This window comes from Acidovorax sp. 62 (genome assembly GCF_002754495.1).
Classification (GTDB): domain Bacteria; phylum Pseudomonadota; class Gammaproteobacteria; order Burkholderiales; family Burkholderiaceae_C; genus Acidovorax.
The window spans coordinates 1,756,399-1,812,966 of the sequence record NZ_PEFJ01000001.1; the positions used below are offsets into that span (position 1 = coordinate 1,756,399).

Consider the following 56,568-nt stretch of genomic DNA (forward strand, 5'->3'; position numbering starts at 1 on the left):
AGGGGTCCCAGATCACCCAGGCGTCTACCGCGCCTTTTTCAAAGGCAGCACGGGCATCGGGCGGCGCCAGGAAGACGGATTGCACGTCGGCGTACTTCAGCCCGTGCTTTTCCAGCAGCTTGACCAAAAAGTAATGCACATTGGAGCCCTTGTTGTAGGCCACGCGCTTGCCCTTGAGGTCGGCCACGGTGCGGATGGCCGAGTCCTTGGGCACCACCACGGCCTCTACCGCCGGGCGGGGCACCGAGGAGCCCGCGTACACCAGTGGCGCGCCAGCGGCCTGGGCAAAGATGGGGGGTGCTTCGCCCACGTCACCAAAGTCGATGGAGCCGACGTTGAGCGCTTCGAGCTGTACAGGGCCGGCGTTGAACTCGGTCCAGGTCACCTTGGCGCCCAGCGGGGCCAGGCGCTTTTCGAGCGTGCCACGGGCCTTGATGAGCGAGAGCCAGCCTTTTTGGTGGCCCACCCGCAGCACGGGGGCTGCGGACGACTGGGCCAAGGCCGGGGTGGCCAGACCTGCAGCGGCCAAGCCGGTAGCAATGCTGGTCGCCAGCACTTGGCGGCGTGAAGATGAAAAACGGTGTGTCATGGGATGCTCTTTTGGGGTGGTTCAGTCGCCCAGGCGGCGGTGCTATCGGAAATCAGCGATCCGCTATCGCCGTGCAGCGGGCAACACTGCCCCCTGCCCTGCAACCTGGGCATGTCAACAAATCAAGGGGAGAGGAACCAGGCCCAGGGTGGAGGCTTCTGCGCCCCCACCGCTGGCCTGGTGGCTGCGTTACACGCTACATCGCACCTGCGAGAAGTGGACGGGCTCGAAGCGTCCGGCCTGGGCGGGTGTGGGCTTGAGGGTTTCGGTGATCAGCAGATTCACCGCATCGTCCAGCCGCGCAGCGATGTCGCTGTGCACGTCGTATCCGCCCTCGGGCGTCACGGTCACTTGCGAATCGGTGGCGTAGATGCCGGGCAGGATGTGCTTGGCACCCAGCGACTGCAGCACGGGCCGCAGGGCGTAATCCAGCGCCAGCATGTGGTGCGGGCTGCCACCTGTGGCCAGGGGCAGCACGGTTTTGCCCTTGAGCGCGGTCTGCGGCAGCAGGTCCAAAAACACCTTGAGCACTCCGCTGTAGGCGGCCTTGTAGACCGGGGTGGCCACCACCAGCACGCGGGCCTGGGCCACCTGGTCGGCCGCAGCCACCACGGTGGGGTGACCAAAGTCGGCCAGCAGCAGGGCCTGGGGCGAGAGGTCGCGGATGTGGATGCGGTCCACCAGGGCACCCCGGGCGTGCAGGCGCTGCGACACGGCATCCAGCAAGGCGGCAGAGCGGGAGCGCTCTGAAGGGCTGCCGGCAATCAACAAGGCGGACATATCTTTCCTTCACTACTATTTTGATAGCTGCCAGCGCTTAATAGATAAGCGCTAGAGCCTGATTTTCTTCAAAGGATGCGTTCAGGCTGTGCTCCGCCCTGCCCGCGCTGCACGGCTTGGCAGGCGGGTTCCATCCAAAGCCCTGGCATGGCCGGGGCCCGTGGTGCACGGAGGGCGGGCCGGTTACTTCTTGGTGTAGATCTGGTCGAAGCTGGCGCCGTCGGCAAAGTGGTCCTTGGCCGCCTTGGTCCAGCCGCCAAAGGCGTCGTCGATGGTGAACAGGTTCAGCTTGGGGAACTGCTTGGCGTACTTGGCCTTGGCCTTGTCGGAAATGGCGGGGCGGTAGAAGTTCTTGCCCGCAATGTCCTGGCCTTCTTCGGTGTAGAGGAACTTGAGATATTCCTCGGCCACGGCACGCGTGCCCTTCTTGTCCACGTTCTTGTCTACCACCGTCACGGCGGGCTCGGCCAGGATGGAGATGGAGGGCGCGATCACGTCGAACTTGGTGCCGAATTCTTTTTCGAGCAGGTAGGCCTCGTTCTCCCAGGCCACCAGCACATCGCCCTGGTTGCGCTGGGCAAACGTGATGGTGGAGCCGCGTGCGCCGGTGTCGAGCACGGGCACATTGCCATACAGCTTGGCCACGAAGTCTTTGGCCTTGGCGTCGCCGCCGTACTTGCGCTTGGCAAACTCCCACGCGGCCAGGTAGTTCCAGCGGGCGCCGCCCGAGGTCTTGGGGTTGGGCGTGATCACGCTGATGCCGGGCTTGACGAGGTCGTCCCAGTCCTTGATGCCCTTGGGGTTGCCCTGGCGCACCACCAGCACGATGGTGGAGGTGTAGGGCGAGCTGTTGTGCGGCAGGCGCTTTTGCCAGTCTTTGGTGATCCAGCCGCCGTTGGTGTGCAGCGCATCGGTGTCGCCCGCCAGCGCCAGGGTGGCCACGTCAGCGTCCAGCCCGTCGATGATGGAGCGCGCCTGCTTGCCCGAGCCGCCGTGGCTTTGCTTGATGGTCACGTCCTGGCCGGTCTTGGCCTTCCAGTATTTGGCGAACGCCTGGTTGAACTCGACATACAACTCCCGCGTGGGGTCGTACGACACATTGAGCAGCGTCACAGACTGCGCAAACGACGGCAGTGCCGTCAGGGCCAAAGCGCCTGCAAAGGCTGCGGCAAATGGAAACTTGATAAAGTCGCGGCGAAAGTTCATGGAGGGCCTCGTTTATTGGAATGCGGGGCGGTGCAAAACACCGATGAAACGCATTCTGGAAGGCCCTCTTAAAAACTGGAACTACTGAGATTTCAGTTCTTTATATCCAAATCATCTGAGGCAAGCTCAACGCCCGCACCTGCTGGCGCCTGATGCCGTCTCGATTTCACATAGACCACGACAAGGAACCACCATGGCACGCACCGTCCAATGCATCAAACTCGGCCAAGAGGCAGAAGGCCTGGACTTTCCGCCCTACCCTGGCGAGCTGGGCAAGCGCATCTGGGAAAGCGTGAGCAAGCAAGCCTGGGCCGACTGGCTCAAGCACCAGACCATGCTGGTCAACGAAAACCGCCTGAACCTGGCCGACGCCCGCGCCCGCCAATACTTGGCCCGGCAGATGGAGAATCACTTTTTCGGCGGCGGCGCAGACGCCGCGGCGGGCTACGTCCCGCCCAGCCAATGATCTAGCACAACCGCAGGCTCCCCGGCTTCCGGTACAAAGCAGCCTCAGCACGGCGCCCTTGCGGCGCCATTTCTTTTTCTGCGACGCACGCAAGGCTTGCGCGATTTCGATTTTCAGCAGCCCCTCACCCCATGTCCGAGCCCATCGACTGGTTGCCCGACGGCACCCCCTACAGCCCCCGCTTTGCCGACCGCTATCACAGTGAAAACGGCGGCCTGGACCAAGCCCGCCGGGTGTTTCTGCAAGGCTGCGGCCTGCCTGCGGCCTGGGCCGGGCAGCCCCAATGGCGGGTGCTGGAGACGGGCTTTGGCTTTGGGCTGAACTTTCTCGTCACCTGGGCCGCATGGCGGGCCGACGCGCAGCGCCCCCGCCTGCTGCACTTTGTGTCGACCGAAGCCTGGCCGGTGAGCGCCGCCGACCTGCTGCGCGCCACCACCGCCCACCCCGAGCTGGCCCCCTTGGCCGAGCAGTTGCATGCGCAGTGGTGGGGCCTGCTGCCCGGCGTGCACCGCCTGGCGTTTGACGAGGGCCGCGTGTTGCTCACCCTGTATGTGGGCGATGCGCAAGAGATGCTGCGCCAGCAGGCGCCCACGGCAGACTCGGTGTACCTCGACGGCTTCAGCCCCTCGGTCAACCCCGACATCTGGAGCGCACACACCTTGAAAGCCGTGGCGCGCTGCTGCCGCCGGGGCACACAGCTGGCCACCTGGACCATTGCCCGCGCCGTGCGCGATGCACTGGCCGAATGCGGCTTTGAAGTGCAGCGCGTGCCCGGCGTGCCCCCCAAGCGCGACAACCTGCACGCCACCTACAACCCCCACTGGGAGCCACGGGCCCGCACGGCCACCTTGCCAGATGCCGCCCCCCATGCCACCGCACAACCGCAGCATTGCTTGGTGATTGGCGGCGGCCTGGCGGGTGCCGCCACCGCCGCCAGCCTGGCCCGCCGGGGCTGGCAAGTGCAGGTGCTGGACCAAGCCAGCGAGCCCGCCGCAGGGGCATCAGGCCTGCCTGCCGGGGTGTTTGCGCCCCATGTGTCGCCCGACGACGCCGTGCTGTCGCGCCTGTCACGCAGCGGCGTGCGCACCACGCTGCAACAAGCCAGCCAGCGCCTGCAAGCCGGGCAAGACTGGGGGCCCACCGGCGTGCTGGAGCACCGCACCGACGGCAGCCCCGGCCTGCCCGCCGACTGGCAAGACGGCCCCGGTGCCGACTGGACCACCCCCGCCCCGCCCGATGCCCGCGAGCACGCGGGCCTGCCGCCCGATGCCGTGGCCTGCTGGCACGCCCAGGCGGGCTGGATACGCCCCCCCCAAATGGTGCGGGCACTGCTGCGTGAACCCGGCGTCACTTGGCAAGGCCAATGCCAGGTGGCCAGCCTGCGGGCAATGCCTGCAGCGGGCGGAGCAGACTCCACCGCTGCATTCACCACATGGCAGGCCCTGGATGCCCAAGGCCAGGTGCTGGCGCAAGCCCCTGTGGTGGTGATTGCCGCAGGCGCTGGCAGCCCCACCCTGCTGACCGACCGCTGGCCCCTGCAGCCCGTGCGCGGCCAGGTGTCGTGGGGGCGCTATGCCGCCCACCTGCCGCCGCCCGCGCCCTTTCCGGCCAACGGGCATGGCAACGTGGTGCCGTCTTTTGGGTTGCGCAACAACGATGAATCGGCAGGCGAAGCCTTTGAGCGTGGCTGGATCATGGGCTCGACCTTCGAGCGCAATGTGACGGAGCTGCCCGCCAGCGCCGCCGACCAGCAGGCGGCGCACGCGTCACACTGGGACAAGTTGCAAACCCTGCTACCCACGGCCGCACGTCAGTTGGCTCCGCGCTTTGAGGCCCGTCTGGCCCACGCCGCAGAGACCACCGACACGCCGCCCGCCGTAGAACACTGGGCCGCCGTGCGCTGCACCGCCCCAGACCGCCTGCCCATCGTGGGGCCTGTGGACGCACAGGCACTGCCCGGCCTGTGGGTGTGCGCCGCCATGGGCGCACGCGGGCTGACGCTGGCCCTGCTGTGCGGCGAGCTGCTGGCCGCCCGCCTCAATGCCGAGCCTTTGCCGCTGGACGCCAAGCTGGCGCGGGCGCTGTCGAGCGAGCGGATGTGAGGGCGCGACAAGCGCCTGCGCAAAGCGAGACATGAGGTGGCGTAAGCCGCCCGCCACAGTGCACCGTCTCAAAAATCGGGCGCAAAGCCCCTCCAATCCTTGCTTATATAAATATTTGCATATTGGCAGAGCAAAACAATAGTTTGCATCCATAAGCCGCCCCTCTACATTCGCGGCCATGCATGAATTGGCGTTTGTCTTTGCGGGGTTTGCAGTGGGCCTGATCGTCGGGCTCACGGGTGTGGGCGGCGGCTCGCTGATGACACCCATCCTGATCTTCTTCTTTGGCATCAAGCCCCACATGGCCGTGGGCACCGACCTGCTGTTTGCCGCTTTCACCAAGATGGGCGGCACCGTGAGCCTGGCCCGCCAGCGGCTGGTGCCCTGGAAAGTGGTGGGCCAACTGTGCGCAGGCAGCATTCCGGCCGCACTGCTGGCGCTGTGGGCTTTGCAGGTGCTGGGCCCCGCCAGCGGCACGGCCCAGCGCATCATGACCACCACCTTGGGCTTTGCCCTGCTGCTGACGGCTGCGGCCACGCTCTACAAGGCCGTGGCCTTTTCTGCCCAGCGCCAGGCGGCCGAGGCAGCCGCCCGCAAAAACCATGTCGGCGACCCCACACGCCCTCGCCACTGGAGCCTGCCCATCCTGATGGGCGCCGTGATCGGCACGCTGGTCACCTTTACCTCGGTGGGCGCGGGCGCCATTGGCGTCACCGTGCTGCTGCTGGTCTACCCCATGCTGCCCTTGCCGCGCATCATTGGCGCCGACATCGCCTACGCCGTGCCATTGACCCTCGTGGCCGGTCTGGGACACGCATCGCTGGGCTCGGTCGATTGGCCTTTGCTTGCACAATTGCTGGCTGGCTCGCTGCCGGGCATCTGGCTGGGCTCCCGCCTGGTCACCCGCACACCTGAGCGGCTGATTCGCTCTGCCCTCTCGCTGTTGCTCGCCTGGGCGGGCTTCAAACTGATCTTGATTTGAGTTGCACGCACTGAACTGCACTGACCACGATGTACCAATACACAGAATTCGACCAACAATTTGTGCAGCAGCGGGCACGGCAATTCCGTGACCAGCTCACGCGCTGGCAAACCGGCAAGCTGTCGGAAGACAACTTCCGCCCACTGCGCCTGCAAAACGGCTGGTATGTGCAGCGCTACGCGCCCATGCTGCGCGTGGCCGTGCCCTACGGCGAAATCGCCAGCCGCCAGCTGCGCGTGCTGGCCCAAATTGCCCGCGAATACGACGAACCCGAAGCCGCCGTCTTCAAGGCCGCCATTGAAGGCCAGGGCAAGCTGGGCACCACGTTCTTGCCCAAGAACTGCGCCCACTTCACCACCCGCACCAATGTGCAGTTCAACTGGATTCCGCTGTCCAAAAGCGCGGACGTGATGGACCTGCTGGCCAGCGTGCAACTGCACGGCATCCAGACCAGCGGCAACTGCATTCGCAACACCACCACCGACGCCCTGGCAGGCATTGCCGTGGATGAGATCGTGGACCCGCGTCCCTATGCGGAAATCATCCGCCAGTGGACCACGCTGCACCCCGAGTTCGCCTTCCTGCCCCGCAAGTTCAAGATCGCCATCAGCGGCGCCAAGGACGACCGCGCTGCCACCGGCTGGCACGACGTGGGCCTGCACCTGCTCAAGAACGACGCTGGCGAGATCGGCTTCAAGGTGTTTGTGGGCGGCGGCATGGGCCGCACGCCAGTGATTGGTACCGTGATCCGCGAGTTCCTGCCCTGGAACCAGATCATGAATTACATCGAGGCCATCGTGCGCGTGTACAACGAGCACGGCCGCCGCGACAACAAGTACAAGGCCCGCATCAAGATTTTGGTCAAGGCCGAAGGCCAGCAGTACATCGACGATGTGGAAGAAGAGTACCGCCAGATCCTGGAGATCGACGGTGGCCCGCACACCATTCCGCAGGCCGAGTTTGACCGCGTGGCCTCCTGCTTTGTGACACCGAAGCTGGCCGACATTGCCGACGTGCCTCCCGCAGCCTTGCAGGCCTCGCTGGACGCGCAGGCGGCAGAGCATGTGATGTTTGGCCGCTGGCTGCAGCGCAACGTGCACGCACACCAAAACCCGCAACTGCGCGCCGTCACGCTGTCGTTCAAGCGCCCCGGCCAGTCGCCCGGCGACGCCACCAGCGAACAACTCATCGCGCTGGCCGATCTGGTGGACAAATACTCCGCTGGCGAAGCCCGCGTGACGCACGACCAGAACGTGCTGCTGCCCTGGGTGCATGCCAGCCGCCTGTTCGCGCTGTGGCAAGAGGCCAAGGCCCTGGGCCTGGCCAGCGCCAACGTGCAGCTGCTCACCGACATGATCGCCTGCCCCGGTGGCGACTTCTGCGCGCTGGCCAATGCCCGCTCGCTGCCCATTGCCGAGGCCATCACCCAGCGCTACCAAGACCTGGACGAGCTGGACGACATCGGCGAGATCGACCTGCACATCAGCGGCTGCATCAACAGCTGCGGCCACCACCACAGCGGCCACATCGGCATCCTGGGTGTGGATAAGGACGGCAAGGAGTGGTACCAGGTCACGCTGGGCGGCTCCGATGGTTCGGACCTGTCGGGCGCTGCCGTCGCAGGCAAGGTGATTGGCCCCTCGTTCTCGGCGGCCGAAGTGCCCGACGTGATCGAGGCCGTGCTCGGCACCTACCGCGACCTGCGAGAAAGCGGCGAGACCTTCCAGAACACCGTGCGCCGCACCGGCCTGGACCCGTTCAAGGAAGCCGCAAAGCTCGCCCGCCACAAAGACGAAACCCTGGCCACGGCCTAAGAGGCTGAGAGTCTTTTTCCTATGCCCGCCTTGCACGCCAAAACACCGCTGCTCGTCGTTGCAAATGCGCGCCATAGCCCGAGCTATGGCTGTGCTTTGCGCCTCGATCAGCGGCGTTTTGACGCACCTTTCGGGCTCTCGCAAAAAACTCCCAGCCTCTGAAGCCGCCCTGCCACCGAAATCCGAACGATGATGAACCTGAAACTTCTCGCATCCCACGAACACCAGCCCCCGGCGGAAGGCGACGCCCGCGTGGTGGCGCTGGCCAACGATGCCGACGCCACAGCCCTGCCGCTCGATGGCGTGGAACGTGTGGACCTGCACTTCCCCAACTTCACCGATGGCCGTGCGTTCAGCCAGGCTTTTTTGCTGCGCCGCCGCCGTGGCTTTGCGGGCGAAATCCGCGCCACAGGCGATGTGCTGATCGACCAGCTGGTGCAGATGCAGCGCACAGGCTTTAGCAGCGCCGTGCTGGCCGAGGGGGTGGATGCCGCCGATGCCCAGCGCCAGTTTGAGCTGTTCCCCGGCTTCTACCAGGGCGACGCCGTGAACCCCCAGCCGCTGTTTGCCCACCGCACCGCCGCCTGAGAACCCAACCGCAAAGCCCCGGACCATGAGCCAAATCGATCTCGCACGCATCAACGCCGACCTCGGCCGAAACGCCCCAGACCTGGTGGCCTGGGCGCTGGGGCTGGGCCAGCCCGCCATCGTCACCACCAACTTCCGCCCCTTCGAGGCAGTGATCCTGCACATGGTCACGCAGGTCAACCCTGATGTGCCCGTGGTGTGGATGGACAACGGCTACAACACCGAAGCCACCTACCGCTTTGCCGACGAGGTGACGAAGCAGCTGGGCCTGAAGCTGCAGATTTACCTGCCACGCCGCTCGCGCGCACACCGTGAAGCCGTGGAAGGCGCCACGCCCGCGCTGGACGACCCACGCCACGCAGCCTTTACGGAAGAAGTGAAGCTGGAGCCTTTTGCCCGCGCCCTGCGCGAGACCGCGCCCAAGGTGTGGTTCACGGCCCTGCGTGCCACCGACACTGCGGTGCGCGCTCAGATGGACCCCGTCAGCATCAACCCTGACGGCCTCATCAAAGTGGCGCCGCTGCTGCACTGGTCGTCCAAAGACCTGCACGAGTACTGCGTCAAACACGGCCTGCCCAACAACTTTGACTACGTGGACCCCACCAAGGGCGAAGACAACCGCGAGTGCGGTTTGCATCTGGCCCACTGACTCCACAGCAGCACCGACCATGAACGCCCGCACCGATGCAGCCCAGCTGCAAAACAACAACATGAGCTACCACCTCAACAACTCGCACCTCGACGCCCTGGAAGAAGAAACCATCTTCATCCTGCGCGAAGTCGCCGCCGCCTTCGAGCGCCCCGCCCTGCTGTTTTCGGGCGGCAAGGATTCGCTCGTCATGCTCAAGTGCGCCGAAAAGGCCTTTGGCACCAAAGCCAGTGGTGGCGGCATTCCGTACCCGCTCTTGATGATCGACACGGGCCACAACTTCACCGAAGTGACGGATTTCCGTGACTTCCGCGCCAAGGAACTCGGTGCCGAACTCATCGTGCGCAACGTCGAGGATTCGATGGCGCGCGGCACCGTGCGCCTGGCCCACCCGGGTGAGTCGCGCAACGTGCACCAGTCCGTCACGCTGCTCGAAGCGATTGAAGAATTCCGCTTTGACGCGCTGATCGGCGGCGCCCGCCGCGACGAGGAAAAGGCGCGCGCCAAAGAGCGCATCTTCAGCCACCGCGACAGCTTTGGCCAATGGCAACCCAAGGCCCAGCGCCCTGAGCTGTGGACGCTGTTCAACACCCGCCTGCAGCCCGGCGAGCACTTCCGCGTGTTCCCCATCAGCAACTGGACCGAGCTCGATGTGTGGCAGTACATCGACCGCGAGCAGATCGCCCTGCCCAGCATCTACTACACGCACAAGCGCCAGGTGGTGGACCGCAAGGGCCTGCTGATGCCCGTGACCGAACTCACACCGCCACGCGACGGCGAGGTTGTGGAAACCCGCGACGTGCGCTTTCGCACCGTGGGCGACATCACCTGCACCGCACCCGTGGAGAGCACGGCGGCCACCCCAGCCGACATCGTGATCGAAACCCTGGCCGCCGACGTGAGCGAACGCGGCGCCACGCGCATGGACGACAAGACATCGGACGCTTCGATGGAGAAGCGCAAGAAGGACGGGTATTTCTGATGACCACTATCAATTCAATAGCTGCCAGCGCACAACCAGCAAGCGCTGGAGGCCAAAATAACCATATTTCCGCCCTCAAGTTCATTACCTGCGGCAGCGTGGACGATGGCAAGAGCACGCTGATCGGCCGCCTGCTGGTCGACAGCAAGGCCGTGCTGCAAGACCACCTGGCGGGCGTGCAGCGCGGTGGCGAGACCGACCTGGCGCTGCTGACCGACGGTCTGTCTGCCGAGCGCGAGCAAGGCATCACCATCGACGTGGCCTACCGCTACTTCGCCACAGAGACGCGCAAGTTCATCATTGGCGACGCGCCTGGCCATGAGCAGTACACCCGCAACATGGTCACCGCCGCCAGCAGTGCCGACGCCGCCGTGGTGCTGGTCGATGCCACCAAGCTCGACTGGCAAAACCCCGAGCTGGCCCTGCTGCCCCAAACCCGCCGCCACAGCCTGCTGGCCCACCTGCTGCGCGTTCACTCGCTGGTGTTTGCCGTGAACAAGCTCGACGCTGTGGCAGACCCGGCCCTGGCCTGGAAGCACATCCAGGGCGCGCTGGCCCGCTTTGCTCAGGCCGCAGGCATTGCCGTGCGCGCCACCGTGCCCGTGTCGGCCCTCAAGGGCTGGAATGTGGTGGACGCCAACGCAGGCTGGTGCGACTACCAAGGCCCCACGCTGCTGCAGGTGCTCGAAGCGCTGCCCAACACGCCCGCCGACACGGCGCTGCCCCTGGCATTCCCGGTGCAATGGGTCGAGAAATCCTCGTCCTCGTCGTCCGACACCTCCCAGGGCCGACGCGTGTTCTGGGGCCGTGTGGCATCGGGCAACGTAGCGCCCGGCACCCCCGTGCAAATCTTCCCCAGCGGCCAACTGGCCACGGTCGCCCAGGTGCTGGACCACGCCCGCCGCCCCAAGGACGTGCCCGCAGGCACCAGCGCCGGCATCATCCTCGACCGCGAGGTGGACGTATCGCGTGGCGACTGGATTCTGGCCGCGCCCACCGCCGCCGCAGCCCCGGCCGACGACGACTTTGGCGACACCCCAGCGGCCGTGCCCGCCTGGCCTGCCAGCCGCGAGCTGCGCACCACCGTGGCCTGGATGGACGACGAACCACTGGTCGCAGGCCGCGTGTACTGGGCGCTGCATGGCCACCGCTGGGTCAAGGCCAAGGTCAAGGCCGTAGTGCACAAGCTCAACATCAACACGCTGGCCGAAGAAGCCGCCACGCAGCTCGACCCCAACGCCATCGGCCATGTGGAGCTGCTGCTGCAAGAGGCGATTCCGGCCGCCGCTTTCGGCAAAGCCCGCGTGCTGGGCTCGCTGATCCTGGTGGACACCGCCAGCCACAAGACCGCTGGCGCGGTGCTGGTGAACTGACCCAGCGCAACAAAACCGCCTTGAAAATGCCCTGAGTCCCCCTTGCGGACTCAGGGACCCTGTTACTGATGGTGGGTGAAGGCCTTAAAATCGCGGGTTTTCACCGACCGACCCCACACAATTTCCAGCCATGACCCACGTCGTTTCCGAAAACTGCATCAAGTGCAAGTACACCGATTGTGTGGACGTTTGCCCCGTGGACTGCTTCCGCGAAGGCCCGAACATGCTTGTCATCGACCCCGATGAATGCATCGACTGCGCCGTGTGCATCCCCGAGTGCCCCGCCAACGCCATTTTTGCCGAAGAAGACCTGCCCGCCGATCAAGTGGCCTTCATCAAGCTCAACGCCGACCTGGCCTTTGCCGACGGCTGGAAGAGCATCACCAAGCGCAAGCCCGCACTGCCCGACGCCGACCAGTGGAACGGCACGCCAGGCAAGATCGCTGACCTGGTCAAGTGATTCGCAACACACCGTTCACACTGCGCTTTGGCTTGCTTCAGCGCAGCGCAGGGCTTACACAGGCCCAGCCCGAACGGTGGTTGCCCACACAGCACTGGTTGACACAGCGCAGCGGGGCGTCTTGCGCTGATTTACACGCACCCCCTCGCACACTCACTCGCTTGCGTTCCCGTTCCTGCGGTTGCATCCAGGAGCCACAGCGATGATCCAAGAAACCGATGCCGTCGTCATCGGCGCAGGCCCCGTCGGCCTGTTCCAGGTGTTTCAACTGGGCCTGCAAGGCCTGGCGGCCCACATCGTTGACGCACTGCCCTACGCGGGCGGCCAGTGCGTAGAGCTGTACGGCGACAAACCCATCTACGACATTCCGGGCGTACCCGTGTGCACCGGCCACGAGCTGGCCGCACGGCTCACCGACCAAATCGCCCCCTTCAAGCCCCATTGGCACCTGGGCACCCAGGTCGCCGCACTACAGCCGCAGCCCGACGGGCGCATCGCCGTCACCACCCAGCAAGGCACCCAGCTGCTGGCGCGCGCCGTGTTTATCGCCGCAGGCGTGGGCGCCTTCGTGCCCCGCGCCCTCAAGCTCGAAGGCATCGAGGCCTTTGCAGGCACACAGCTTTTTTACCAGCACCTGCCGCCTGCCGCCACGCTGCAAGGCCAGCGCCTGGTGGTGCACGGCGGTGACGACGCGGCCGTGGCTTGCGCCATTGCAGCCGCCAGCGCTGCCGAATCACCCGCCGCCAGCGTGCTGCTGCTACACCGCCGCGATGTATTCAACGCCCCGCCCGACCAGCTGGCACAGCTGCATGCCCTGCGCGATGCCGGGCGCATCGAAGTCGTGGTCGGCCAAATCACCGGCATCACCCGCGACACCAGCATCAACCGCGAGGGCAAGCGCATGACCGCCCTGCAAACCCTGACGCCCGAGGGCACCGAGCTGGCCGTGCCCATGGATGTGCTGGTCGTCGCCCTGGGCGTCTCCCCCCGCCTGGGCCCCATTGCAGACTGGGGCCTGGCCATGGAACGCAAACAACTGGCGGTAGACACCGCCACCTTCCGCACCAGCGTGCCCGGCATCTACGCCGTGGGCGACATCGTGACCTACCCCGGCAAGCGCAAGCTGATCGTCTGCGGCTTTCACGAAGCCACCCTGGCCGCCTTTGCGGCTGCCGAAGCCCTGAGCGGCAAGCCTGTGGTGTTGCAGTACACGACGAGCAGTACGCATTTGCATCAGTTGTTGGGGGTGGGGGCAGCTGGGATTACCAACGGCTGAAGGCGGCGAGGCGCTGCCGATCAACTCACACGAAAGCGGGTGCTCAAGGTTCGACGTAAGGGGCCTGCCGAAGGCAGGCCCCTTTGACGGAGGAGTTAGCCAGCAGCCGCCAATTCACCACTGACCTTGATCCTTTGATCGATGGAAAGCGCCGTATCGCGCTCGAACTGAACCAGAAGTGCTTGCCACTCTGTGGAGCACTCGAAGATATTGGACTCCACTATACGAGAGACCTTGCCAACCAAAACGGTGTGTGATGACCGGGCGATCGGCTGCCGAAGGCCTGTGAGTTCTTCTGGTGTTGGGGCCGCGACTGTATTGACATAACGAAGGAAGACTTCGAGCTCGACGGGCTCGCCAGCTCGAAAGACTTTGGATTGTTGACCCGACTGCGCCCATTGCTCCGGCTCCAGCGCAGAGATCCAGAGTGAGCCGCCTTGGCCGGCGAGTGTGACCTCTAGAAGGCGTTCGTAGCCGTCCGCGACGACTGTACTGATGACACCGACAACAAGCACGGCTAAGGCTGCCTCTTATGGCTAACGCCAAGTTCAGCGGCGCCGGAGCGAAGCGGAGGGTACCAACAGCGAAGCTGTTGGCGTCAGCTGCAACGCAATGTTAGGCATGGACGCGAAGGCAGGGTTGGGCAAGTTCACTCCAAGTGCGTTATGTTGGCGTGTCCAAAAAACTCTGGCAAGCGCCAGATCGTGGTTAATGTCGTGCATCTTATAAAGCGCCACTTCGATAGCTTTGAATCACTTGGTCTAACTTTCCCCCTCCGACTGAAAGCGCGTGCTTATAGGCAGTCTGCCAGAACCTCCGCTCCCCGTTCGATACACGAGATCGGCGGACATAGAGCCATAGCCTTGCAAGCTCCCCATTGTCTAGTTGGCTGAAGTCGATGATTGATGCATCTTGCGCGATTTCTGCGTCCTTAAGGGCCCTTGGGGCCAAGGTGTTGAGGTTGATTAAGCCTCGATCGGAGAAGAGGTTTTGATCAAGCCGAGACATGACATAAAGGGCGCAACCGATGTTGTGAACAATGTCGGCGCCTCGTAGACGATAGATTGCGTCTACGTGTCTTTCTCCTAAAATCATAGCGTCACGCCATTCGTCTCTAGAGAAGTCATGGAATTCTTTGCCATCGCATTCAACTGCGATTCGCGAACCATCTGACCCGGCCAATACAAAATCCAGAACAAAGCGCCCGCAAAGAGTTTCGACTTCTACCTGTGGTGCGATGGCAGCGCTTTCGCTCGCGTACTTGACGAAGTGGTACGCAAAGAGGTCTTCGATTGGGCTGTCGTATGGAGGCTCGTAAACAGCAATCATGACGCTACTCTGTATTGGATTTGGTGGGCCTAACGAATGAAAGGGACTTCCCCGTCCCGAGTGGACCGCACAGTTGCGGAATACGGCATCCAGGTGCCACGATGGGAAGTTCGATATCTCATCAACTCACTCGTTTGTTGGAAGGGGAAGTCCATGACTGACATTGTCACCATCGGAATCGATCTGGCAAAGAATGTGTTTGCTGTCCATGGCGTTGATGCCACAGGCAAGCCAAGACTTTTGCGACCCAGTGTGCCGCGCGCCAAGCTGCTCGAACTCATCGCCGCACTGCCGCCATGTCTCATCGGCATGGAAGCGTGCTCTGGCGCCCACCACTGGGCTCGAGAATTCCAGAAGTTCGGCCACACTGTGCGCCTGATGGCACCCAAGTTCGTCGCCCCCTACCGCCTGTCAGGCAAACGCGGCAAGAACGATGCGGCGGATGCAGCGGCTATCTGTGAAGCCGTGACCCGGCCCAATATGCGCTTTGTGCCCATCAAGAGTTTGGAGCAACAAGGCCAGCTCATGGTGCACCGCGCCCGCCAGGGGTTTGTCGAGCAGCGCACCGCAACGCTCAACCGAATTCGCGGCCTGCTCTCGGAGCTGGGCATCGTGCTGCCGCTCAAGGCAGCCGTCGTGCGCCGCGAAGCCTTGGCCAGCCTGGAAGATCTGCCAGGCTGGGCCAACACAGTGATCGGTGATCTGCTCAGTGAAGTCACCCGGTTGGATGAGCGCATTGCCCAATACGACCAGCACATCACCACGCTGGCACGGCACAACACTGAGGTCAAACAATTGATGCAATTGCCCGGGGTGGGACCCACAACGGCTACAGCGCTGTTGAGCACCATCGGCCATGGTCATGATTTCCAATGCGGTCGTCAACTCAGCGCCTGGCTGGGACTGACTCCAGGGCAATACAGCTCGGGCGGTAAATCGCGCCTGGGGCATATCACCAAGGCGGGAGATCCGTACTTGCGCTCTTTGCTGGTGCTGGGAGCGCGTTCGGTCTTGCAAACAGCCAAGAACCGCTCAGACCCCATCAGTCGCTGGGCTTGTGCCTTGGCTGAGCGCAGAGGTTACTGGCGTGCGGTGGTTGCGATTGCCGCCAAGAATGCCCGCATGTGCTGGGCAGTATTGAACCGAGGCGAGGCGTTTCGCTTGCCTGCATGAGACAAGTTCCACCGCGTGAAAGCTAGCGTTGATGAGCAAAGGGTAGGACCTGCGCGAGGGGTTACCGAATACATCGCGGAGGCAAGGAGTCCTCGGCTAACGAATGGGTACCTCGCGTGCGTCTTTCATCAGGGTCCGCAGGCTAAAGCCCGCTTGCATCAATGACCGTTTGTAGTTTCGCTGTCCGCATTCTTTGCACTCAGACACAGCGCCATGTTGAGTGCGGTGGTGGCAAAGTGAAGTGAATTCAAATTCCGCAATCAATCGCTGCGCGATTCATTGCGGGGGAGTATTCGTTTGACTTTTTGGGGGAAGCCCTTGTAGTAATGTAGACGGCAAAACCCGGTTGATACATCCGGTGCGTGACGATACATCTTTTGAAAAAAGTCTCGCAATCCGCATGCCTGTTGGCTTGCAAACCACGGCACTTTGCAAATAAACAGGTATAAATTTTTCATGAAACCCGGCAAGCACTACGTCGGGAAACTATATCGGGACAGTAAGCCCAACAAAACTTACCTGATTCGTGCTCTGTGCGGAGCGATCCATAAGTTTGGAATCCACAGCTGCTTCGGAGTCCTACTACCCAAGTTTGCTCAAGACAAGCACTCAATTCGCGTAGCCCTAATCCACATCGACATGCACCACCTGCCCCCTCACACCACATACCGCGTAGTCAACAAAATCACCACCGGCATGGTCACCAGCGCCAGCACCGTCGATACCGCCACGCTGGCAGTGACTGCGTCTTGCGCAACCTCGTAGCGCTGGGCAAACAAAAACACATTGGCCCCCACGGGCAGTGATGCGGCCACGATCATCACGGCCAGGGGCAGGCCTGATAGGCCCAGTGCCCAGCCCAGGGCTGCCAGCAGCAGGGGGTGAACAATGCACTTGGCCACGGCAATGCGCAGCGCGGCCTTGAAGTGATGCCCCACGGGGGTGAAGACGAGTGTGACCCCCACCAACAGCAGCGCTAACGGGCCCAGCGCTTGGCCGAGCAGTTGCAAAGGTTTATCGACCACGGCGGGCAGAACCAGCCCTGTCTGGGCAAACAACAGCCCGGCAATGATGGGCAGCGGCACCGGGTGCAATATGCCGTTGCGCACGGCCTGCAGCACCGTGCGCCACATGGGTGGGGGCGTGGCGTCGGACTGGCCCGCGTGCTCGCGGGCGGCGGCCAGTTCAAACACCACGGTGGCGGCCGTCAGCAAGATGAGGGAGTGCACCGAAATCAGCGTGAACAGCGTGACCAGCCCCGCATCGCCAAACACCAGGCCCACCAGCGGCACACCAATCATCAAGGTGTTGCTGAACGTGTTGGCCAGCGCACGGGCGGCGCCCAGGCGATTGAAGCCCTGCAGCGCCATGGTGGCGCCATACAGGGCGATGAAGGCGGCAAAGTAGATGGCCACGGGGCCAAAGTTCAGGTCTTCGATGTGCACGCTGCTCATGGTGCGAAACAGCAGTGCGGGCGACAGCACCATGAAGACGAGGTTGGACAGGTCTTTGACGGCGCTGCTGCGAATCCAGCCCTGGCGGCCCGTCAAAAAGCCGATGGCGATGAAGAGCACGACGGGGACGAGCGAGGAGATGACAGGAGAGTTCAAAGCAGCACGCGAAAGCAGAACCAATGAATGCCCGAGAACAGGGCCGCTGGGCAGAATCGCCCAAATACTACCATTTTGATAGCTGCCAGCGCTTATTCTGCAAGCGCTAGAGGCCGATTCAATACCAAAATTCAATCATATTCAACCGACCACCACGCTCTGCCAGCCCCACCCGGCCAGTGCGGTGGCCAGCACCACGGCCCAGGGTGGCACGCGCCACCAGAGCAGTGCCGCCAGGGCGATGGCGGCCAGGGCCACATCGGCAGGGCCATGCAAGGCACTGCTGGCCACGGGGTGCCACAGCGCCGCCAGCAACAGGCCCACGACAGCGGCATTCACCCCCGCCAGCAGGCCACGTGCACCGGCCTGCTGGCGCAGTTGCGCCCACCAGGGCAAGGAACCGGCCACCAGCAAAAACGCGGGCAGAAATATGCCCAAAACGGCCAGCACCGCAAAGCCCGCCCCCGCCCAGCCCGGCGCCATGGCGGCGCCCAGGAAGGCAGCAAACGTGAACAACGGCCCAGGCACCGCCTGCGCGGCACCATAGCCTGCCAAGAACGCGTCGCCCGCCACCCAGCCCGTGGGCACCACGGCCGACTGCAGCAGCGGCAGCACGACGTGGCCGCCGCCAAACACCAGCGCCCCGGCGCGGTAAAACGCGTCCAGCACGGCCCAGCCGGTAGCCGCGTTTGTTGCCGAGGTTGCAGCCGTTGCACCTGCGCTGGCCTGCGCCCACCAGGGCAGCGCCACCAGCAGGGCCGCAAACACGGCCAGCAGTGCCAGCCCTGCCCTGCGCGAATACGGCACGGCCCAGACATCATCAGCAGCCATGGCAGGCGGCACTGCTACGCCACGGCCCCAGGCCCACCACCCCACCAGGGCGGCGCCCAGCATGGCCCCCATCTGCCCCGCCACTCCGGGCTGCCACAGGGTGACGGCGCAGGCCGCGCCCATCAAGGCCACACGCCCGGCGCTGGTGCACAGGCTGCGCGCCATGCCCCACACGGCCTGGGCCACCACGGCCACCGCCACCACTTTGAGCCCCTGCACCAGCCCGGCAGGCCAGCCCGCCCCGGCCGACGAGAACCCCAGCCCCAGCGCCGCCAGCACCAAGGCCGAGGGCAGCGTAAAGCCCACCCAGGCTGCCAGCGCCCCGAGCCAGCCACTGCGCATCAAGCCCAGCGCCATGCCCACCTGGCTGCTGGCCGGGCCGGGCAAGAACTGGCACAGTGCCACCAGATCGGCATAGCTGTGCTCATCCAGCCAGCGGCGGCGCACCACCAATTCGTCGCGAAAGTAGCCCAGGTGCGCCACCGGCCCGCCAAACGAGGTGAGCCCCAGACGCAAAAACACCCACAGCACAGCCCAGGGGCTGGAGGCAGTGGGTGGAGAAAGCGGTGCCTGAAGCGGCTCAGGAGGCAGACCGTGGGGCGGTGTTTGGTGCGGTGGCTGAGGGGATGTCATGCAGGGTGGGACGTTGATACAGATTCGCGCTCCGCTCGTCCGAGTCCACACCGTTCGGGCTGAGCCCTTCGACAGGCTCAGGACCGGCTTGTCGAAGCCTTGCGCAGCGCTTCAACAAGCTCAGCATGAACGGTTTGGTGTTTTTGAGAGCCCTCGGGAAGAGAAAGCACACAGGGCGCCTACTCTGCCACACCCCACCTGCCCTGGGTCAATCGACCTTGATGTTGGCCGCCTTGATCACCTGGGCCCACTTGTCCACCTCGGCCTTTTGAAAGGCAGAAATCTGCGCCACGCTCAAGTCAGCAGGCTCCATGCCGAAGCCGGTCAAGCGCTTTTGCATGTCGGGCTGGGCCAGGATCTTGCGGATTTCGTCGTGCAAACGCGTCACCACCGGCGTGGGGGTGCCTGCGGGCACAAAGATGGCTTGCCAGGATTGCACCTGAAAATCCTTGAGCTCGGCCACGCCCGACTCGGCCACGGTGGGCACATCAGGCATGGAGGCCAGGCGCTTGGGCGATGTCACGGCAATGGCGCGCAGCTTGCCGCTTTGGATGTGCGGCGAAGCCACCACGGTGGTGTCAAACATCATGTCCACCTGCCCGCTGATCACGTCCTGAATGGCCGGGCCGCTGCCCTTGTAGGGCACATGGGTGAACTTGACGCCCGACTTGTAGCCCAGCAGCTCCACCGCCAAATGCTGCGAACTTCCCGTGCCTGCGGATGCCGACGACAGCCCGCCCTCTTTGACGCGCGCGGCGGCCAGCACGTCTTTGATGGTTTTGTGGGGGCTGTTGGCGGCCACCACCAGCACCACAGGGTTGGTGCCGATCAGCGTGACGGGGCTGAACGACTTGATGGGGTCGTAGCCCAGCTTGGGGTACAGGCTGATGTTGATGGCATGTGAGCTGACGGTGCCGCCCAGCAACGTGTAGCCGTCAGGGGCCGAGCGCGCTGCGGCCTCCGAGCCAATGCTGCCTGCGGCCCCACCCTTGTTCTCCACCACCACGGTGGTGCCCAGCGCCGTGCCCAGCTGCTGGCCGATCAGGCGCGCCAGCGTGTCGGTGGTGCCCCCTGCAGCAAACGGCACCATGTAGCTGATGGCCTTGCCCGTGGGCCAAGTGCCCTGGGCCGCCACGGGGACGGCCAGCAGGGTGCTGGCTGCGGCGATGGCGGTGAAGGCTGCGAGGGTGGACCTGTGGACAAAGGTTCGGCGTTGCATTGGGGCTCCTGGCTCTGAATGGACGGATGGATGAAATAGCTGTAGGGGTCTGCAAGCCCCGAGTGTCCTGAGTTGGAGATTCGTTTCATAAAGATGCCGAGAATCGCCGCCATGCTGCGTTGCAAATCCTCGCGATAGCTACGCCTATCGCTGCGGTTTGCGCCTTGCCTGACGACGATTTCGACCTCTTTATTTCATCAACGAACTTCCAACTCAGGACACTAGCGATACGCGTTGCCAGGGCTTGCAGTCAATACGACATCAAGGCAAATCGACGATCTCGACCCAGTTCGGGTTCTTGCCCACAGGCACGCGGGTGGGTGTGCCAGGCACGCCGGTGGCGGGGTCAATCGGGTGCACCGAGACGCTGTGCGACTCTTGCCCTGCTGCGATGAGGAAGCGGCCGGAGGAATCCACCGCAAAGCCGCGTGGTGACTTCTCGGTAGGCACCTGGCCCAGGGGCTGCAGCTGGCCCGTGGCCGGGTCGACCTTGAAGCTGCTCAGGGTGCTGGAGGTGCGCTCGGACGCATACAGCGTGCGCCCGTCGGGCGACAGGTGCACATCGGCAGCCCAGGGCTTGCCGGTAAAGCCTGCGGGCAAGGTGGTGGTGCGCTGCACTTGGCGCAGGGTGCCGCGCTCTTTGTCGTAGGCCATCACGTTCAGGGCTGCGTCCAGCTCGTTGAGCACGTACATGGTGGTCTGGGCGCGGTTCCACACGAAGTGGCGGGGACCGGACTTTTCAGGCGCCACGGTGGTCAGCGCACTCTCGTGGGCCGTCAGGCGGCCGGTCTCGGCGTCAAACCGCCAGGCCGACAGGTTGTCACCGCCCAAGCTGGTGGCAAACACATGGCGGTTGCTGGCGTCTGCGTGGATGGCGTGGGCGTTGGGCGCGGTTGGAATCAACTGGTGCACCGCCCCCACCGCGCCGTCTTTGCCAATGCTGTTCACGGTGATTTTGTGCCCCGGGTACGACGCGGCAAACAGCCAGCGGCCGGTGGCGTCGGTGTCGATATTGGCCATGCTGTCGGCCAGCGCGGCCTCGCCCAACTTGCGCAGCTTGCCGCTGGCGGGGTCGATGGCCAGGCTCACCACCCGAAACGGCTGCGAGCGCAGGGCCACGTACAGCACGCGCTTGTCCGGGCTCACGGCCATGGGCATGGCGGTGCCGCCCAGGGGCACGGTTTCGACCGGCTTGAGGGTGCCCGCGCTGCGGTCCAGCTCCAGCACCGACAGGTCCTGGCTGTCTGCATTGGAGACATACACCCAGGTCGCGGCCGATGCCGCTGAAGAGGCTGCCAGGCACACCAGACCGGCCGCCAAGGGCGTTGTCCAGCGAATGCTGCGTTGTGGGGTAGAGGCCATCGTTGCGTCCTTTGTCTTTCGCTGTGTAGCGGTTTGGTTTTGCAAACGTTGTGCGTTGTCGTACAACATGTTGCAAATTTTGAGACGAATGGAGCCAATGCGCCAACGGGATTACCCGTAGCAGCCCGTGGAGATTGGGCCGTGCAAGCCGTAACCACCGAGGCTTTTTGAATTAGGGACTTTCCCTAGGTAAACGGTACCGTTTCACACGCTTGAAAACACGGCGAAAGCCCTGTGCCGCGGGGGTTGAGGCAGAACTCCACACCAGCTTCCGCCCTCCCCGCCAAGCCCAGCCTACGACCCCAGACCTTGTTTCGCAAACCACGTAGTTGTACGATGACAAACAACAAAACCCAGACTCAGGAGACCCTCCATGCCATTGATCCGCCGCACGGCCTTGCTGGCCGGCATTGCCGCCCTCGCAGCCACCAGCGCCTTCGCCCAAAACGCTGCCGAATGGCCCACCAAGACACTGCGCATCGTGGTGCCCTACCCACCCGGCGGCAGCTCCGACATCATTGCGCGCTCCATCAGCCAGTCGCTGTCTGAAGCGCTGAAGCAGACCGTCATCGTTGAAAACAAGGCGGGCGCCAATGGCAACCTGGGCGCAGACTTTGTGGCCAAGGCCGATCCGGACGGCTACACCATGCTGCTGTGCGACGTGGGCGCGCTGGCCATCAGCCCCTCGGTCTACACCAAGCTGTCGTTCGACCCCTCCAAGGACCTGCGCGGCGTGACCATGCTGGCCTACTCGCCCCACCTGCTGGTGGTGCACCCCTCGGTGCCCGTGAACAACCTCAAGGAGCTGGTGGCGTATTCGAAGAAAAACGACCTGAACTTTGCCGTGACCGCCACCGGCAGCGCCCCCCACCTGGCCGGTGTGGCGCTGGAGCGCGCCAGCGGCGCGCGCTGGCAGTACATCCCCTACAAGGGCGGCGTCACCGCCATCCAGGACACCGTGGCAGGCCAGACCCAGATCCTGATGAACGGCATGCTGGCCACCCTGCCCCAGGTGCAAAACGGCAAGCTCAAGGTGCTGGGCGTCTCCAAATCCACCCGCATGCCCCTGATTGGCGACGTGCCCACCATTGCCGAGCAAGGCGTAGCAGGCTATGAATCGGGCACCTGGCAAGGCGTGCTGCTGCCACGCGGCACCCCCGATGCCATCATCCAGAAGCTGAACAAGGCCCTGATCACCGCCATCCGAGCCCCAGAAATCCGCTCGCGCCTGGCCGGACAAGGCGCCGAAGTGGTGACCATGACCCCTGCCGAGCAAGACCAGTTCTTCGCCAAGGAACGCGCCCGCTGGGCCAGCGTGGTGTCTGCTGCCAAGATCAAGCTGGACTGAGCGGAGCCCCCCGCAACGCACGGGGCGCGAACCAAAGGGGCTTCGGCCCCTTTGTCGTTGCCAGCAGCCCAAATCACAGCGGTTTGCCAGGACGCGAGCGCGTGAATATGGAGCCGACCTCTTTGAAATAGCAATATCCGTTCGGGTTGAGCTTGTCGAAACCTTGCGCGGCGCTTCGACAAACCCGTCCTGAGCCTATCGAAGAGCTCAGCGTGAACGGTTCAACGGTTCAAGCAGAGGTTCGCGCCGGATCAATAATGTGGGACGAACCTGTTCCCGATAACCTGCTTCATTTGCCTGCCCACCTGCCCATGACCCAAGCCACCACCGCCCCCTTGGTTCTTCACATGCCCGCCCCCAGCGCCAGCGAACTCAAGGCCGCCCGCATTGCCGCAGGCCTGAGCCAGGTGCAAGCGGCAGAACTGATGGGCTACCCGGTGCAGCAAGGCAGCCGGGGCGGCCTGCAGTCGCGCACCTGGCAAGCGCTGGAGAGCGAGACCGACGAGCGCACCATGCAAGGCCCGGTGTTTGCCATGTTTTTGCTGCTGACGGGGCAGCACCCTACGCACACGCTGGCAGACAAGGCACTCATCAGTGCCTCGTAGAACCTGAGGGCCTGGGTGCGCGGGCGCCGCGCCGCCGCAAGCCCCCCCTAGTCAACGGCGCTCGCGCATCGCCTTGAACAGCAGCAGCGTGCACACCGCCATGCCCACCAGCGGGATGGCGGCCAGCAGCGCCACCACAGCGCGGGCCAGCGGCGACCAGTCCAGGTCCCCCGTGGTGCGCCACGCGCCCACAGCCCCCACCAGCCCAAACGCCATCAGGCCCATGCGAAAGCTGGCACCGGGTTTGAAGAAAGCAATCACCAGCACCACGTTGGCAATGCCCACCATCAAGGCCAGGTGGCCCCAGTGCATGGAAACACCGGTGCCCTGGTGCCCCCTCAAGGCGTCGCTTTCTTCATCCTCATCGTCATCCACCCGCTGGCGTGGCCTGCTGGGTGGAGTGCCAGATGGCGCCGCAGCCGCCGGAGGGCCCATGCCCGTGGTCGCTGCCGCTGCGGCCCCACCCATGGCCTGGCGCACCACCGGGGCGGGCCCCGCCGCCGGAGCCAGACCGCGCTGTTGCAACACCGCACGCAGCTGGCCGGGCTCGCGCAGTGCCGCCACCAAGGCGCGCACAGGGCCTTGCTCGTTGGGTGCCAGGCGCAGGTCGTCCACCCGCATCGTGGTGCCACCTGCGTTGGCCATCATGAACAGCGCCTTGGCCACCAGCACGTCCTTGGGGCCACCGGTACCCACCTCGATGAAGGTGCCCAGGTTGTAGGTGGCATCGGCATGGCCCGCTTCAGCCGCCTGGGCATACCAGGCGCGGGCCTGGGCTGCATTCGCTGGGCCACCTTCGCGGCCATGCTGGTCGGCAATGCCCATGTACTGCGCTGCATGGGGGTTGCCCTCGCGGGCAAACCAGCCCACGAAATCGCGGGTGGCAGTGCCTGTCCAGACCTGCGCAGTAGCGCCCACAGCCGTGCTGGGTTTGGCCTCTACAGGCGCCAGGCTCAGGCCCTGGGGCGATGCCGCTTCGTCCTTGCGCTGCTGCAGCTTTTGCGCCTGCTGCCGCTGCTCTTGTGCGGCGGCATTCCATTGGGCAGCAGCGGCCTTGTCCACCGGGCCGCCCCAGCCATGTTCGTGCATCAGGGCCAGCAGACGCTTGGCGGGCTCATGGTCCCATTCCGTAGCGCGCTGGCACCAGTAGCGGGCGTTTTCAAAGTGGGGCTCTTCCCAGCCGATCACGACCTCCAGCGCCCAATGGAAGGCGGCCACCTCGTGCCCCAGCGCAGCAGCGACCTCCAGGCCGCCCGCAGCTTCGATGCGCTTGCGGCTGTACAGCATCGTCTGTTCGGTGCGGTCAAAGGCATCGTCCACTGCCTTGCGCTCGGCGTCGATCAGTTGCAGCAGTGGCTCCCCGGCTGCGGCCTTCAGCCGCGCCAGCAAGGCCTGGATGCGCACCTTGGCTTCGGGCGGAAATTTTTCAAAAAATGCCTGCGCATCCGCCTGTGTCTCGGCGTCGTGCGCGCCCATCAGCTGCAGCGCCGCCCCCAGGTCAAAGTGCCTGCGCTGGCCCAGGATGCCAAAGCGCATGGCCCGGCCCAGGGCATAGATGGCGTGTGGGTTGCCGCGTGCGGCCCAGGCCCGGTACTCGGCCCAGGCGGTGGCGTCGTCACCCGCTTTGCGGGCACGCAGGGCGCGGTGCACCTGCAGGTCGGGCTCCTCGGGCACGTCGCCGTTGCCCAGGTAGTGCACGCCACTTTGCGGGTCATACAGGCTCAGCCCCAGCCGGGTGGCCTGGGCCCAGGCGTGGTCAAAGGCATCGTCCCAATGCGGGGTGCGGGTGTTGATGCCAAAGCCCAGCGTCGGGAAGGTGGTGACGCCCTCCTCGCTACCGTCCAGCCACACGTCCATGTCTTCTGGAAAGCGGGCATGCAGCGCCTGGCCCCAGAGCAAAAACTTCGGGTTCTGCGCCGTCTCAGGCCCGTCGGACACGCGCTCGAACTGCGCGTCGGCCTCGGCCTTGGTTGTGGGCCAAGGCCAGTCGGCGGGCTTCTCCCACAACTGCAAGGTGTAACTCATGCATCCCTCCCGGCGCAGCGTTGGCGCTTTCTTGTGAAGGGGCAGATTTTAGGATTTGAAACAAAAACAGGCTGTAGCGCTTTAAATACAAGCGCTAGCAGCTATTTAATTCATAGCAAAAAAACAACATGGGCGTGCCGCTCAGAGCGGGCCGCCGCGCCCAGCGGTGCCCTGGCAGGCAGCAAAAAACCCCACGCGGACAGGCCGGTGGGGTTGAACAGGGGGCAACAAGGGCGCATGGCGGGCATGCGCCCCCCCGCTTCAGCCACCAGTCCCCATCACTTCAGCACGCCGCGCGAGATGTCCATCACCATGCGCGCAGCCAGGTACAGGCGGGGCACGATGGTGTTGATCTGCACGTACTCGGCGTCGTTGGAGTGCGCGCCGTAGCCCGACAGGCCCATGCCCTCTACCACCGCGCCCTTGGTTTTGAGCGCGGCAAACGCTGCATCGGTGCCGCCGCCGGTGGCTTTTTCCACCACGTTCAGCGACATGCCCAGTTCTTGGTAAATCACCTTGCCATAGCCCGCCACGCGGCGCGATGCATCGTTGGCCTCCAGAGGCGGGCGGCGCACTTCAAACTTCACATCCACCTTGGATGCGGGCAGCAGCTTGCTCTTGACCTTCTCTTGCAGGCTTTTCTCCAGCCCGTCGAAATCGGCCACGCGCAGCGCGCGCGCATCGGCCTGGGCGGTGGCCTCGGCCGGGATCACGTTGCGGTTGGTGCCTGCCTTGGACACCGTCCAGTTCAGCTTGAGCCCCTCGTCGGCTTTGGACAAATCCTTCATCTGCAGCAACTGGTGCGACAGCTCATACAGCGCGTTCACGCCATCCTCGGGCTTGGCCCCGGCGTGCGACGCCTTGCCTTGCACCGTGAGGTAAGCCGCCCCAATGCCGCTGGTGGCCAGGCGCAGCGTGCCGTCGGTGCCTCCGCCTTCAAACGAAAACACCACGTCCTGCTCGACCGCCACACGGGTGATGGTGCTGCGCCAGCCGGGCGAGCTGATTTCTTCATCGCCATTGATCAGCACGGTGAGCGTGCCGTAGTCCTTGAAGTTGAGCTTTTGCAGCACAGCGATGGTGTGCAAGATCAGGGCAATGCCCTGCTTGTCGTCTGAAATGCCCAGGCCGTAGGCCTTGTTGCCATCGATGCGGAACGGCTGGCCTTTGAGCATGCCTTTCAGGTACACAGTGTCCATGTGCGCGATGAGCATGATCTTCTTGCTGCCCGTGCCCTTGAACACGGCCTGCACGGCAGGGCCCACCTTCTCGGGGGTGTCGTCCAGGCGGTAGATATCGCTGGTCTGCAGCACGTCCACCGTGCCGCCCAGTTGCTTGAGCTGGCCGGCAATGCGCTCAGCAATCTGGTTGAGCCCCTCGATGTCCTTGCTGCCCGACTCGATGTGCACCAGGTCACGCAGGGTGTCAAGCAGCGGCTGCTGCTCTTGCTGGGCCAGGGCGTGCACATCGGCCACGGGCGCAGCCTGGGCGGCCAGCGCAAAGGCCATGGCCAAGGCGGCCATAAGGGGGCGGATCACAGAAGGGGCAGTGGACTGGTGTGGCATGGGTGTTCGAGCAAAAAGGAGGACGCGGAGGTGGTGTGGACGGCCATTATGGGCGCATGAAATACAAATTTCACGCCCAACGCGTTCTGCAACATCCGTGCCAAACCCTGCACGCCATCACAGCAGCTCCACGCCTTTGAGCGTCACAAAACTCGTCTCGCGCGTCACCTGCACAAAGTCCTGCAGGTACGGCTTGGCCGACAGGCTGGGCAGGCAGGCGGCGTGCAGCTCGCCGCGCAGGCCTTTATCGCCAATCGGTCTGGCAGTCACGTATCCCCGGTCCAGATAGCTCTGCACCGCCCACAGCGGCAGCGCCGCCACGCCGCGCCCGCTGGCCACCAGCTGCAGCATGGCCACCGTCAGCTCGGTGGTGCGGCGCGGGGGGCGCACGCCCGCGGGCTCCAGCACCTGGCGGATCAAATCGAGCATTTCGTCGGGCACGGGGTAGGTGATGATGGTCTGGTCGGCAAAGTCCTGCGCCACCAGGTGCGGCTTGGCCACCAGCGGGTGCGTGTTGGCCAGCAGCGCGCGGATCTCGAAGCCAAACAGCGCGTGGTAGTCCACGCCCGCCTCGTCGGCATCCACCTCGGACACGATGGCCACATCGGCCCGGCCCTGGTGCAGCAGGCCCACGGGGTCGGCATGGAAGCCGCTCACGATGTCCAACTCCACCTCGGGCCAGCGGGTGCGAAACGCATCCATGGCGGGCATCAGCCAGTCAAAACAGGTGTGGCACTCCACCGCAATGCGCATCTGCCCACCCTGCCCCAGCACCAGGCGGGCGATGTCACGCTCAGCCCCTTCCACCTGCGGCAGCATGGCATCGGCCAGGGCCAGCAGGCGTTCGCCCACGGCGGTGAACTGCGGCGGCACCGATTTGCGCTCAAACAGCGGCTGGCCGTAGCGGTCTTCCAGCAGCTTGATCTGGTGCGACAGCGCCGACTGCGTGAGGTTGAGCAACTGCGCGGCCCGCACCAGGCTGCCGCTGTCGCGCAGGGCCACCAGCGTGCGCAAGTGGCGCACTTCCAGGATCGACTGGTTCATTATTAATTTTCAAGTTGATCAATTAAAACTTTCGTTTGAATAATAAACGAGCCCGCGCGACCATCGGTGCCTTCATTGCATTGCTCCATTCAGAAGAAGGAAATCACCATGTCGCTCGCCGCAGTCGCCGTAACAGCCGCCACCCGCCGCCCCGTGCGCACGCACACCCTGGGCTTTCCGCGCATGGGGGCGCAGCGTGCGCTGAAATTCGCGCTCGAATCCTTCTGGCGGGGCGACAGCACCGAGGCCGAGCTGCAGGCCACCGCCGCCCAGCTGCGCCAGCAACACTGGCAGGCGCAGGCCGACGCGGGCCTCGGCTTTGTGAGCGTGGGCGACTTTGCTCTGTACGACCACGTAGCCAACCACATCCAGCTGCTGGGCTGCGAGCCTGCGCGTTTTGGCTTTGACGCCCAAGCGCCCGAGCTGGCGCGCTACTTTGCTATGGCCCGGGGCGTGTCGGCCCAAGCTGAAAACCACCAAGGCTGCAGCGCCGGTTGCACAGCCCAGCACCACACCACCGGCCAACCCGCGCTGGAGATGACCAAATGGTTTGACACCAACTACCACTACCTCGTGCCCGAGTTCAGCGCCCACACCCAGTTCCACCTGGCCAGCGAGCGCCTGTTTGCCGAAGTGGCCGAGGCCCAGGCGCTGGGCCACCGCGTCAAAGCCGTGCTGCTGGGGCCGCTGAGCTTTTTGTGGCTGGGCAAATCCAAGGCGGCGGGCTTTGACCGCTTCAGCCTGCTGGAGCAACTGCTACCGGTGTACGAAACCGTGCTGGCACGCCTGAAGGCCCAGGGTGTGGAATGGGTGCAGATCGACGAGCCCATCCTGGGTCTGGACCTGCCCGATCCGTGGCGCCACGCCTTTGAGCCCAGCTACTGGCAACTGGCACGCAGTGCGCCCAAGCTGCTGCTAGCCACCTACTTCTCGCCCCTGGCAGAAAACCTGCGCCTGGCTTGCCAGCTGCCCGTGGCAGGCCTGCATGTGGATGCCGTGCGCGCGCCCGACGAGCTGGTGGGCGTGGCCGACTGGTTGCCGTCGCACAAAGTGCTGTCGGTGGGCATCGTGGACGGCCGCAACATCTGGCGCACCGATCTGGATGCGGCGCTGCAAAAGCTGCGCCCCGTGGCCGACAAGCACCAGGGCGAGCTGTGGCTGGCACCGTCGTGCTCGCTGCTGCATGTGCCGTTCAGCTTAGAGGCCGAAACACAGCTGGACGCCGAGGTGAAGTCGTGGCTGGCGTTTGCGGTGGAAAAACTGGACGAGCTGCGCGTGCTTGCCACCGCCTTGTCGCAAGGCGAAGCGGCGGTGAACGACGAACTGCACGCCGCCCGCACCGCCCTGGCCGCCCGCCGCGCCAGCCCGCGTGTGCACCGCGCCACCGTGGCGGCCCGCATTGCCGCGGCCGCGCCAGGGGCCGACCAGCGCGCCAGCGCCTTCCCCGCCCGGCAAAAGGCCCAGCGCGCACGGCTGAGGCTGCCGCTGTTGCCCACCACCACGATTGGCTCGTTCCCGCAGACGGCGGAGATCCGCGCCGCACGCGCCGCCTTCAAGCGCGGGGCACTGGATGCGGCCCACTACCAACAGAAGATGGAAGCTGAAATTGCCTTGGCCGTGCGCAAGCAGGAAGCCTTGGGGCTGGACGTGCTGGTGCACGGCGAAGCCGAGCGCAACGACATGGTCGAATACTTTGGCGAGCAGCTCGACGGCTTTGCCTTCACCGCCAACGGCTGGGTACAAAGCTACGGCTCGCGCTGCGTGAAGCCGCCCATCATCTACGGCGATGTGGCCCGCCCCGCGCCCATGACGGTGGGCTGGACACAGTACGCGCAGAGCCTCACCGCCAAGCCCATGAAAGGCATGCTCACCGGCCCCATCACCATCTTGCAGTGGAGCTTTGTGCGCGACGACCAGCCCCGCGCCACCACGGCCGACCAGATCGCCTGGGCGATTCGCGACGAAGTGTGCGACCTGGAAGCCGCAGGCATCGCCATCGTCCAGATCGACGAGCCCGCTATCCGCGAGGGCCTGCCGCTGCGCCGTGCGGGGTGGAAGAGCTACCTCGACCGTGCCACCCGCGCCTTCCGCATCAGCGCCAGCGGCGTGCGCAACGATACGCAGATCCACACCCACATGTGCTACAGCGAGTTCAACGACATCCTGCCCGCCATCGCGGCCATGGACGCGGATGTGATCACGATTGAGACGAGCCGCTCGGACATGGAGCTGCTGCAGGGGTTCGGAGATTTCCGCTACCCCAACGAGATCGGCCCTGGCGTGTACGACATCCACTCGCCCCGCGTGCCCAGCGTACAAGAGATGGCCGCGCTGCTCGAAAAAGCCGCCGAGGTCGTGCCCGTGGAGCACCTGTGGGTGAACCCCGACTGCGGCCTCAAAACCCGGGGCTGGCCCGAGACCGAAGCCGCCCTGCGCCACATGGTGCAGGCGGCGCAAGAGGTGCGCGAGCGGCTGCTGGAGGAAGCGGCCCTGGCCTGACAGCCGGACAGGGGGTAACGCAGCCGCTCACGCCCCCGAACTGCGCACCCCTGACACAAAGACCAAATCATTTTGGTCTCTAGCGCTTGATAGATAAGCGCAAACAGCTATTAAATCAATAGCAAAAACTTTAAGCGTGGGCTCAACCCCACCCACAAGACGCACCCCAAAGGCCCTAGACAGGGATCGGGAATTAATTGAATGACAAAACAATAATTGTCTAGTCAATTAAATTCCATCCCCATGACTTCCGCCTCCGACACCCCCAGAGCCCCAGCGTCTGCGCCCGGCTTTTACAGCGCCGAGCACTACCAAGCCCATCAGCTTCAGCCTGAAAACAGCGTGGGCTACCTGATGCGCAAGGTGATGTCGTCCATACGCACCCAGGCCGATGCGCACCTGGCCATACACGGGCTGACCTATGCCCAATGGATGCCGCTGTTCAAGCTGTCGCTTTACGAACAAACCACCGTGGCCAGCCTGGCGCGTGACCTGGAGACCGACCCCGCCTCCATGACCCGGTCGCTGGACCGCATGGAAGCCAAGGGCCTGGTGGTGCGCGAGCGCTCCACGGTCGATCGGCGCGTGGTGCAGCTCAAGCTCACAGCCGAAGGCCAGCGCATTGCCGCGCTGGTGCCCCCGGTGCTGGCCGATGTGCTCAACGGCCACCTGAGCGACTTCAGCCACGGCGAGTGGCAACTGCTGCTGAGCCTGCTGCGCCGCATGTTGGCGAACGGAGAAGCACTGCGCCAACAGCGCAACGCAGACGCCGACTGACGCTTACAGCCCCAGCTCCTGCGCCATACGCACCGCTTTCCTCCACACAACATCTCAAAACCATTCTGGAGAATCCCGTGAACACCCCAATAAACTCCCTGCCATCTACCCGCTCAGCCCTGTTGGCCCACTTCGCTGTGTCGGCATTGGCCCTGGCGGCAGCCATCTTCCTGGTCGGCTGCGCAAGCCCTGGCCCCAGCCACACGCCACTGGCGCAAACCACCCCAGCGGCCCTGGGCCTGAACGCAGGCACGGAGACCGTTGCCCCCGCCCAGTGGTGGACCACGCTGGGCGATGCGCAGCTCAACACCCTGATCGACCAGGCCCTGCAAGGCAACCCCAGCCTGGCCGTAAGCCGCGCCCGCCTGGAACAGGCTGTGGCCCTGAGCCAGGTGCGCGAGGCCGCCAACGGCCCGCAGGCCACCCTGGGCGTAGATGCCACCCGCCAGCGCTACACCGCCAACGGCCTGGTGCCCGCCCCCGTGGCTGGCAACACTTACAACAGCGGCACCGTGCAGGCATCGCTGAGCTGGACGCCCGACTTTTTTGGCCAGCACGCTGCAGAACTGCAAGCCGCCCTGGGCCAGGCCCGCGCCGCCCAGGCCGATGCGGCCGCTGCCGCCAACACCCTGGCCGCCCAGGTCGGCCGCAGCTACGTGGCCCTGGCCCGGCTGGTGGCCCAGCGCGATGTGGCCGTGCGTGCGCTGGAGCAGCGCGAGGAACAGCGCAAGCTCACCCAAGAGCGCACCGCCGCAGGCCTCGACAGCCAGGTCGAGTTGACCCAGGCCCAGGGCGCCGTGCCCGACGCCCGCACCCAGATCGAAGCACTGGAAGAACAAATCACCCTGGGCCGCCGCCAATTGGCCGTGCTGACGGGCCAGGCACCCGATGCCTTGCCTGCACTGACGCCCCGGCTCACCACACTGCAACCCACTGCGGTGCCCGACACCCTGGGCGCAGACCTACTGGGCCGCCGCCCTGACGTGGTGGCAGCCCGCTGGCGGGTAGAGGCCGCCACCCAGGGGGTGAACAGCGCCAAGAGCGAGTTCTACCCCAACATCAACATTGGCGCGTTTGTGGGCCTGAATGCGCTGGGGCTGGACAAGGTGTTCAACGGCAGCTCGCGCCAGATGGGCGTGACACCTGCGCTGCGCCTGCCCATTTTTGACGGTGGCCGCCTGCGCGCCCAACTGGGGGGCCGCCAGGCAGAGCTGGACGCCGCCATCGCCCAATACAACGGCGCCGTGCTCGATGCCGTGAAGGAAGCGGGCGACGCCGTGGCCTCCATCCAGTCGCTCACCCGCCAGCAGGCACTGCAAGACGACGCTGTGGCCAGCGCTGAAAAAGCCTACCGCTTTGCCCAAGACCGCTACCGCGCGGGCCTGGGCAACTACCTGGTGGTGCTGAGCACCGAAAGCCAGGTACTGGCCCAACGCCGCCTGGCCGTAGACCTGCGGGCCCGCCAGCTGGACACGCGCCTGGTGCTGATGAAGGCATTGGGCGGCGGCTGGACCGATGACACGGCGGTGCTGCGCACCGCTGCGAAATAAGCGCAAAAGTCCAACGCAGAAAGCCACTCAACGCCCCTTCATGCACACCCCACCCGTTCACGCTGAGCCTGTCGAAGCGCCGCGCAAGGCTTCGACAAGCTCAGCCCGAACGGTTGGAGGAAAACAAACAAAACCATAAACAACACATTCCCGAAAGACCACTGCCATGACCGCTGCCAGCGAACCCCTCACCGCCAACGAAGCCAACACCGCCCGCCGCCGGGGCCTCACCCTCATTGCCGCCGCTGTGGCCATCGCTGCCCTCGGCTGGGGCGGCTGGCACTGGGCCAACGGCCGCCATATCGAAACCACCGACAACGCCTACGTGGCAGGCAACGTGGTGCAGATCACGCCGCAGATCGGCGGCACCGTGGTGTCCATCGGCGCCGACGACACCGACTTTGTGAAGGCGGGCCAGTTGCTCGTCAAGCTGGACCCGGCCGATGCCCGCGTGGCGCTGGAGCAAGCCGAGGCCCAGCTCGCCCAGACCGTGCGCGAAGTCCGCACGCTGTTTGCCAACAACTCCACCCTCAAGGCCCAGGTAAGCCTGCGCAGCGCCGACCTGGCCCGCGCCCAGGCCGACGCCGCCCGCATGCAGGACGACGTGACCCGCCGCGCCCCGCTGATGGTCAGCGGCGCCGTGGGCAAGGAAGAGTTCCAGCACGCCAACGCCCAACTGACTGCGGCCAAGAGCACCGTGGCCGCCGCCCAGGCCGCCGTGGTGGCCGCACAAGAGCAACTGGTGGCCAGCCAGACGCAGACCGAAGGCACCTCCATCGAACAGCACCCCAACGTGCAGCGCGCCGCCGCCCGTGTGCGCGAGGCCTATCTGGCCGTGCAGCGCGCCCAGTTGGTGGCCCCGCTCGATGGCCATGTGGCCAAGCGCGGCGTGCAAGTGGGCCAGCGCGTGCAGGCAGGTGCCCCGCTGATGACGCTGGTGCCGCTGCATGACCTGTGGGTGGACGCGAATTTCAAGGAAAGCCAGTTGCAAACCCTGCGCATCGGCCAGACCGCTGAGCTGGAAGCCGACGTGTACGGCACCAAAGTGGTCTACCACGGCACGGTGACCGGGCTGGGTGCTGGCACGGGCGCGGCCTTTGCGCTGCTGCCTGCGCAAAACGCCACGGGCAACTGGATCAAGGTGGTGCAGCGCGTGCCCGTGCGCATTGCACTCGACCCCAAGGAAGTGGCCGAGCACCCGCTGCGCGTAGGCCTGTCGATGGAAGTGAAAGTGAACACCGCCGACCAAAGCGGCAAGAGCCTGGCCGACACGCAGCGCACCACACCCGTGGCCGCCACCGCCGTGTTCGACGCGCAGTTCAAGGCTGCCGACGACGAAGTGGCCCACATCATTGCCGCCAACCTGGGCCGCAAGGCTACTGCGGCCATCGCAACGGCCCCTTCCAGCAGTGCCAAGGCGGCCAACCAAGCCACGGCCGTGCCCAGCCAGCACCACGCATCGGCCCCGGCACAACCCGCCGTGCAAACCCCTGTGGTGCAGTAAGCGGGGCGCACCATGACTGCCGCCAACCCCACCGCTGACCCCGCAGACCAGGCCCCCGCCAAGGCGGCCTCTGCAGTGGCTGCGCCCCCTGGGCCGCCACCAGCCTACCCTCCGCTCAAGGGCACGGCCCTGTTACTGGGTACGCTGTCACTGTCGCTGGCCACGTTCATGAACGTGCTCGACTCGTCGATTGCCAACGTCTCCATCCCCGCCATCGCCGGTGACCTGGGCGTGAGCCCCGGCCAAGGCACCTGGGTCATCACCAGCTTTGGCGTGGCCAATGCCATCTCGGTGCCGCTCACGGGCTGGCTCACGCAGCGCTTTGGCGCGGTGCGCCTGTTCACCATGAGCGTGCTGCTCTTCGTGCTCACCTCCTGGCTGTGCGGCTTTGCCTCGTCGCTGGAGATGCTGGTCTTCTTCCGCGTGCTGCAAGGCCTGGTGGCCGGGCCGATGATTCCGCTGAGCCAAACCCTGCTGCTGGCGAGCTACCCGCGTGCCCTGGCAGGCACGGCGCTGGCGCTGTGGGGGGTGACCACGCTGGTGGCGCCGGTGGTCGGGCCGCTCTTGGGCGGGTGGATCACCGACAACGTGTCCTGGCCCTGGATCTTCTACATCAACGTGCCCGTGGGCCTGCTGGCGGGGTTGCTGACCTGGGGCATCTACCACAAGCGCGAGACCCCCATCCGCAAGCTGCCCATCGACACCGTGGGCCTGACGCTGCTGGTGCTGTGGGTGGGCGCACTTCAGCTCATGCTTGACAAGGGCAAGGAGCTGGACTGGTTCGCCTCGGGCGAGATCATCACCATGGCCGTGATTGCCGTGGTGGCGTTTGCCGTCTTTTTGGTGTGGGAGCTAACGGACAAGCACCCCGTGGTGGACTTGAAGCTTTTCAAGGGCCGCAACTTCACCTTTGGTGCGCTGGCGTTGTCGGTGGCCTACGCGCTGTTCTTTGGCAACGTGGTGTTGCTGCCGCTGTGGCTGCAGCAGTGGATGGGCTACACGGCCACCTCGGCCGGCATGGCGCTGGCGCCCGTGGGCGTTTTCGCCATCTTGCTCACACCCCTGGTGGGCAAAAAGGTAGGCCAGTGGGACCCCCGCCGCATGGCCACGGGTGCGTTCATCGTGTTCAGTACCGTGCTGTGGATGCGTTCGCAGTTCACGGTGCAGACGGACTTCATCCACATCCTGATCCCCACCCTGCTGCAGGGCGCGGCCATGGCGTTCTTCTTCATCCCGCTCACTACGCTGACGCTGTCTGGCATTGCGCCCGAGCGCATTCCGGCAGCGGCGGGCTTATCCAACTTCGTGCGGATCACCGCCGGGGCCATGGGCACGTCCATTGCCACCACGCTGTGGGAAAGCCGCGCCGCCATGCACCACGCGCACCTGACCGAAGGGCTGGTGCAGGGCCAGGGCGTGTTTGCGCAAACGCTGGACGGTCTGGTGGCCTCGGGCCTCACGCAGATGCAGGCGCTGGCACAGATCAACCGGCTGATTGACCAGCAGGCCTTCACACGGGCGGCCAACGACATCTTTCTGGGCTCGGCAGGGCTGTTTCTGCTGCTGATCGCGCTGATCTGGCTGACCAAGCGCCCTGCGAGGGCGGGTGGCGCAGGCGCTGCAGATGCCGCCGGGGCCCATTGACGCGGGCGCAGCCACACGGACACAAGCAAAATATGCTGCTAGCGCCTATCTAATAAGCGCCAGCAGCTATTATTTTTATAGCAAATTATTGTATCAACATCCTGTGAACTGGACATGCCGTGAGGCTGCGACGTGCGCAAAGGCCCCATCCTGCGTTGTTGCCAGCCCCCTCAAAGCAGGCATTGAGGCCAACATCTTCTGCCATCCAGCTTTTGAGACCAGACCGTTTTCACGACGATAATCCTGCGCATGCAACGCTTGCGCTCCTTGTCACTGCTGGCCCGCCTGATCCTGGCGTGGTTTGTGCTGACCGTGGGTGTCGCCATCGCATCGCCCATCGTTCATCCGCAGACCATGGAGTTGGTCTGTACCACAGGCGGGGCGGCCAAGCTGGTGGTGCTGGATGACGACGGGGAGCAGGCCACCACCGCACTCCACCATACGCTGGACTGCCCCCTGTGCCTGCAATTCAGCGCCCCCGCTGCACTCGATCAGGCTGCAGTAGTCCATCCAGAGCCATTGGCACACGCCCTGCAGAAGGCCGTAGCGGCCACCATGGCCGCACTGGTCGGTGCACCTCTTCCGCCACGCGGACCGCCTGCCTTCGCCTCCTGACCTTGGGCAGTGCCGCGCACATGCGGCGCCTGGCCACGCAACTCTCCGCTAGCGCTGGTGAGTGAGCCGATGCCCTGGGTTTCCAACCGCCCCCTGTGCACCCTTGCCTTTGACGGACGGCAGCCGCCTGTGCCTGCGCGCACCTGGCGCAATGCGTGCTCAAGTCAAGGCACAAGGGCAAGTTCCCCGCACGGAATGCATGGATTTCAGGACATCGAAGTTCAGGACATCAAAGACATGGCCCATTGCCCATCCACCCAGCGTTTTCCCTCGCTGCAGCCGCATGGCGGCCTGTTCATCACCGCCTTCGTCGTGGCCCATCTGGCAGCACTGGGCGTTGCCTATGCATCGGCAGACCTCCAGGCGCAGGCCCACGGTCTGCCCACAGCCGCGCACCATGACGCGCAGGCGGTACACCATCTGGGGCGAATGAGACTGGTGCCGCTGCAGGGGCACACGCCCAGCACACATTGACCGCCATGCCCCCCGCAGGCAACGCACGCCCATGAACCGATCTTTGGCCCGCCGCCTCGGCTGGTGGCTCATCGCCTGGATGGCGCTCGCGAGCCTGCACTCAGCCTTGGCTGCCACATTGGTGCTGGCCCGGGTTGGCGGCGGCGCGGAAATGATCGAGGTCTGTACCACCCAGGGCGTACGCTGGGTCAGCATGCAGGCCACGCAAGGCAATGTGGATGCAGCACCAGAGCCCGGCAGCGCAGGTGCAACGACGTCCGACAATGTCACAGGTGATGCAGGCGCCATCGGTGCCGATGGCACACCACATTGCCCACTGTGCCGCTTCATCGGCGATGCCGCACCCGACTTCACGCGCAGCGACCTGCGCTTTGCCCCGCCCCTGCAATACCGGCAGCGGCCACCCGACAAGCCCCAACCCCTGAGCGCCGCCGCCCGTGTGGTGCTCATGTCGCCTCCACGCGGCCCGCCTTTGGCCGGTTCCTGATTCGCCGTTGCCCTGCACATGCGCCCCCAAACCGTGGGGGGAGTGCACTAGCACGCCATTCTTTTTTTCAGACCAAGGCCGCGCCAAGCGGCCTTGCAAACCCTTTTGCCAATTGCCCCAACCTGTCTTTGACGCGGGCATTGGCCTCACGAAGTATTGCAATGACACATTCCCATACCCCATCGTCTCACCGTACGACTCTGGCCTTGGCCCTTGCCTTGGCACTTCCTCTGACGCTGGCTGCCTGTGGCGGCGGCGGTGGAGGCGACACAGCAACCCCTGTGCCCACCGGCCCCCAAAACATCTCCATTGACTTTGCCGCCAAGGCTGGCACCCAAGACGTGAAGTGCGGTACCACCATAACTGGCTTGGGCAGCAGCAAGGCCAACGCCGATTTGCACGATCTGCGCTTTTACGTGAGCAACGTGGCGCTGCTCAACGACAAAGGCGAATCCGTTGCAGTGACCTTGGATGTGAACGACTGGCAAACCAAGGAAGTCGCGCTGATCGACCTGGAAGATGCCACTGGCGCCTGCGCCGACGCGGGCACCAAGGCCATGAACCTGAAGATCACAGGCACGGTGCCCGCAGGCACTTACAACGGCCTCAAGCTCACCATGGGCGTGCCCTCCAGCCTCAACCACACCGACTATGCCGTGGCCACCAAGCCCATGGATGTGCAGGCCCTGGCCTGGTCGTGGCAGGCGGGGCGCAAGTTTGCGCAGATCGAGGTGAACCCAGCCGGGGGCGTAGCGCGGCCAGCGCCTGCGGCTGCAGGCAAAACCTTCTATGTGCACCTGGGCTCCACCGGCTGCACGGGCAACCCAGTGACGGGCGAGACCGTGAGCTGCGCACGACCCGACCGCATGGATTTCAGCTTGAGCAGCTTCAACGTTGCCACGCAAAAAGTGGTTCTGGACTTGGCGGCCTTGTACACAGGCACCAACCTGAATGAAGACCTGGGCGGCGCACAGGGCTGCATGTCGGGCGCCACAGACCCCGAGTGCAACGCCATCTTCAAGGTGCTGGCGCTCGACCTGACCACGGGCAAGCCCATCAACGGCGGCAGTGGCCAGACCCTGTTTCGCGTGGAGGGCAAATAAGCATGACACACCTCCATTCGCTGGTGCAGATGCGGCGGATGGCAGCCCAGGCCGCAGGCCTGGTCGGTCTGCTCGGGGCCTTGGCCCTGGGCGGCTGTGGCGGGGGGAGCACCTCCGTCAGCGACAGCTCGGGCTCCAGCACCAGCTGGGCATGGGCGCTGCCATCGTTCTTCCCCACCCCCAAGGTGCCTGACAACAACCCCATCACCGAAGCCAAGGTAGACCTGGGCCGCTTCCTGTTCTACGACACTCGCCTGTCAGGCAACGGCACACAGGCCTGCGCCAGCTGCCATGTCCAGTCCAAAGCGTTCACCGATGGCCTGGCCACGGCCATTGGCTCCACTGGCCAGCACCACCCGCGCAACTCGCAGGGGCTGGCCAACGTGGCATATAACGCCACGCTCACCTGGGCCAACCCGTCGCTGGTGACGCTGGAGAAGCAGATGGAAACGCCGCTCTTTGGCACCGACCCTATCGAGATGGGCGTGAACGACAGCAACAAGGATGCCATCCTGGAGCGGCTGGCGGGCGACGCTGCCTACAAGGACAAGTTTGCCAAGGCCTACCCCGGCCAGAGCGCGCCCATCACCTGGGGCAATGCCATCCACGCCATTGCGTCCTTTCAGCGCACCATCCTCTCGGGCAACAGCCCGTACGACAAGTACCTGCAAGGCAAGGCCCAGCTCCCCCCGGCGGCTGAACGCGGCATGAACCTGTTCTTTGGCGAAAAGGCCGAGTGCTTTCACTGCCACAGCAGCTTCAACTTCAACGACCAGACGGTGCACGCGGGCAGCCGCATTGTGGAGACACCGTTTCACAACACGGGCCTGTACAACATCGGCGGCACCGGGGCCTTCCCTGAGCCGAACCGGGGCGTGTACGAGCTGACGCAGTTGGTCAAAGACATGGGCAAGTTCCGCGCACCCAGCCTACGCAATGTGGAAGTCACCGGCCCCTACATGCACGACGGCAGCATCGCCACGCTGGAGGAAGTGCTGGACTTCTATGCCGCAGGCGGGCGCAACATCACCTCAGGCCCCCACGCGGGGGACGGGCGTGCCAACCCCCACAAAAACGACTTCATCAACCAGATCAACCTCACCGCCCAGGAGCGCGCCGACATCGTCGCCTTCCTCAAGTCGCTGACGGACCAGGATCTGCTCACCAACCCCAAGCTGTCCGACCCGTTTGCGACCGCAGGAGCGAAATAGATGACCCACCCGCTTTCAGCACCACCCCACCAAAGCCAGCCGCTGCGCAGGCATGCCTGCGCCCTGGCGGCAGCCACGCTGTGCATGCTCTCACTGCAGCCCGCTGCGGCGCACGACGGCAGCGATGCCAGCATTCCGCCCACGCCTGGCCTGCAAATCAACGCAGCCGCTGCCTTGAGCTATCAGCACGCCGACCAGCCTGTGCCTGCCCAGCGCCTGACCGGCGTGCTGGGCCTGGGCGATACACCCACCGACCAGCGCGGCTGGGCGCTGGAGCACGGTACCCTGGGTGCAGGCGTGCGGCTCACACCCCTGCTAGGGGCCACCGCCACCTTGGGCAAACACGGCAGCGAACGCGCCCACGCCGAAACCGCCTGGCTGGAAGCGCGCCCGTCGGCAGACTCTGACTTCACTCTGGGCGCCGGGCGCAACCGCATGCCCCTGGGCCCGGTGATCGGCAACGCGGGCCACCTGGACCGCTTTGGCCAGATGCCCCTCATCAAGCGCGCCGCCTTCAATGGCGACTGGATCGAAGACGGCGTGAACCTGTCCTGGCGCCCCCACCTGGAAGGCGCTTTCGAGTGGTTGCAGGGCATCGATGCGGGCCTGTGGCGCGCACGCCGCTTTCCGGGCAGCGAAAACGCGGCCTGGGCACCCACGGTGCGCGCCCGAGCGGCAGGGCCTGTATGGGGCCATGCCGGTGACTGGGAAGCCGATGTCTTCTACAGCCGCCTAGAGCCCCAAGGGCGCGGTGCCTACGTGCAGCGCAGCAACAACGGCCACATCCACACCGCCCCCCAGTGCAGCGCCAGTCTGCGCGACATCACCTGCTTTGACGGCACGGTGGACCTGCTGGGCGCCAGCGCCAGCTGGGCCACCCTCCTGCCGGGAGTGCGGCTGACGGCGGCCGGGGTGCTGCGCAACGAACGCGGCAACCTGTACTCGCAAAACGGGGACACCCGCTACCAAGGCCGCACTCGTGGCGGCTGGCTGGAGGCGCTGTGGCAGCCCACGGCCCAGTGGGAAGTGGCTGCGCGCCAGGAATGGCTGCGCAACAGCAACAGCGTAAGCGGCCCTGGCGCTGCGCTGGTGGCCGCAGACGCCAACCTGCTGCCCAACAACCCGTCGCGCCGCTTCACGGCCATGCTGGGCTGGCGCCCGCGTGCCGGCTGGCTGCTGGCCCTGGAGGCCGGGCGTGAGCGCATTGCGGGCAAAGACAACAACGTGATGGCGCTGCGTGTGGTTTACACGCCAGGCCCGCTGCTGGAGCGCAGCTGGTGATGCGCCCCACCCTACCCACGCAACTCCCACTGGAGATTCAACGCATGCCAACCACGCCCACCCTGTCGCGCCGCTGCGCTCTGCATGCCATGGCCGCCCTGGCCCTGTGTGGCCCCCCTGCGGCGCAGGCCCATGACTTCCGCGCAGGTTCGCTGGTCATCGACCACCCCTACGCCACCCCCTCCCTGGCAGGCACGCCCAACGGCGCCGCCTACCTGCGTAGCATTCGCAACCGGGGCACAGCACCCGATCGGCTGGTGGGCGCCACCACGGCAGTGGCAGAACGTGTGGAACTCCACACTATGACCACCGAGGGCAACGTCATGCGCATGCGCGAGGTGCCCGCCATTGAGTTGCCCGCAGGGCAAGAAGTGCAGTTGCGCCATGGCCAGCAATACCACCTGATGCTGGTGAACCTGCGCCAACCCTTGATGGTGGGTGAGCGCTTTGACCTGACGCTGAAGTTTGAAAAGGCAGGGGAGGCCACCGTGAAAGTGTGGGTGCAACAACCTCGCGCTGGCGCCACACCAACGAACGGCGGGCACGCCCACTGACCTGAAGCCGTGCGTTGGGCAAACGCCTGTCCGATGCTCCCGTGCGAAAAGCCCAAGTCGATGCGCGACAGGCTTCGCACGCATCGGGCGTCGGGCGACGGTGCAAGGGACTTCGGCACATGGGCTCGTGCGCACCAACATCGCACAGCCCAACGCCGCCCCGCCCATACGAAGTGGCCCAGGTTTTTTATATTTGTGCCAAAGCGTCCAAAGCACGGCACACAGGGCCAGCGCCCCGCATACTCAGGCTTACCACTTCAAGGAACCGAGATGAGCCTGGTGATTCGCGACGCGTCGCCCAGTGAAAAACGAGGCAACGCCATGGCGGCGGCCCTGGCCAAAGAGCAGTTGGAGTACGCGATTCAGATCGTTCAGAACGTTCGCCCCCAAAGCGCGGGGGATGGGGCCTTGATCGGCGCGGTCATGCAGGCCATTGCCATGAACTACGCGGCAGTGCCACAGCCCAATCGTTAGAGCGCCCTGTACTGCTCGCATGCGCAGCAACGGGCGTTGATGGGCTAAACGGTTTTCACGCCCTTCTTCTCCAGCGCAGCAAACGCCGTGGTCAGCGCGGCAAACTCCTTGGCGCTCACGGCCCCGTCACCTTTGCCATTGCTGGGGCTGGCACCGCCGCCGTTGCCTGCGCCGTCCATCACCTGCATCAACGCTTGAGACAGCTCACTGCCCGCTTTGGAGCCCTGCGTATTGGCCAGCCCTTGCAAAAATTCATCGCGTGAAATGGATCCGTCTTTGTTGGCATCCAGACCGGTGGCCAGTTGTTCTTTCTGTGCCTCGGTGGCCCCAAACTGGGTGAGCAGCGATTGAAAATCTTGCTTGGAGACAGAGCCCCCCTGGCCCGAGCCCTGCGCGCCCCCCGCCCCTGTGGCGGCCGTAGCAACCGCCTGCGCGCTTAGCGTCAGCGCCTTGCCCGCAGCGCCCGCCAGCGCCTGGGCCTGTGGGCTGAGGTGCACCACCGAAGCGGGGCCCGCCTCTGCAGTATCCGCAGGCCGTCGCGCAGCGGGCGCTTTGCCTGCATTGCTGGACGATGCGTTGAAAATCATGGAGGCCACGGAGGCCAAGCCAGAAATAAGGGGGGACATTGCGGTGTGCTCCTGTGGGGCGACAATGCCAGTGCCTAGTTCCAACCAAGGCCACAGCTTCGCCCAATGCCCCCGAGCGTACGCAAGGGCAGGCCAGGCAATGGCCCGAAAACACCGCGCTTTGCGCCCTACTTCAGCACATAGCTGGCCAGCACCGCCTGCACTTCGTAAATGCTGAGCCGCTTGTTGAACTGCTTTTGGAACGGGGTGGCGCTGCCAGAGATCCAGATCTTCAACTCTGCATCCAGATCGAAAGTGCCCCCGGTCTCAATGCTGAAATGGGTGATGCTCTTGTACGGCAGCGAGTGGTACTCGACCTTGCTGCCCGTCATGCCCTGCTTGTCCACCAGCACCAGCCGTTTGTTGGTGAACACAAAGTAGTCGCGAATGAGCTGGTAGGCATGTTCCACCACTTCGCCCGGCGCCAGCACCTTGGCAAATTCCTGCTGAATCTGCTGCGCATCGATCTTGGAGGCGTTGCCCATGACGGCGTCTAACAATCCCATGTGTTTTCTCCTGGGGCAAACTGCTTGAATGGTTGGACGGGAATGAACGGGGCCTGCATGGCCTGGGCTAGTCAAGGCCAGGGGGTCAGCACCTCGTGCCCCGTTCCGGTCACCGCCACCATGTGCTCCCACTGGGCAGACAGCGATCGGTCGCGCGTCACCACGGTCCAGCCGTCGGCCAGCTCCTGGGTGTCGCGCTTGCCTGCGTTGATCATGGGCTCGATGGTGAAGACCATGCCGGGCTCCAGCACCAGCCCCTGGCCGCGCTGGCCGTAGTGCAGCACCTGCGGCTCTTCGTGGTAGGTCTTGCCAATGCCGTGGCCGCAATACTCGCGCACCACGCTAAAGCGCTCGCGGTGCGCCACCGTCTGGATGGCGTGGCCCACATCGCCCAGAGTGGCCCCGGGCTTGACCTGGGCAATGCCTGCCTGCATGGCCTCCAGCGTCGTGTCCACCAGGCGGCGCGCCAGCGGGCTCACGGCGCCCACCAGGTACATGCGACTGGTGTCGCCATACCAGCCGTCCTTGATCACGGCCACGTCGATGTTCAGGATGTCCCCCTCGCGCAGCACCTGCCCCGGCGCGGGGATGCCGTGGCACACGACATGGTTGAGCGAGGTGCACACCGTCTTCGGAAACCCCAGGTAGCCCACATTCGCGGGCACCGCCTTTTGCACGTTGACGATGTAGTCATGGCACAGGCGGTCCAGCGCCTCGGTGCTCACGCCGGGGCGCACATGCTCGGCAATCATGTGCAGCACATCGGCCGCCATGCGCCCTGCGGCGCGGGCCATGGCAATGTCTGCGGGGGATTTGATGAGGTGGGGTTTCTTCAGCACAAAGCTTTGGGCACTGCAGCGGCAGTGCCGTGGATGGAAAAGCGGTGATGGTATGCGCTTGGCTCGGCCATCCCAAGGGCTTTTTGGATTTCGGGGGCCCCCCAGTGTCGGAAAACCCTGACCCGCATGCGCGCGCACCACCTGCAAGCGCGACTGGCGTCGGCCCCAACAATCCATTTACCGCAACACAACGCACAGGCCGCCATGTCACTCTCACTCATTCTTTTGATCGTCCTCATCCTCATTCTGGTGGGGGCATTGCCCACCTGGGGCCATAGCCGGGCATGGGGCTACGGGCCCAGCGGAGGCGTCGGGCTGGTGGTGCTGATCCTGATCGTGCTGCTGCTGACGGGCAGGATTTAGGACATAGACACACGGGGTGCACCCGTGAGCACCCCATCCTCACGACCGGGGTGTAACGCCCGGTAGCAACAGGGGTTTGCTTGCAACAGCCGTCTCCCGCAAAAACGCCCAGGTCACCTGCATGCGCGCCAGGTGTTTGGCTTCAGACGGCATGCTCATCCAAAAGGTGCGGGTGAATCGCGCCTCTTCAGGCAGCACGCGCGCCAGCACCGGGTCGCGGTCGGCCAAAAACGCGGGCAGCACCGCCAGCCCCGCGCCAGCGCGCACCGCCTCGTATTGCGCGGTGATGCTGGTGCTGCGAAAGGCAAACCGCTCGGGCGGGTACAGCGCGTCCAAAAACTGCAGCTCCTTGGTGAACAGCAGGTCGTCCACATAGCTCACAAACGCATGGTGGCGCAGATCCTCGCGGCACGACACCAAAGGTTTGCGCGCCAGGTATTCGCGCTGGCCATAGAGGTAAAGCGCGTAGTACGACAAGCGGCTCACGATCACCGACCCGCGCGTGGGCCGCTCTAGCGATATGACGATGTCCGCCTCGCGCCGCGACAAATGCAGCATGCGCGGCAAAGCCAGCAGGTCGATCGACAGGTGCGGGTGCTTGCGGGTGAGGTGTGCGAGCTGCGGCGCCAAAATCAAGGTGCCAAAGCCCTCGGTGGCCCCCACCCTCACTAGGCCCGAGGGGCCTTCGTGCGACGCCGGGGCCGCGCGCTCGGCCCCCAGCACCGCCGATTCCATCGACTCCACCGCAGGCAACAGCTGCCGCCCGGCTTCCGTCAAACGATGGCCGCCCGCCTCACGGGCAAACAGGGCCACGCCCATCTGCTTTTCCAGGGCCTGGATGCGGCGCGACACGGTGGTGTGCTCCACCGAAAGGCGCCGCGCCGCGCCCGCCAAAGTGCCCAGGCGGGCCAATTCCAAAAAATAGCGCAGGTTGTCCCAGTCCATCCCAAGTCCTTTCATCCACAGCGCTGACCGAGCTGCAAGCGTTCCGCAATGCACAGCGCACGAGGTACATCTGTTTGCGGAGCCATCGATGTGCAAATTTGCAGATCAAAAGTGCATTCATTCGTATTGTCTTGCAAATTTTGCACAGATACGATGCACCCGTTGCGCTTGGAACCGGACGCCTGGAGCCGGAAAGCGCCCCACGCGATCACCCTTTGAGGAGACACACCATGAACGCCCCCACTTCCACCGCCGTACTGGCCCCCACCGTCAAGCTGCTGATTGGCGGCAAGTTTGTCGAATCCCAAACCACGCAGTGGCGCAACGTGGTCAACCCCGCCACGCAAGAGGTGCTGGCCCGCGTGCCGTTTGCCACGCCCGAAGAAATCAACGCCGCCGTGGCCTCGGGCAAGGAAGCCTTCAAGACCTGGAAGAAAACCCCCATCGGCACCCGCGCCCGCATCTTCCTGAAGCTGCAGCAACTCATCCGCGAAAACATGGCCGAGCTGGCCGCGCTGCTGACGGCCGAGCAAGGCAAGACGTTGCCCGATGCCGAAGGCGACGTGTTCCGCGGCCTGGAAGTGGTGGAGCACGCCGCTGGCATTGGCAACCTGCAACTGGGTGAGCTGGCCAACAACGTGGCCAATGGCGTGGACACCTACACCGTGATGCAGCCGCTGGGTGTGTGTGCGGGCATCACGCCGTTCAACTTTCCGGCCATGATTCCGCTGTGGATGTTCCCCATGGCCATTGCCACGGGCAACACGTTTGTGCTCAAGCCCTCTGAGCAAGACCCCATGGTGACCATGCGCCTGTGCGAGCTGGCGCTCGAAGCGGGCATCCCGCCCGGCGTGCTGAACGTGGTGCATGGCGGCGAAGACGCCGTGAACGCCATTTGCGACCACCCCGATATCAAGGCCATCAGCTTCGTCGGATCGACCAAGGTGGGCACGCATGTGTACAACCGCGCCAGCCTCAACGGCAAACGCGTGCAGTGCATGATGGGTGCGAAAAACCACGCCATCGTGGTGCCCGATGCCAACAAGGAACAAACCCTGAACGCCCTGGCCGGTGCCGCCTTTGGCGCCGCAGGCCAGCGCTGCATGGCGCTGTCGGTGGTCATTCTGGTGGGCGAATCGCAAAAGTGGATTCCCGATCTGGTGGCCAAGGCCCAAACGCTCAAGGTGAGCGGCGGCACCGAAAAGGGCACCGACGTGGGCCCCGTCATCTCGTGCGCCGCCCGCGACCGCGTGGTGAGCCTGATCGAGCGCGGCATTGCCGACGGTGCCACCCTGGAGCTGGACGGCCGCAACCCCAGCGTGCCCGGCTACGAAAAGGGCAACTTTGTCGGCCCCACCATCTTCAGCGGCGTCAAGCCCGGCATGTCCATCTACGACCAGGAGATTTTTGGCCCCGTGCTGTGCCTGGCCGCTGCCGACACGCTGGACAAAGCCATCGAGTTCATCAACGCCAACCCCAACGGCAACGGCACCGCCATCTTCACCCAAAGCGGCGCGGCGGCGCGCAAGTTCCAGGAAGAGATCGACGTGGGCCAGGTCGGCATCAACGTGCCGATCCCTGTGCCCGTGCCGATCTTCTCGTTCACCGGCTCGCGCGCGTCCAAGCTGGGCGACCTGGGCCCCTACGGCAAGCAAGTGGTGATGTTCTACACCCAGACCAAGACCGTGACGGCACGCTGGTTTGACGACAGCACCGTGAGCCAGGGTGTCAACACCACGATCAGCTTGAAGTAACGGTTGCCAAGGGCTTGGTGCGTGCGATGGGCCCCGCCCCCCGTTCACGCTGAGCGTGTCGAAACGCAGTGCAAGGCTTCGACAGGCTCAGCCCGAACGGTGGGGGGTGCCCTTGGGCTCCATTCACCGTTCAGCCTGAGCTTTTCGAGGGCCCTCAAAGCCATGCGTTGGCAGTGTTAAAACCAGGCCATGCAATGCAATCACACATCGACGAAAGTGGCCCCCTGGCCTGCAACAGCCCTGCTGCTCAGCGCAGCCCTGCTCACCAGCCCCCACGCCCATGCCCAGGCCGGGGCCGCCTGCAAACCCACGGGCACCGTGGCAGAGGTCAATGCCTGCGCCGTGCAAGAGTTTCAAGCGGCAGACACCACCTTGCAAATCCTGTACGAAGACGTGATGCGTGCCCTGTCTGCCCACGAACGCCCGCAACTCCGGCAGGAACATTCCGCCTGGGTGCGCGAGCGCACGGTGCAATGCAAGCGCGAGACCCAAGCCACCGAAACCCAGCCCGAAGGCCCGCGCCTGTACCACCAGTGCCTGACGCGCAAGACGCAAGAGCGGCGCAAAGGCCTGATGCGCTGGCTGAGCAACGACAGCCCGGCCAAGCCGTGATGACTTACCAAGCACCAGCCCACACCGTTCGGGCTGAGCCTGTCGAAGCCAGGGCGCAAGGCTGGCAAGCCCTTCGACAAGCTCAGGGCGAACGGGGTGGACTGATCCAACCACGCGTTCTCCTGCACCTGTTAAGGCTGAGCCTGTCGAAGCCCCGCACAGCGCTTGCACAGACCGAATCCGCCCCCCAGCGCCACACCACAAAACAAGAGACAACGCCATGGACTTTGAGCTGACCGAAGAACAACGCGCCTTTGCCCAAACGGCCCGCGACTTTGCCCTGGCCGAATTCGCCCCGCACGCCGCAGAGTGGGACGCCGAGGGCATCTTCCCCAAAGAGGCCATCGCCAAGGCGGGCGAGCTGGGCTTTTGCGGCCTGTACGCGCCCGAGAACGCAGGTGGCCTCGCCCTGCCCCGGCTGGACGCCACGCTGGTGTTTGAAGAAATGGCGGCGGTAGACCCCAGCACCACCGCCTTCATCACCATCCACAACATGGCCACCTGGATGCTGGGCACCTGGGCCACACCCGCCGTGCGCGACCACTGGGGCCCGCTGCTCACCACCGGGCAAAAGCTCGCCAGCTACTGCCTGACCGAGCCCGGCGCAGGCTCCGACGCCGCCTCACTCAAGACCCGGGCCGAGCTGGTCGGGCACGAATACATCATCAACGGCAGCAAGGCCTTCATCAGCGGCGCAGGCGCGACCGATGTGCTGGTGCTGATGGCGCGCACAGGCGATGCAGCATCCGGCGCCAGCGGCATCAGCGCCTTTGCCGTGCCAGCCGATGCACCCGGCATCACCTACGGCAAAAAGGAACACAAGATGGGCTGGAACAGCCAGCCCACCCGCACCATCAGCTTTGACAACGTGCGCATCCCCGCCGACCACCTGCTGGGCCGCGAGGGCGAAGGCTTCAAGATCGCCATGAAAGGGCTGGACGGCGGGCGCATCAACATCGCCACCTGCTCCGTGGGCGCAGCGCAAGGCGCGCTCAACGCCGCCCAGCAATATATGCAAGACCGCAAGCAGTTCGGCAAGCCCATCGCCAGCTTTCAGGCCCTGCAGTTCAAGCTGGCCGACATGGCCACCGAGCTGGTCGCCGCCCGCCAGATGGTGCGCCTGGCTGCCAGCAAGCTTGACGCAGGGGCCCGCGACGCATCTACCTACTGCGCAATGGCCAAGCGCTTTGCCACCGATGCAGGCTTTACCGTGGTGAACGAGGCCCTGCAACTGCACGGCGGCTACGGCTACATCCGCGAATACCCGCTGGAGCGCCTGCTGCGCGACGCCCGCGTGCACCAGATTCTGGAAGGCACGAACGAAATCATGCGCGTCATCATCGCCCGGCGCATGCTGGATGGGGATGCTACGGAGGTGATTCGGTAACCCGTAAAAATACAGCTCCATGACACACAGTCCCGCTCCCAAAACTGACTTTCCACGCCTTGAGGAGAGCACCCTGCCGCGATGCCCCGCTTGCCAATCGGAACACCTGCAAGCAGGACACATCCACATGGGCGAAGGCGGTGGTGAATTTATCCCAGCGGGATACAAGTGGAAGCTCTTTCGGGTCTCACATGGAGTGGCAGTGCAGTCGAGCAAGTTCCATATGTGCAAGACATGCGGCTTACTCTTTAGCCACGAAGATCCGCGCGCGCTGAAAGCGTATATCGACCGCTACGCGAAAAGTGAGTAGCCCATGCCAGCCCGCCCCCTCTCCGACGAAGCCCTGCACCTGATCGATGCCCTGCGCACGGCCCTGGCGCAGCGCAGCGATGTGGACGAGCGCACCATGTTCGGCTGCTACTGCTTCTTTGTAGACGGCAAGCTGTGCGCGGGCGTGAAGGGCGAGGAGCTGCTGGTGCGCTTGCCGCCCGAGCGGCATGGCGAGTTTCAAGAGATGCAGAACACCCGCGAACTCTCGCCCGGCGGAGGGATGCAGGGCTACTTTTGGGTGGAGCCCAACGGCTACGCCACGCGGGCGCAGTGGAGCTTTTGGCTGACCGAGGCCTTGGCCTACAACCCACTGGCCAAGGCATCGCCGCGCAAGAAGAAGGCAAGCACCGCCCCGGCTGCGGCCAAAAAGGCACCTGCCAACCAAAGCAGCAGCCCCAACGCCAAGCCCAAGAAACCAGCCGCCCCCAAGAAGCACAGCATCTTCGAAGCCGACGACTGATCCGCCCAACCACCACCCACCCGGAGCCCCACCACCATGCCCCTGCGCATCGTCCGCCTTGGCACCCCACGCGCCGCCGACGAAGGCACGCGCATCGGCACCGTGCGCCGCCCACCGCGTGGCGTGCCCAAGGCCGAGTTCGCCAGCCGCGACTACTACGACGTGTGGTACCCCCTGCTCTCACCCAGCGCCGACCTGATGGCCCAAGGCCAGAAGGTGCCCAGCGGCACCGATGGCGACAAGGCGTGGGAGGCCTTTGTGAAGCAGTTTCGCAAAGAGCTGGCCCAGCCCGAAGCTAGCCGCACACTGGATTTGCTGGCCGCCCTCTCGCACCACAGCGCCCTGTCGCTGGGCTGCTACTGCGAAGACGAGGCGCGCTGCCACCGCTCGGTGCTACGGGCCGAGCTGCACAGCCGTGGGGCAGACATCAGCCCCTAGATTTAAAGCCTTTTTGGCCTCTAGGGCTTGATTAATAAGCGCTAGCAGCTATCAATTTCATACCAAACCCATTCACTACTGCTACAACACCAAGGAGACACACACCATGAAAATCGCATTCATCGGCCTGGGCAACATGGGCGGCCCCATGGCACACAACCTGCACAAGGCAGGCCACGAAGTGCAGGCGTTTGACCTCTCCCAACCCGCCCGCGACAAGCTGGCCGCAGACGGCGTGCCCATCGCCGCCGACGCCAAAGCCGCCGTGCAAGGGGCCGAAGTGGTCATCAGCATGCTGCCCGCCAGCCAGCATGTGGAAGGCTTGTTCTTAGGCGCGGGCGATCTGCTGGCCCAGTTGCCCGCAGGCACGCTGGTGATTGACTGCTCCACCATCGCAGCCGCCACATCCCGCAAAGTGGCCGAGGCCGCCAAAGCCAAGGGAGTGGCCTTTATCGACGCACCCGTGTCGGGCGGCACCGGCGGTGCCATTGCAGGCACCCTCACCTTCATGGTGGGTGGCGACGCGGCTGACCTGGAGCGTGCTCGCCCCGTTCTCGAAAAAATGGGCGCCAACATCTTCCACGCAGGCAGCGTGGGCGCAGGCCAGACGGCCAAGATCTGCAACAACATGCTGCTGGGCATCTTGATGGCGGGCACCAGCGAAGCCATTGCCCTGGGCGTAGCCAACGGCCTGGACCCCAAGGTGCTGAGCGAAATCATGCGCCGCAGCTCGGGCGGCAACTGGGCGCTGGAGAAGTACAACCCCTACCCCGGCGTGATGGAAACCGCGCCTGCCAGCAAGGGCTATGCGGGGGGGTTTGGGACGGACCTGATGCTCAAGGACCTGGGGCTGGCGCAAGAGAACGCGATGGCAGTAAAGGCCGCCACGCCGCTGGGGGGCATGGCGCGCAATTTGTATGCGGTGCACAGCCTGGCGGGGCATGGGGGGCTGGATTTTTCCAGCATTATTAAGATGGTGCAAAAAGGTAATTAAGTGCACCTACCACGATAAAAAAATGCCAGCACTTGCTGGCTTTTTTTAATTTGAACGTTTAATAAAACCATTTAAAACTGGGAGTGAAGTCTGTGTTTTTGATAAGCCGGTAACAAAGATTTAGATGCTGAGAGCAGCTCTAAGTGGTGGAGCGTTTCGATCTGAACCTGTATCTGTCGCACGGTATGGAGCGTTTGAAGTTAGGGACGGCCGGATCCGTAGGCGTAGGGAATCCAAAGTGCTGTTTTTGGTAGTCGCCATCCACGGAACGGCTAGTCGGCATTCGCCACCTCTTTGATAAGTTCCGTTCCAATTTGTAGCGCCGCTTCCAGTAAGTCTTCTACCTCATGCGGAGAAACCCAAAGATCAGTCCCGATCGGAAGAGTGTCTCCAGTGCTATTAAGGTACTGTTGGTCAACAATTCCTCGTCGATGAACGATTAGGTTGCGTTTCTGACAGAGAGTCCACAGCCGAGCATCTCGGAGTTTCTCTCCTAAATTAGTAGCGACTGGAAAGAGTGCACCATATGCATCACGGATTGCTGGCACATTCGTGAGATCCGCTTTAGATATAAGAAACGCTCCTAGATTTCGCGATAAGTCATACCCATAGGATGCCAAGGTTTGCCAGTCAACTCGCTCGACAGAAAATCGTTTGCGATTCGATTGTTCAGACAGTAGTCGTTCAGCTAATGCCGGATAGCGATTAAGAAGATAGATAAAACAATCGCGTGTAAGCACCTCGACTGCGCTCCAGACCAGTACGACACCTTGGCGCGTAAGCTCTCTTGCGGCTGAAAGCGACTCCGATTCGTTTTGAAGAGCGTGAAGACGATTTAATACATCGTCTGCAATGATCTCCTTTCCTTCGCCTTTGAGGTACTCCGAGAGTCTTTCCCGTGCAATCTTGAGCGCAGCGGGTTCGCGTTCAGATTCCTGCTCAATTCCCCGAGCGCGTATGCGCTCGGCCATCAGAAACCGTTGCCAATGCAGGCTGTGAATCTCGGAGTAGGTGTAGTTAAAAGGAATACTTAGTGTTCGAACGACACCATGAAGATTGTCAAAAAATGCCAAGGATATTTCGCGAAGATCATCTGGCAAGGTCGGAGCGAGATCTGATAACGATTTCGCGTTCTCAGCAAAGTCGCTTGGTATAAAAAAAACCGTGCGCACGACGCTTGCTATGTTCGGAGAGGCGCTTGTCATGTGGGCTAACGTGATGTGTTCCGCAAAACCTACGAAATAAAATTGGGACCGCGAGATATTCGGGACACGGATTCCTCCGAAAAGTGGCTCTCATCCAGAGTTTGCAGGCGTTTTACTGTAGAAAGGCTCAGGTATAAAAATCCTCCGAAGCTCGGTGACGCCAACTGAACAAACTATAGCTTGTGGAAATGCGGAGCCGTGACGTCGGCGCTTCTCCGCGCCAGCAGCGCGCCAATCCACCTCCCACACTTGAGTATGATTCGCATCCCCTCATGCTGCGCCGCACCATCCCCGCCCTGCCCCTCCACATCGTGCTTTTGCTGGTGGCGTTGTTCAACGCCCTGGCAGGTGTGCCCCTGCACGAGGCGCGGCATATTCGCGAGGCGGTACGCAGCGTACAGAAGGCCCCGGCAGCGGCCAATGGTGTGGAGGCTTATGCCGCTGACGAAGCCCGCATCGATGCAGCCAGTGGCGAGCAAGACAAGGAAGAAACACACGCCACCTGCGCCTGGTGCCTGACCCATGCGCTAGATGCCGGGCTGACCCACGCAGTAGCCAGCCTGCCGCCACCGTTCACCGAACCCAGCAATGCCCTGCCGCAAGGCGCGGCCCCCTTCACGGCCCAGCGGGTGCGCTGGCCGTTTGCAGCCAGAGATCCTCCGCCAGCCCAGCGGGCCTGACACACGTCGGGCCTGAGGGAGCCTTTGAGCGAATCACCGCTTGATTCGTCCATAGCCCCCTAGCCAGCTTTTGCCATTCGGCACAACCCCTTTTTTGTGGATAGCCATGCATTCACCCCGCCGGGGTGCGTGCGGGCATGCGGCTGTGTGCGCCCTGAATGGGCGACGTGCGCCGCTGTCCCTGGCTTTCGCATTCATTGCTTTTGGACTGGTTTGCCATGCGTTCTTCTTTGGTTTCTTTTTCTCGCCCCTCTACCCCACCCTCGCTGCCGCGCCCTACGTTGACGGCTTTGGCGGTTGCCGCTTTTTTTGCATCGCTGCCCGCCGCCTGGGCGGCTGAGGGCGATGTGATCACCCCACCCACCCTCTCCGCCGTGGACGTGGTGGGCCGCAGTGCATCGGGCACCTATTACGCTGACGAGGCCGAGGGGGCCAAGACCAGCCTGCCGCTGCGAGAGCTGCCGCAGTCGGTGCGCGTAATGTCGCGCCAGACGCTGGACGACCTGGGCGCTACGCGGCTGGATGATGTGCTGGACTATGTGGGCGGTGTCTCGCGCCAAAACAACTTTGGCGGGCTGTGGGACAACATCGCCATTCGGGGCCTGCCGGGCAACGAGAACACGGGCATGGCGACGCTGCTCAACGGGTTTTCGTCCAACCGGGGCTTTAACGCGCCGCGTGACCTGGCGGGCGTGGAGCGCATTGAGTTTTTGAAAGGCCCTGCCGCTGCGCTGTATGGCAGCAGCGAGCCCGGCGGCACGCTCAACATCGTGAGCAAGAAGCCGCTGTGGAAGGCCGCGCATTCGGTCGAAGCCTACGCAGGCAGCCACGGCCTGGGCCGTGCGGCGCTGGACACCACGGGCCCCATCTCTGACAACCTGGCCTACCGCCTGAACGTGGCGGTGGAAGACAAGGGCAGCTTTCGCGACCAAGTCAGCGCGCAGCGCCAGGTGGTGGCCCCGGCCTTTACCTGGAAGCTGTCGCCCAACACGGTGCTCGAATACACGTCTGAATACCTGCGCCACGCCACGCCGCTGGACCGGGGTGTGGTGGCGGTGAACAACCAACTGGGCGCGGTGCCTGTGAGCCGCTTTTTGGGCGAACCCGCCGATGGCGATGTGACGGTGACCAACCAGACGCACCAGCTGGTGCTGTCGCACGAATGGAATGCCGACTGGCGCAGCCGCACGGGCCTGTCGTACCGCGAGACGGGGCTGAAGGGCTTTTCGACCGAGGCCAGCGCCTTGCAGGCCGATGGCCGCACCCTGCGACGCCAGCGCCGTTACCGCGACTTTCAGTCGGACGACGTAGCGCTGCAGGCCGAGCTGCAAGGCACGGTGCGCGCGGGCGGGCTGGAGCAAGAGGTGCTGGTGGGCGTAGAGAGCTACCGCTTTCACATGGATTCGCTGATGCTGCGCGCCAACCCCAGCGCCAGCGCGCCCTACGCCATCGACATCTTCAACCCCGTGTACGGCCAGACGCAGCCCACACCAGGCCGCAACACCGACACGCGTGAGAAGCAGCGCAACACCGCACTGTATGTGCAAGACACCGTGAAGCTGGGCGAGCAGTGGCGCGTGATGGCCGGGCTGCGGGCCGACAACTACGACCAGAGCCTGCAAAACCGCCTGAATGCGACGACCACCGTGCAAACCCCCTCGGCGGTGTCGCCCCGCCTGGGCGTGAGCTGGCTGCCCAGCGCGGGGTGGACGGTGTATGCCAACGCGGGCAAGTCCTTCCGCCCCAACACGGGCAGTGATGCGGCTGGCAATGCCTTTACCCCCGAAAAAGCCCGTGCATTTGAACTGGGCGCCAAGTGGGAAAGCGCCGACCAGCGCCTGGGCGCCACAGCCGCGCTGTTTGACATTACCAAGCGCAATGTGCTGACCAGCGACCCGCTGAACGCGGGCTTCTCGGCCGCCGCAGGCGAGGTGCGCAGCCGGGGGCTGGAGCTGGACGTGGCCGGCCGCCTGAGCGCGAACTGGCGCCTGAACGCCAGCCTGGTGTTCAACGACGTGGAAATCACCCGCGACAACACGCTGGAAGTGGGCGGGCGGCTGCTGAACGTGCCCAAGGTGAACGGCAGCGTGCTGGCCGTGTACGAAGACGCCTTGGCCAACGGCCAGCGCTGGGGCCTGGGCGGTGGCGTGACCTACATGGGCAAGCGCCTGGGCCAGGCCCGCACGCAGGCCGAGGCCAATGCAGGCACTGCCGCGTTCGACCTGCCCAGCTACACCACGGCCAAGCTGCTGGCCTATTGGCGCCTGAGCCCCACGGTGAACCTGACGCTGGACGTGGACAACCTGTTCGACAAGGTGCACTACACCAGCTCGTACAGCCGCGTGTGGGTAACGCCTGGGGCGCTGCGCACCGTGACGGTGGGGCTGCAGGCCAAGTTCTGACGCTGGCTCTGGCCATCAAGCACTGCAGCCACGCCATGCCCGCTAGCGTTCCATCGTCCGTTGAAACCATGCGTGCCCGAGCCACCGTTCGGGCTGAGCCTGTCGAAGCCAGAGCACAGGCCGTGCAGGCCCTTCGACAAGCTCAGGCGGAACGGATGGGGGATGGGCCGGGCACGCCAAACCATGCGCCACCAACCACCGTTCGGGCTGAGCCCGTCGAAGCCAGGGCACAGGCCGTGCAGGGCCTTCGACAGGCTCAGGCAGAACGGATGGGGGATGGGCAGGGCACGGACAAAGTACCGTCGCACGCCACCCAACCTCTCTCAAACACAAACCAGGAGATTTTTTTGAAACACGGCTTCAAGCCCGCCCCGCCACCGCAGGGCTGCACACGCCGCGCCGCGCTGCAAACGGCCAGCGCCTGCATCACCGCAGGCGCGGCCCCCTGGGCGCAGGCACAGGGCATTGCCCCGCCGCCGGCCACCTTGCAAATCGTGGGCCCGTGGGAGTTCACCAGCCTCTCGCCCGCCAGCAGCGGCTTCATGCTGCTGAACCTGCAGGTGTGCGAAACCCTGCTGGGCGCCAGCGACAACGGCCGCCCGCAGCCCGCGCTGGCCGAGCGCTGGCAGGTGTCTGCCGATGGGCTGGCCTGGCAGTTCACGCTGCGGCCCGGTGCGCGCTTTCACAACGGCAACCGGGTCACCGCGCAGGCCGTGGTGCAAAGCCTGCAACGCGCCCAAAAGGCGCCCGCCTTGCTCAGCAACGCGCCCATCACCGCCATCACCGCCGAGGGGGATGGCGCACTGCGCATTCGCCTGGCCCGCCCGCACAACGCCCTGGCCG

At 64.5% G+C, this 56,568-nt stretch carries 54 protein-coding genes (2 of these 54 cut by a window edge); 36 read left to right on the plus strand and 18 right to left on the minus strand.

The features are described 5' to 3' along the window. From CLU86_RS07825 to CLU86_RS07835, 3 genes are all read right to left on the minus strand, one after another. Positions 1-589 carry the 5' portion of a sulfonate ABC transporter substrate-binding protein gene (locus tag CLU86_RS07825; RefSeq protein WP_099741218.1) on the minus strand. 383 nt of this gene lie to the left of the window's left edge, so the window shows 589 of its 972 coding nt (coding positions 1-589); the start codon lies at positions 587-589; its stop codon lies beyond the left edge, outside the window. A 189-nt stretch (positions 590-778) separates the two neighbouring features. Continuing rightward, the gene (gene ssuE / locus CLU86_RS07830; protein ID WP_099655568.1) at positions 779-1,369 is read right to left on the minus strand and encodes an NADPH-dependent FMN reductase; all 591 of its coding nucleotides are present in this window, start codon (positions 1,367-1,369) and stop codon (positions 779-781) included. Between the two features lie 183 nt (positions 1,370-1,552). Further along, on the minus strand, positions 1,553-2,575 hold the full coding sequence (locus tag CLU86_RS07835) for a sulfate ABC transporter substrate-binding protein (protein WP_099655569.1): 1,023 nt from the start codon (positions 2,573-2,575) through the stop codon (positions 1,553-1,555). Between the two features lie 193 nt (positions 2,576-2,768). Between CLU86_RS07835 and CLU86_RS07840 the strand changes: the two genes are divergently transcribed. The 10 genes from CLU86_RS07840 to CLU86_RS07885 all read left to right on the plus strand — a co-directional run bounded on the left by CLU86_RS07840 (position 2,769) and on the right by CLU86_RS07885 (position 13,267). After that, positions 2,769-3,041 carry an oxidative damage protection protein gene (locus CLU86_RS07840; RefSeq protein WP_099741219.1) on the plus strand — a complete coding sequence of 91 codons (273 nt, stop codon included), beginning with the start codon at positions 2,769-2,771 and terminating at the stop codon, positions 3,039-3,041. Between the two features lie 131 nt (positions 3,042-3,172). After that, entirely contained in the window at positions 3,173-5,143 is a 1,971-nt protein-coding gene (gene mnmC / locus CLU86_RS07845; RefSeq protein ID WP_099741220.1) for an FAD-dependent 5-carboxymethylaminomethyl-2-thiouridine(34) oxidoreductase MnmC, read from the plus strand. A 178-nt stretch (positions 5,144-5,321) separates the two neighbouring features. Next, entirely contained in the window at positions 5,322-6,125 is an 804-nt protein-coding gene (locus CLU86_RS07850) for a sulfite exporter TauE/SafE family protein (protein WP_099741221.1), read from the plus strand. A gap of 29 nt (positions 6,126-6,154) precedes the next feature. Beyond that, on the plus strand, positions 6,155-7,939 hold the full coding sequence (locus CLU86_RS07855) for a nitrite/sulfite reductase (RefSeq protein WP_099741222.1): 1,785 nt from the start codon (positions 6,155-6,157) through the stop codon (positions 7,937-7,939). 198 nt (positions 7,940-8,137) lie between these two features. Continuing rightward, complete coding sequence (locus CLU86_RS07860) at positions 8,138-8,527, plus strand: DUF934 domain-containing protein (RefSeq protein WP_099743416.1); 390 nt, start codon at positions 8,138-8,140, stop codon at positions 8,525-8,527. 25 nt (positions 8,528-8,552) lie between these two features. Beyond that, positions 8,553-9,176: a phosphoadenosine phosphosulfate reductase family protein gene (locus CLU86_RS07865; protein WP_055393876.1), complete on the plus strand. Its 624-nt coding sequence runs from the start codon at positions 8,553-8,555 to the stop codon at positions 9,174-9,176. Between the two features lie 19 nt (positions 9,177-9,195). Continuing rightward, a complete protein-coding gene (gene cysD, locus CLU86_RS07870; RefSeq protein ID WP_099655574.1) occupies positions 9,196-10,158 on the plus strand; it encodes a sulfate adenylyltransferase subunit CysD in 963 nt (320 codons plus the stop codon). Next, positions 10,158-11,531, plus strand: a complete 1,374-nt coding sequence (locus CLU86_RS07875; protein WP_099741223.1) for a sulfate adenylyltransferase subunit 1 — start codon at positions 10,158-10,160, stop codon at positions 11,529-11,531. The genes cysD and CLU86_RS07875 overlap by 1 nt, the downstream gene beginning before the upstream one ends. 130 nt (positions 11,532-11,661) lie before the next feature. Next, the gene (fdxA, locus tag CLU86_RS07880; RefSeq protein ID WP_099655576.1) at positions 11,662-11,991 is read left to right on the plus strand and encodes a ferredoxin FdxA; all 330 of its coding nucleotides are present in this window, start codon (positions 11,662-11,664) and stop codon (positions 11,989-11,991) included. A 202-nt stretch (positions 11,992-12,193) separates the two neighbouring features. Then, complete coding sequence (locus CLU86_RS07885; RefSeq protein WP_099741224.1) at positions 12,194-13,267, plus strand: NAD(P)/FAD-dependent oxidoreductase; 1,074 nt, start codon at positions 12,194-12,196, stop codon at positions 13,265-13,267. A 95-nt stretch (positions 13,268-13,362) separates the two neighbouring features. Here CLU86_RS07885 and CLU86_RS07890 read toward each other — a convergent pair whose 3' ends face one another. Further along, the gene (locus tag CLU86_RS07890; protein ID WP_099741225.1) at positions 13,363-13,782 is read right to left on the minus strand and encodes a hypothetical protein; all 420 of its coding nucleotides are present in this window, start codon (positions 13,780-13,782) and stop codon (positions 13,363-13,365) included. 208 nt (positions 13,783-13,990) lie between these two features. After that, complete coding sequence (locus CLU86_RS07895) at positions 13,991-14,596, minus strand: hypothetical protein (protein ID WP_099741226.1); 606 nt, start codon at positions 14,594-14,596, stop codon at positions 13,991-13,993. Between the two features lie 153 nt (positions 14,597-14,749). Here CLU86_RS07895 and CLU86_RS07900 point away from each other — a divergent pair, with 153 nt between their 5' ends. Beyond that, positions 14,750-15,769 carry an IS110 family transposase gene (locus CLU86_RS07900; protein ID WP_099741227.1) on the plus strand — a complete coding sequence of 340 codons (1,020 nt, stop codon included), beginning with the start codon at positions 14,750-14,752 and terminating at the stop codon, positions 15,767-15,769. 656 nt (positions 15,770-16,425) lie between these two features. On the opposite strand, the gene CLU86_RS07905 is transcribed toward CLU86_RS07900, so the two are convergent. From CLU86_RS07905 to CLU86_RS07920, 4 genes are all read right to left on the minus strand, one after another. After that, complete coding sequence (locus CLU86_RS07905; protein WP_099741228.1) at positions 16,426-17,379, minus strand: AEC family transporter; 954 nt, start codon at positions 17,377-17,379, stop codon at positions 16,426-16,428. A gap of 141 nt (positions 17,380-17,520) precedes the next feature. Continuing rightward, the gene (gene chrA / locus CLU86_RS07910) at positions 17,521-18,843 is read right to left on the minus strand and encodes a chromate efflux transporter (protein WP_099741229.1); all 1,323 of its coding nucleotides are present in this window, start codon (positions 18,841-18,843) and stop codon (positions 17,521-17,523) included. 208 nt (positions 18,844-19,051) lie between these two features. Beyond that, positions 19,052-20,062, minus strand: a complete 1,011-nt coding sequence (locus CLU86_RS07915) for a tripartite tricarboxylate transporter substrate binding protein (protein WP_099741230.1) — start codon at positions 20,060-20,062, stop codon at positions 19,052-19,054. A 261-nt stretch (positions 20,063-20,323) separates the two neighbouring features. Continuing rightward, positions 20,324-21,424, minus strand: coding sequence for a beta-propeller fold lactonase family protein (locus tag CLU86_RS07920; protein WP_099743418.1), 1,101 nt, complete (start codon positions 21,422-21,424; stop codon positions 20,324-20,326). Positions 21,425-21,797: 373 nt separating this feature from the next. Here CLU86_RS07920 and CLU86_RS07925 point away from each other — a divergent pair, with 373 nt between their 5' ends. Next, positions 21,798-22,772, plus strand: a complete 975-nt coding sequence (locus tag CLU86_RS07925) for a tripartite tricarboxylate transporter substrate binding protein (RefSeq protein ID WP_099655581.1) — start codon at positions 21,798-21,800, stop codon at positions 22,770-22,772. Positions 22,773-23,083: 311 nt separating this feature from the next. Beyond that, positions 23,084-23,377 carry a helix-turn-helix transcriptional regulator gene (locus CLU86_RS07930; protein ID WP_099741231.1) on the plus strand — a complete coding sequence of 98 codons (294 nt, stop codon included), beginning with the start codon at positions 23,084-23,086 and terminating at the stop codon, positions 23,375-23,377. Between the two features lie 51 nt (positions 23,378-23,428). Here the strand turns inward: CLU86_RS07930 and CLU86_RS07935 are convergent, their stop codons facing one another. The 3 genes from CLU86_RS07935 to CLU86_RS07945 all read right to left on the minus strand — a co-directional run bounded on the left by CLU86_RS07935 (position 23,429) and on the right by CLU86_RS07945 (position 28,011). Continuing rightward, positions 23,429-25,402 (minus strand): tetratricopeptide repeat protein, encoded by a 1,974-nt coding sequence (locus tag CLU86_RS07935; RefSeq protein WP_099741232.1) that lies wholly within the window; start codon positions 25,400-25,402, stop codon positions 23,429-23,431. A 278-nt stretch (positions 25,403-25,680) separates the two neighbouring features. Beyond that, entirely contained in the window at positions 25,681-26,967 is a 1,287-nt protein-coding gene (locus CLU86_RS07940; RefSeq protein WP_099741233.1) for a M20/M25/M40 family metallo-hydrolase, read from the minus strand. 117 nt (positions 26,968-27,084) lie between these two features. Then, positions 27,085-28,011 (minus strand): LysR family transcriptional regulator, encoded by a 927-nt coding sequence (locus CLU86_RS07945; protein ID WP_099741234.1) that lies wholly within the window; start codon positions 28,009-28,011, stop codon positions 27,085-27,087. Between the two features lie 108 nt (positions 28,012-28,119). Here CLU86_RS07945 and metE point away from each other — a divergent pair, with 108 nt between their 5' ends. The 13 genes from metE to CLU86_RS08010 all read left to right on the plus strand — a co-directional run bounded on the left by metE (position 28,120) and on the right by CLU86_RS08010 (position 42,184). Then, entirely contained in the window at positions 28,120-30,510 is a 2,391-nt protein-coding gene (gene metE, locus CLU86_RS07950; protein ID WP_099741235.1) for a 5-methyltetrahydropteroyltriglutamate--homocysteine S-methyltransferase, read from the plus strand. 243 nt (positions 30,511-30,753) lie between these two features. Continuing rightward, the gene (locus CLU86_RS07955) at positions 30,754-31,287 is read left to right on the plus strand and encodes a MarR family winged helix-turn-helix transcriptional regulator (protein WP_099741236.1); all 534 of its coding nucleotides are present in this window, start codon (positions 30,754-30,756) and stop codon (positions 31,285-31,287) included. Positions 31,288-31,376: 89 nt separating this feature from the next. Next, a complete protein-coding gene (locus tag CLU86_RS07960) occupies positions 31,377-32,837 on the plus strand; it encodes an efflux transporter outer membrane subunit (RefSeq protein ID WP_099743420.1) in 1,461 nt (486 codons plus the stop codon). A gap of 166 nt (positions 32,838-33,003) precedes the next feature. Beyond that, on the plus strand, positions 33,004-34,341 hold the full coding sequence (locus tag CLU86_RS07965; protein WP_099741237.1) for an HlyD family efflux transporter periplasmic adaptor subunit: 1,338 nt from the start codon (positions 33,004-33,006) through the stop codon (positions 34,339-34,341). Between the two features lie 12 nt (positions 34,342-34,353). Further along, positions 34,354-35,985 (plus strand): DHA2 family efflux MFS transporter permease subunit, encoded by a 1,632-nt coding sequence (locus tag CLU86_RS07970; RefSeq protein ID WP_255408829.1) that lies wholly within the window; start codon positions 34,354-34,356, stop codon positions 35,983-35,985. Positions 35,986-36,234: 249 nt separating this feature from the next. Next, the gene (locus CLU86_RS07975; RefSeq protein WP_099741238.1) at positions 36,235-36,600 is read left to right on the plus strand and encodes a DUF2946 family protein; all 366 of its coding nucleotides are present in this window, start codon (positions 36,235-36,237) and stop codon (positions 36,598-36,600) included. Between the two features lie 195 nt (positions 36,601-36,795). Continuing rightward, entirely contained in the window at positions 36,796-37,074 is a 279-nt protein-coding gene (locus CLU86_RS07980) for a hypothetical protein (RefSeq protein WP_099741239.1), read from the plus strand. 31 nt (positions 37,075-37,105) lie between these two features. Further along, positions 37,106-37,561: a hypothetical protein gene (locus tag CLU86_RS07985; protein ID WP_099741240.1), complete on the plus strand. Its 456-nt coding sequence runs from the start codon at positions 37,106-37,108 to the stop codon at positions 37,559-37,561. Positions 37,562-37,722: 161 nt separating this feature from the next. Beyond that, positions 37,723-38,664 (plus strand): MbnP family copper-binding protein, encoded by a 942-nt coding sequence (locus CLU86_RS07990; protein ID WP_099741241.1) that lies wholly within the window; start codon positions 37,723-37,725, stop codon positions 38,662-38,664. Between the two features lie 2 nt (positions 38,665-38,666). Beyond that, positions 38,667-39,875 carry a methanobactin export MATE transporter MbnM gene (locus CLU86_RS07995; protein ID WP_233194877.1) on the plus strand — a complete coding sequence of 403 codons (1,209 nt, stop codon included), beginning with the start codon at positions 38,667-38,669 and terminating at the stop codon, positions 39,873-39,875. Further along, positions 39,876-41,156, plus strand: coding sequence for a hypothetical protein (locus CLU86_RS08000; RefSeq protein WP_233194878.1), 1,281 nt, complete (start codon positions 39,876-39,878; stop codon positions 41,154-41,156). 44 nt (positions 41,157-41,200) lie between these two features. Then, entirely contained in the window at positions 41,201-41,710 is a 510-nt protein-coding gene (locus CLU86_RS08005) for a copper chaperone PCu(A)C (RefSeq protein WP_233194880.1), read from the plus strand. A 270-nt stretch (positions 41,711-41,980) separates the two neighbouring features. Next, the gene (locus tag CLU86_RS08010; RefSeq protein WP_099655589.1) at positions 41,981-42,184 is read left to right on the plus strand and encodes a hypothetical protein; all 204 of its coding nucleotides are present in this window, start codon (positions 41,981-41,983) and stop codon (positions 42,182-42,184) included. 44 nt (positions 42,185-42,228) lie between these two features. Here the strand turns inward: CLU86_RS08010 and CLU86_RS08015 are convergent, their stop codons facing one another. The 3 genes from CLU86_RS08015 to map form a co-directional block, all read right to left on the minus strand. Continuing rightward, positions 42,229-42,810, minus strand: coding sequence for an EF-hand domain-containing protein (locus CLU86_RS08015; RefSeq protein WP_099741242.1), 582 nt, complete (start codon positions 42,808-42,810; stop codon positions 42,229-42,231). 128 nt (positions 42,811-42,938) lie between these two features. Then, positions 42,939-43,316, minus strand: a complete 378-nt coding sequence (locus tag CLU86_RS08020) for a PH domain-containing protein (RefSeq protein ID WP_099655591.1) — start codon at positions 43,314-43,316, stop codon at positions 42,939-42,941. A gap of 71 nt (positions 43,317-43,387) precedes the next feature. Then, positions 43,388-44,155 (minus strand): type I methionyl aminopeptidase, encoded by a 768-nt coding sequence (gene map / locus CLU86_RS08025; protein ID WP_369803815.1) that lies wholly within the window; start codon positions 44,153-44,155, stop codon positions 43,388-43,390. 204 nt (positions 44,156-44,359) lie between these two features. Between map and CLU86_RS08030 the strand changes: the two genes are divergently transcribed. Beyond that, the gene (locus tag CLU86_RS08030; RefSeq protein ID WP_099741243.1) at positions 44,360-44,518 is read left to right on the plus strand and encodes a DUF3309 family protein; all 159 of its coding nucleotides are present in this window, start codon (positions 44,360-44,362) and stop codon (positions 44,516-44,518) included. Between the two features lie 39 nt (positions 44,519-44,557). On the opposite strand, the gene CLU86_RS08035 is transcribed toward CLU86_RS08030, so the two are convergent. Continuing rightward, positions 44,558-45,463 (minus strand): LysR family transcriptional regulator, encoded by a 906-nt coding sequence (locus CLU86_RS08035; RefSeq protein WP_099741244.1) that lies wholly within the window; start codon positions 45,461-45,463, stop codon positions 44,558-44,560. 230 nt (positions 45,464-45,693) lie between these two features. Here CLU86_RS08035 and CLU86_RS08040 point away from each other — a divergent pair, with 230 nt between their 5' ends. From CLU86_RS08040 to mmsB, 6 genes are all read left to right on the plus strand, one after another. Beyond that, a complete protein-coding gene (locus tag CLU86_RS08040) occupies positions 45,694-47,217 on the plus strand; it encodes a CoA-acylating methylmalonate-semialdehyde dehydrogenase (protein ID WP_099741245.1) in 1,524 nt (507 codons plus the stop codon). Between the two features lie 189 nt (positions 47,218-47,406). Next, entirely contained in the window at positions 47,407-47,829 is a 423-nt protein-coding gene (locus tag CLU86_RS08045; RefSeq protein ID WP_099741246.1) for a lysozyme inhibitor LprI family protein, read from the plus strand. A gap of 220 nt (positions 47,830-48,049) precedes the next feature. Next, the gene (locus tag CLU86_RS08050; RefSeq protein ID WP_099741247.1) at positions 48,050-49,216 is read left to right on the plus strand and encodes an acyl-CoA dehydrogenase family protein; all 1,167 of its coding nucleotides are present in this window, start codon (positions 48,050-48,052) and stop codon (positions 49,214-49,216) included. Positions 49,217-49,529: 313 nt separating this feature from the next. After that, complete coding sequence (locus tag CLU86_RS08055; RefSeq protein WP_099741248.1) at positions 49,530-50,006, plus strand: TfoX/Sxy family protein; 477 nt, start codon at positions 49,530-49,532, stop codon at positions 50,004-50,006. A gap of 36 nt (positions 50,007-50,042) precedes the next feature. After that, positions 50,043-50,444 carry a DUF488 domain-containing protein gene (locus tag CLU86_RS08060; RefSeq protein ID WP_099741249.1) on the plus strand — a complete coding sequence of 134 codons (402 nt, stop codon included), beginning with the start codon at positions 50,043-50,045 and terminating at the stop codon, positions 50,442-50,444. A gap of 70 nt (positions 50,445-50,514) precedes the next feature. Further along, positions 50,515-51,438 (plus strand): 3-hydroxyisobutyrate dehydrogenase, encoded by a 924-nt coding sequence (gene mmsB, locus CLU86_RS08065; RefSeq protein WP_255408885.1) that lies wholly within the window; start codon positions 50,515-50,517, stop codon positions 51,436-51,438. A 272-nt stretch (positions 51,439-51,710) separates the two neighbouring features. Here mmsB and CLU86_RS22600 read toward each other — a convergent pair whose 3' ends face one another. Continuing rightward, the gene (locus CLU86_RS22600; RefSeq protein ID WP_143226684.1) at positions 51,711-52,643 is read right to left on the minus strand and encodes a hypothetical protein; all 933 of its coding nucleotides are present in this window, start codon (positions 52,641-52,643) and stop codon (positions 51,711-51,713) included. Positions 52,644-52,915: 272 nt separating this feature from the next. Between CLU86_RS22600 and CLU86_RS08070 the strand changes: the two genes are divergently transcribed. Both CLU86_RS08070 and CLU86_RS08075 read left to right on the plus strand, forming a co-directional pair. Continuing rightward, entirely contained in the window at positions 52,916-53,323 is a 408-nt protein-coding gene (locus CLU86_RS08070) for a DUF2946 family protein (protein WP_099741251.1), read from the plus strand. A gap of 218 nt (positions 53,324-53,541) precedes the next feature. Next, the gene (locus CLU86_RS08075; RefSeq protein ID WP_099743432.1) at positions 53,542-55,725 is read left to right on the plus strand and encodes a TonB-dependent siderophore receptor; all 2,184 of its coding nucleotides are present in this window, start codon (positions 53,542-53,544) and stop codon (positions 55,723-55,725) included. On the opposite strand, the gene CLU86_RS22900 is transcribed toward CLU86_RS08075, so the two are convergent. After that, positions 55,644-56,033, minus strand: coding sequence for a hypothetical protein (locus CLU86_RS22900; RefSeq protein WP_199175217.1), 390 nt, complete (start codon positions 56,031-56,033; stop codon positions 55,644-55,646). The two genes, CLU86_RS08075 and CLU86_RS22900, sit on opposite strands and share 82 nt — an antisense overlap. Positions 56,034-56,072: 39 nt before the next feature. Here CLU86_RS22900 and CLU86_RS08080 point away from each other — a divergent pair, with 39 nt between their 5' ends. Continuing rightward, positions 56,073-56,568, plus strand: partial view of an ABC transporter substrate-binding protein gene (locus CLU86_RS08080; protein WP_233194882.1) — the 5' end (the start) only. It continues 1,106 nt past the right edge of the window; 496 of the gene's 1,602 nt are visible here — the first part of the coding sequence; it begins with the start codon at positions 56,073-56,075; its stop codon lies beyond the right edge, outside the window.

Excerpts from the sequence above, each read along its gene's own strand:
- ssuE (WP_099655568.1), bottom strand. The coding sequence starts at position 1,369 with ATGTCCGCCTTGTTGATTGCCGGCAGCCCTTCAGAGCGCTCCCGCTCT.
- CLU86_RS07835 (WP_099655569.1), bottom strand. The coding sequence starts at position 2,575 with ATGAACTTTCGCCGCGACTTTATCAAGTTTCCATTTGCCGCAGCCTTT.
- CLU86_RS07840 (WP_099741219.1), top strand. The coding sequence starts at position 2,769 with ATGGCACGCACCGTCCAATGCATCAAACTCGGCCAAGAGGCAGAAGGC.
- mnmC (WP_099741220.1), top strand. The coding sequence starts at position 3,173 with ATGTCCGAGCCCATCGACTGGTTGCCCGACGGCACCCCCTACAGCCCC.
- CLU86_RS07850 (WP_099741221.1), top strand. The coding sequence starts at position 5,322 with ATGCATGAATTGGCGTTTGTCTTTGCGGGGTTTGCAGTGGGCCTGATC.
- CLU86_RS07855 (WP_099741222.1), top strand. The coding sequence starts at position 6,155 with ATGTACCAATACACAGAATTCGACCAACAATTTGTGCAGCAGCGGGCA.
- CLU86_RS07865 (WP_055393876.1), top strand. The coding sequence starts at position 8,553 with ATGAGCCAAATCGATCTCGCACGCATCAACGCCGACCTCGGCCGAAAC.
- cysD (WP_099655574.1), top strand. The coding sequence starts at position 9,196 with ATGAACGCCCGCACCGATGCAGCCCAGCTGCAAAACAACAACATGAGC.
- CLU86_RS07875 (WP_099741223.1), top strand. The coding sequence starts at position 10,158 with ATGACCACTATCAATTCAATAGCTGCCAGCGCACAACCAGCAAGCGCT.
- fdxA (WP_099655576.1), top strand. The coding sequence starts at position 11,662 with ATGACCCACGTCGTTTCCGAAAACTGCATCAAGTGCAAGTACACCGAT.
- CLU86_RS07885 (WP_099741224.1), top strand. The coding sequence starts at position 12,194 with ATGATCCAAGAAACCGATGCCGTCGTCATCGGCGCAGGCCCCGTCGGC.
- CLU86_RS07895 (WP_099741226.1), bottom strand. The coding sequence starts at position 14,596 with ATGATTGCTGTTTACGAGCCTCCATACGACAGCCCAATCGAAGACCTC.
- CLU86_RS07900 (WP_099741227.1), top strand. The coding sequence starts at position 14,750 with ATGACTGACATTGTCACCATCGGAATCGATCTGGCAAAGAATGTGTTT.
- chrA (WP_099741229.1), bottom strand. The coding sequence starts at position 18,843 with ATGACATCCCCTCAGCCACCGCACCAAACACCGCCCCACGGTCTGCCT.
- CLU86_RS07915 (WP_099741230.1), bottom strand. The coding sequence starts at position 20,062 with ATGCAACGCCGAACCTTTGTCCACAGGTCCACCCTCGCAGCCTTCACC.
- CLU86_RS07920 (WP_099743418.1), bottom strand. The coding sequence starts at position 21,424 with ATGGCCTCTACCCCACAACGCAGCATTCGCTGGACAACGCCCTTGGCG.
- CLU86_RS07925 (WP_099655581.1), top strand. The coding sequence starts at position 21,798 with ATGCCATTGATCCGCCGCACGGCCTTGCTGGCCGGCATTGCCGCCCTC.
- CLU86_RS07930 (WP_099741231.1), top strand. The coding sequence starts at position 23,084 with ATGACCCAAGCCACCACCGCCCCCTTGGTTCTTCACATGCCCGCCCCC.
- CLU86_RS07935 (WP_099741232.1), bottom strand. The coding sequence starts at position 25,402 with ATGAGTTACACCTTGCAGTTGTGGGAGAAGCCCGCCGACTGGCCTTGG.
- CLU86_RS07940 (WP_099741233.1), bottom strand. The coding sequence starts at position 26,967 with ATGCCACACCAGTCCACTGCCCCTTCTGTGATCCGCCCCCTTATGGCC.
- CLU86_RS07945 (WP_099741234.1), bottom strand. The coding sequence starts at position 28,011 with ATGAACCAGTCGATCCTGGAAGTGCGCCACTTGCGCACGCTGGTGGCC.
- metE (WP_099741235.1), top strand. The coding sequence starts at position 28,120 with ATGTCGCTCGCCGCAGTCGCCGTAACAGCCGCCACCCGCCGCCCCGTG.
- CLU86_RS07955 (WP_099741236.1), top strand. The coding sequence starts at position 30,754 with ATGACTTCCGCCTCCGACACCCCCAGAGCCCCAGCGTCTGCGCCCGGC.
- CLU86_RS07965 (WP_099741237.1), top strand. The coding sequence starts at position 33,004 with ATGACCGCTGCCAGCGAACCCCTCACCGCCAACGAAGCCAACACCGCC.
- CLU86_RS07970 (WP_255408829.1), top strand. The coding sequence starts at position 34,354 with ATGACTGCCGCCAACCCCACCGCTGACCCCGCAGACCAGGCCCCCGCC.
- CLU86_RS07975 (WP_099741238.1), top strand. The coding sequence starts at position 36,235 with ATGCAACGCTTGCGCTCCTTGTCACTGCTGGCCCGCCTGATCCTGGCG.
- CLU86_RS07980 (WP_099741239.1), top strand. The coding sequence starts at position 36,796 with ATGCATGGATTTCAGGACATCGAAGTTCAGGACATCAAAGACATGGCC.
- CLU86_RS07985 (WP_099741240.1), top strand. The coding sequence starts at position 37,106 with ATGAACCGATCTTTGGCCCGCCGCCTCGGCTGGTGGCTCATCGCCTGG.
- CLU86_RS07990 (WP_099741241.1), top strand. The coding sequence starts at position 37,723 with ATGACACATTCCCATACCCCATCGTCTCACCGTACGACTCTGGCCTTG.
- CLU86_RS07995 (WP_233194877.1), top strand. The coding sequence starts at position 38,667 with ATGACACACCTCCATTCGCTGGTGCAGATGCGGCGGATGGCAGCCCAG.
- CLU86_RS08000 (WP_233194878.1), top strand. The coding sequence starts at position 39,876 with ATGACCCACCCGCTTTCAGCACCACCCCACCAAAGCCAGCCGCTGCGC.
- CLU86_RS08005 (WP_233194880.1), top strand. The coding sequence starts at position 41,201 with ATGCCAACCACGCCCACCCTGTCGCGCCGCTGCGCTCTGCATGCCATG.
- CLU86_RS08010 (WP_099655589.1), top strand. The coding sequence starts at position 41,981 with ATGAGCCTGGTGATTCGCGACGCGTCGCCCAGTGAAAAACGAGGCAAC.
- CLU86_RS08015 (WP_099741242.1), bottom strand. The coding sequence starts at position 42,810 with ATGTCCCCCCTTATTTCTGGCTTGGCCTCCGTGGCCTCCATGATTTTC.
- CLU86_RS08020 (WP_099655591.1), bottom strand. The coding sequence starts at position 43,316 with ATGGGATTGTTAGACGCCGTCATGGGCAACGCCTCCAAGATCGATGCG.
- CLU86_RS08030 (WP_099741243.1), top strand. The coding sequence starts at position 44,360 with ATGTCACTCTCACTCATTCTTTTGATCGTCCTCATCCTCATTCTGGTG.
- CLU86_RS08035 (WP_099741244.1), bottom strand. The coding sequence starts at position 45,463 with ATGGACTGGGACAACCTGCGCTATTTTTTGGAATTGGCCCGCCTGGGC.
- CLU86_RS08040 (WP_099741245.1), top strand. The coding sequence starts at position 45,694 with ATGAACGCCCCCACTTCCACCGCCGTACTGGCCCCCACCGTCAAGCTG.
- CLU86_RS08045 (WP_099741246.1), top strand. The coding sequence starts at position 47,407 with ATGCAATGCAATCACACATCGACGAAAGTGGCCCCCTGGCCTGCAACA.
- CLU86_RS08050 (WP_099741247.1), top strand. The coding sequence starts at position 48,050 with ATGGACTTTGAGCTGACCGAAGAACAACGCGCCTTTGCCCAAACGGCC.
- CLU86_RS08055 (WP_099741248.1), top strand. The coding sequence starts at position 49,530 with ATGCCAGCCCGCCCCCTCTCCGACGAAGCCCTGCACCTGATCGATGCC.
- CLU86_RS08060 (WP_099741249.1), top strand. The coding sequence starts at position 50,043 with ATGCCCCTGCGCATCGTCCGCCTTGGCACCCCACGCGCCGCCGACGAA.
- CLU86_RS22600 (WP_143226684.1), bottom strand. The coding sequence starts at position 52,643 with ATGACAAGCGCCTCTCCGAACATAGCAAGCGTCGTGCGCACGGTTTTT.
- CLU86_RS08070 (WP_099741251.1), top strand. The coding sequence starts at position 52,916 with ATGCTGCGCCGCACCATCCCCGCCCTGCCCCTCCACATCGTGCTTTTG.
- CLU86_RS08075 (WP_099743432.1), top strand. The coding sequence starts at position 53,542 with ATGCGTTCTTCTTTGGTTTCTTTTTCTCGCCCCTCTACCCCACCCTCG.